The following is a 52,603-nucleotide window of genomic DNA, read 5'->3' as shown; positions in this document are numbered from 1 at the left end:
AAATCCGGTGGCAATAGCGAAGGGGATACACCTGTACCCATATCGAACACAGAAGTTAAGCCCTTCAGCGCCGATGGTACTTGGCGGGTAACTGCTTGGGAGAGTAGGTCGTTGCCGGTTTGATAAATAATTTTTAAAACCCTAATGGAAATTAGGGGTTTTGTGTTTTAACTAGAATTATCCATAAATTTTTTAGTATTATTATAAAGTTCAAAAAGTGGCTTTGGAGAAGTACTCAAGTAGGCTGAAGAGGACGGTTTGCTAAACCGTTAGGTCGGGTTTACCGGCGCGCGGGTTCGAATCCCGCCTTCTCCGCCAAAATGATTAAAGGCATTCTGTTAGGCAGAATGCTTTTTTTATGTCAATGAATAATAATATTTTGCAATTTTAGTAGCGGTAAATCTATAAATACCATTAAAATATTTTATTACAATTATACAAATAGAGTATATGTAAATTTTAAAACCTGATATACAAAATTCTTTAAATATTATCTATAGTTGATGAAAAGAATAAAGAAACATGTATAATATAAATAAAGAGTTTTCATATAAACTTCCAAGTGTAATTTCAGTATGAATGAATTATAATATTATATATATTTAAAAATCTAAATTGTCGTTATACAGGATTGTGGTGAGTAATATGAAAGTGCCGTCTAAAAAAAGTATAGCAATGTCTGTTTTTTTTATATTTATATTTATTTTGATAAGCATATCGGTTTTTGAAGTTAGAACTAATGTCACATATGATGAAGTATTACAAAAAATCACTACAGTGTTTGGTATTTTTTTTACGCTCTACGCTTTTTTTATTGGAATAATTATTTTTTTAGAGAGTCATAATTCATCGAAAACTATTGCGTGGTTATTGATATTGTTTTTGGTGCCTGTTGTTGGTTTTATATTTTATATCCTATTTGGTCAAAATATTAGAAAGAAAAAAAGATTTGAAAAAAAGAAAGCAATAGATTTTGAACAGCTTTCTCAAATAGCTTATACACAAGAAAAAATTTTAAATGAAATAGGATTATTTCAAAATGATGATAGTATGGTAAAAAGTAGACTGATTAAATTAATTCTAAAAAATTCAAACTCTCCCTTTACAGTTAATAATAATACAGAGATATTAACTAATGGTGTAAAAACATATTCTTCTATAATAAATGAGCTGAAAAAGGCAAAGCACCATATTCATATGGAGTATTTTATTATAAGAAATGATAAAATAGGAAATAAAATTAAGGACATATTAATTGAAAAATCAAAGGCTGGAGTTGAGATTAGAATTATATATGATAGCGTTGGTTGTTGGAAACTGGGGAAAAAATATATAAGAAGCCTAGAGGAAGCTGGAGTAGAAGTTTATCCATTCTATCCGGTAATATTTCCAGTTTTAAGCAGGCAATTGAATTATAGAAATCATAGAAAAATTATTGTAATAGACGGAAAAGTTGGGTTTCTTGGAGGTATAAATATTGGAGATGAGTATTTGGGTAAAAATCCTAATTTGGGATTTTGGAGAGATACACATATGAAAATTTCAGGTGAAGCTATATATAGCCTTCAAAATATTTTTTTGAAGGATTGGTATTTTGTGTCAAGTGAGTCAATTTCCCATAAAGAATATTACCCTAAGCTAAAACATTATGGGGAACAAATACTTCAAATAGCATCAAGTGGACCGGATTCTGATTGGGAAACTATTTTACAGGCTTATTTTACAATGATTTCTACCGCAGAAAAAAGAATATGGATAACAACACCTTATTTAGTTCCTGATGAAAGTATACTGATGGCATTAAAAACAGCTTCTTTAAGTGGAATAGATGTTAGAATAATCATACCTAGTAAACCGGATCATTATCTAGTCTATTGGGCGTCAAAGTCCCATATTGAAGAATTACTTGTGGCTGGAGTAAAGGTTTATACATATGAAAGGGGATTTATACATAGTAAGCTATTACTTGTAGACGGAATAGGAGCATCTATTGGTACAGCTAATCTTGATATAAGAAGTTTTAGAATTAATTTTGAAGTTAATGCTTTTGTTTATGATAATGATGTAGTTAAAAGATTAGAATATGACTTCATGATGGATATTGAAGATAGTAAAGAAGTTTTATTAGAAGAACATTTGCAAAGAGGAATATACACTAAATTTAGAGAATCCTTAGGAAGATTATTTTCACCATTGCTTTAGAGATTAATATAAATTTATTAAACCTCAAAATTAAAGTTGTTTATCTTTAATAAATTTATAAAACTATAAGAGGTATTCTTAAATATATATAGAATAGTATTTAATGTATTCAAATAAATTTGGAGGAAGATATATGATATATTTTGTAATAATAATTTTAATAATTCTATTAGATCAATGGACTAAATATTTAGCGATTATTCATTTAAAAGCAATAGATACATACCCTTTGATTCAAGATGTTTTTCATCTTACATATAGAAAAAATACGGGAGCTGCTTTTAGTATTTTAAGAGACAAGCAAATGCTTTTAAAAATAGTAACCTTGATAGTAGTAATTGCTTTGGTAGTCTATTTATTTAGAATAATAAATAGAAGAAATTTACTATTAGTTAAATTGCCTTTGGCTTTTATAATAGGAGGAGCAATTGGAAATCTAATAGATAGAATAAGGCTGGAATATGTTATAGATTTTTTTGATTTTACATTGATAAATTTTGCTGTTTTTAATGTGGCTGATATGTTTATAGTTATAGGTTCTATTTTATTTGGATATGCAGTAATTTTTAAACATGTGGAAATATAAAAGAGACTATGATAAATATGGATGCTTAAGTATTTAAATGAAAAAGAAGGCTGTTAAAAAAAATTAACCCCTTCTTTTTTTATGGAAAAATATATTCAAATAACTGTGGATAAAATACGGATTTTATTATAGATATCAACAGATTATTTAATCTTCTGAATTAGGACTTTGATTATTTGTTGAAACATAATTTATTAATCCACCAACAATGATTAATACGCCACCTGTTAGACTTAATAAATCTGGATATTCACTCCATAGTATTATTCCAAATATGGTTGAAAAAATAATATTAGTATATCCATAAATAGCTAATTTAGATGCTGGGGCAAATCTGTATCCTGTAGTCATAAAAATCTGTGCTGATGTTGCAAATAGACCAATCAAAAGAAGAAGAATAAGTTCTTTATAATTTGGTGAAGTAAAATGTCCCTTTAACATAAATGGGATTGTGGCAATTGTAGAAAAGGTGCAAAAGAAAAATACTATAGTGTAAGGTGACGAATAAAGCCTAAGCTGTCTTACAGAAGTATAACCAGCAGCAGCAAATATGGCAGAAGATAATCCTATTAAAGCTGGTATGATTGTGTAGTCAAACTGTGGTTTTATTACGAAAGCAGCACCTAATAAAGCTATAAACATGGCGTAAATTTGATAACTATTAATTTTTTCTTTTAAAAATAGTAAAGCTAATAATATAACAAAAAAAGGAGACATTCTATTTAATAAGGCTGCATCTGATAGAGGTAATTTTGAAATTGCATAAAAGTTAGCAGCTACACCTAATAATCCAAAGAAAGATCTTAAGGTTAAAAGCTTTATATTAGAACCTATAAGCTTATCTTTATTTTTTATGAGAATATAACCTGTAATTATTACGCCTACTAAATTTCTAAAAAAAATCTTTTGAGCAATAGGAATATCTGGTATAGATTTTACACAAGCTCCCATTGCAGCAAAGAAGAAAGAAGATGAAAGAAGACACAATATTCCTTTAGTTTCCTGTTTCATAATATAACACCTCTTTTTTATATACTAATAATTACTATATGAGAAGATACACAATATTGATTATATAACATATAAGCTAAATATAAACATTTATTAAGGAAATTTAAAAAGAACTGAAATTTCAGTTCTTTTTAAATTTCTTTAAAGAGTGTATTCTTGATCAGGTTTTAAAATAATCACCTCAGAATTTGTAACTTTATTCTTGAATTCTTCAGGTGAAGTTTCAATTATAGGGAATGTATTATAATGAATTGGAATGACTTTTTTAGGTTTAATAAAGTCTACAGCTTTTGCAGCATCTATGATATCCATAGTGAAATTCCCACCAATTGGTAAAATAGCTAAGTCAATGTTTTCCCACTCAAGCAACTTCATATCCATGGTGAGTCCAGTATCACCAGCATGATATATTTTTTTGCCATTAATATTAATAACAAAGCCACAAGGATTACCTCCATTTATTATTCCATCTGGAGTCTCTATTCCTGAGCCGTGAAGTGCAGGAGTCATTTTAACTGTTCCAAAGTCAAATTTAGTTCTTCCTCCTATATGCATTGGGTGAGTAGAAATTTCCTGATTACCAAGATATAATGAGATTTCATAGTTGGATATAACTGTAGAATTATTTCTTTTAGCTATGTAAACAGTATCGCCTAAATGATCTCCGTGGCCGTGTGTTACAAATATGTGAGAAATATCAGTGAAATCATCAGGACTAGATTTTCCCTTTGGATTTCCTGAAATAAATGGATCAATAAGAGCTTTAAAATCTTTACTTTCAATATAAAATGCAGCATGACCCAAATATCTAAGTTTCATTAATAATCACTCCTTTTTATATTGGTTTTGAGAAAATTGTACAATTATTTTCCTTTATAGTTTTGCCAAAATGAAATTATACAATTTCCTTTTAGTTTATGATATTTATTATATATAATATAACATAAATTAAATTATAATATAACATAAATTGACCAGTTGTGATAGCAAATTAAATATTTAATTTAAAATTAAATTTAAAATTGAAGGCAAAATATAAAATAAAAATGAGAAAAAACCAGAAACAAGCCTGGTTTTAACTTTTTTCAATCCATTTTCTAACTTGCTTTACATCTTCATTTCTTATACGTACTCTTTTTAATTTATTTCCCTTTAAGTATTTTACAGCTGTAAATCCATCCTCTAATTTTTCAAAAGATATATTGGTGGCTTCATCAAATTCACATTCTGTTTTTAAAGGTATTATAAATAATAATTTTGATTTGAATATTATACCCTTTGGCTCAATATATATATCTTCTTTAAAAGACCCTATTATAAATAGAATTATGGAAAAAAGAAGGGTATTAAGATTATCAATACCCTTCAATAAAATTATTAGAATAGAAAAACCTATGAACATATAATTCAGCCATTTTAAATCTTTTCTCAATTTAAAACCTTGTATCATTAATCAATATATCCTTCCTCTAGTTTTTTTAGATCCTCAATTGCTGTACTCTTTCCATAAAATCTAATTATAGCCCATAAAGCTATAATTCCTAATACAATAGAGAATAGTGGATTAATTCCAAAACCTGCTGGGATATAACCTAAAACTACCGATACAACTGCAGTAACTATAGCATAGGGGAGCTGAGTTTTGATATGGTCAATATGATCAACAGCTGCTGCCATAGACGACATTATTGTAGTATCTGAAATAGGTGAGCAGTGATCACCAAATATTGAACCTGTAAGTACAGCACCTAATGTGCTTAATAGGATTCTATCTATAGCTCCACCTGTAAATGCACTGGCTAATGGTATAGCAAGAGGCATTATAATAGCCATTGTACCCCAGGAAGTACCTGTTGAAAAAGCAACAATACAAGAGATTATGAATACTAAGAATGGAAGGAGAGCAATAGGTAAAGTTTCAGAAATGACTTGAACTAAATAATTAGCTGTTCCTACACTTTCGGTAACTGCACCTAGAGACCATGCTAAAGTTAATATAATAGCAGTAATCATCAGAGATTTAGCACCATCAATCCAAGCTTCAAAAGCTTCTCCCAAAGTTAAAATTTTTCGTGATATGGAAATGATAATTGCTACAGCACTTGAAATAACCGATGCCCAGATGAGTGCTACTGAAGCATCAGAATCACCAAATGCTATTCTTATTCCTTCAAAAGTAAAAGGTTGCTCAGTACCCCCACCTGAATACCACAATCCTAAAAATCCCATTATTACAAGGGTAAGTATAGGAAGTAAAGCGTTAGAAACCTTTAGTTCAATACCTTTGCTATTAAGTGAATTAGTATCCACTTCAGAAGAAGACATAGGAGTTGAACCATCGGCAATAAGCTTTCCTGTTAGTCTGGCCCGTTTCTCAGCTTTGTACATTGGGCCGAAATCCCTCATCATAAATGCAAATAGTAAAACTGCTATTAAAGCAAATAAGTCATAGAATCTGTAGGGGATTGATCTAATAAATATCCCATAAGCATTAACGTCCATACCTAAACTCTTAAAGGCATCATTTATTAGACCAAGCTCGTATCCTACCCAAGTTGAAATAAAAGCCATACCAGCAACAGGTGCAGCAGTTGAGTCTACAATGTACGATAGCTTTTCCCTTGAGATTTTCATTTTGTCAGTTAATGGTCTCATAGTAGGTCCAACTATAAGAGTATTGGCATAATCATCAAAGAAGACTAAAATACCCATAATCCAAGTAACTATTTGAGCACTTCTAGCAGTTTTGGCCTTTTTAGATAGAGCCTCAGCTATTGCTTGAGTTCCTCCTGTTTTGGAAATTACTCCTACCATTCCACCAATAGTTAGAGTGAATATTAAAATACCTGCATTCCAACTATCTGCCACTGAACCTACAATGAATTCATCAAGAGTTCTTAAAAAGCCATAGAAAATATTGCCATTAAGCATTGTGGCGCCTACAAAGATACCAACTAATAAAGACAAAATAACTTGTTTAGAAATAAAAGCAAGAACAATTGCAATAAGTGGTGGCAAAAGGGACCAAAATCCAAAGCTTATGGTTTCTTTTTCACCTTCAGCAAAAACTGGTGTAGCAAATACAAGTAAAATAAGTAAAATTAACATAGCTACAAGAGTTTTGCGATTCATAAAAAACCTCCTTTATAATTTTTTTCATGCAGGAAAATTTTACTACATGATATTTGATTATACCATAAAATATTTATATAATTCAAATTATTATAAAATTTTACATTTATTAGTTTTTTTATTAAATAGTGTGAATAAATATTAAAAAATTAAAAATGATTGACAGCTAATAACAATTGTGATAGAATGCAAGGAAATGAATAAATAATCCTTTGAGTGTAAATTAGAGGATGCAGTTATAATTAGTACTTTAACTTAAAGTAAGGGGACTAAAGGTTATAAGGAAAGGTATAACTGCCGAAATGTATTACTTCCCCTAAGTAATACATTGGGGCTATGCTAAATAAGCATAGTACTGTCTACGGTTGATTGCCCAATCTTCCGATGGAGGTGCTAATTTATACGGGGCGAGAGGTTTTAGTATGATATTATTAGTCATGGCTACCTTTTGCTCTTGACTTTTTTTTATTTTAAATAATTAAGGAAATTGCATAAGTACCTTTTGTAAAAACAATTTACTATATTTGGGTTTAAAATCTATAGAGAACTGCTAGATATATTATGCAATTATCTCAATTATTTGAATGTTGAAGGGTTGTTTTTTATTTGACAACTTAAATATAGTACAGGCAGGTGGAATGCATGGCGATAGTAGTTCAAAAATACGGTGGAACTTCGGTTGGAACTATAGATAAGATAAAGAATATAGCTAAAAGGATAGCTAAAAGGAAAAAGCAAGGAGACGATATTGTAGTTGTTGTTTCTGCAATGGGAAAAACTACAGATATTCTTTTAGAAATGGCTAATGAAATATCTTCCAATCCAGATAAAAGAGAGTTAGATATGCTTATATCAACAGGAGAGCAGGTGTCAATAGCATTATTAACAATTGCTCTAAAAGAATTAGGCTATGACGCTATTTCTCTTACAGGACCTCAAGCTGGTATAATTACTGTAGGATTTCATACGAAGGCTAGAATTGATGATATAGATATTAAAAATGTGAAAACAAATGTAGGCAGAGGAAAAATTGTAGTTGTAGCAGGATTTCAGGGAGTAGACGAGGAAGGTAATATAACTACATTAGGAAGAGGCGGATCCGATACCACAGCTGTGGCCTTAGCGGCTAAATTAGATGCAATTTGCGAGATTTATACTGACGTAGATGGAATATATACAGTAGACCCTAGGCTTTTTTCTACTGCTAAGAAGTTGGACAATATTTGTTATGAAGAGATGGTGGAAATGGCAAGTTTAGGTGCTGGAGTTATGGAAACTAGATCAATTGAAATTGCACAGAGATTTAATGTTCCAATATATGTGGCTTTGAGTAGTGAAGAATGGCCAGGAACCTATATAAAGGAGTTTGATGAGTCTATGGAAAGTAAAGTCATAACTGGATTATCTGTAAGTGATGATGATATAATGATAACTATTAATGATGTTCCCAACGAGATTGGAAATATAGCTATGGTTTTTGAAAAATTAGCTTCTAATGATATTAATATTGATATGATTAGCCAAACAGCCCCCTCAAGGGGATATATAAATATTTCCTTTACTGTTCCTAAAAGCGATAAATTTTTAGTTGATAAGGTATTAGAGAAGATAAAAAATAAACTTACAGGAATAGAAATTAATATTGAAGAAGATATAACAAAGTTATCTGTAGTTGGAATAGGGATGAAAAGTCAATCGGGAGTTGCTGCTAAGATGTTCAAGATATTTGCAGATAATAAAATAGAGTTTAAGCAAGTAACTACTTCAGAAATAAGAATATCTTATACAATAAATACTAATGATAAAGAGAAGGCAGTAGTTGCCGTAGCTAAGGAATTTAATTTATAATAAACTTGATATTCATACCCCCATATGAATATATATTGAAAGTAAACTGTCAAATTTGACAGTTTACTTTCTTTTTTGTGTAAATACAAGTACAATAATAGAATAGAGTATTAAACTAATCTGTTGTGCTAGTAAATCAAATAATTTCATTCCAAACTTTACATTATTTTGAAATAAACTGAAAGGTGAATTTATACATTTTAGAAAGGTGTGATAGTTTTGATTAAGAATATAATAAATTATTTAATTAAAGGAGTGATCTATTCTATTGTTTTTGCTGCAATTGGTTCGGTATTTTCACTCTTAAAAGGATGGCAGCTTCTAAAAGGAGCTTATATATTTGTACTTGGAGCAGGAATTATTACAATGATTATTTCAGTATTACTACTGATAGGGACACCGAAGATAAGGAAAAAATATTTTGTTAGGGAAAAGAAAGAAGATTTTGATGATCCAATTCGTGGTGGAGAAGGAATTGGACCAGCCTTAATGGGAGTAATGATGATGGTTATCGGATTTTTACTGGAGGCTCTTATGCATTAGTTTTCTATAAATATTTTTTTAAGTTTTTGTAATTGAAATTTAATTATCAAAATCAAGTAAATATATGATAAAATAATATTTGTTATACTATTTTGCTTGATTCTTTAAGGATATGAAATTTTGTCATCTGAAATTAGAACTGTAAGCTTTATATCTATATATCTATATACAAAACTATAACTGCAATACTCTAAATAATATGGCTATCGATAATTGTGGAAGGTGATTTTATGAAAAAATTTATAAAAATATTTGGAATTTCTTTTATTTGTTTTACACTTTTACTGGCTGGTGTGGTAATTGCAATATTGAAAATGCCAGAGCCTAAACCAGAGCCGGTGCCGGTACCACCAAGTTTTTCAGATGAGGAAGAGCCTAAAAAAGCGGAAAAAACGGAGCTTGAAGAATTAATAGAAAAAAGCAATAGAATAAATGTACTTTTAATGGGAATGGAAGGTCCTAGAACAGACGTATTGATACTAGCAAGCTTTGATCCGGAAAGTAAAAATGTTGACATGGTTTCTGTACCTAGGGATACATATTTCCATTCTAAGGGATATAATGCTGCTGATCAGAAGAAAATAAATGCTGTTTACGGTCGCAGTAATGCAGAAGGTGTTATGGGAGTTGTTTCAGCTATTTTAGATGTTCCTGTACATCATTATGTTAGAGTCTCCTATAAAGGAGTAGAAGATATAGTTGATTCCCTCGGTGGTGTTAAAGTGACAATTCCCTTTAATATGAATTATGATGACCCTTATAGTAATCCGCCCCTTCATATTCACTTTAAAAAGGGAACTAAAGTTTTAAATGGTAAGGAAGCTGTAAAGTTTTTAAGACATAGGAAAAACAATGATGGTACCCATTCAGGAGGAGATATAGGCAGAATACAAAGACAACAGCAATTTTTAAAATCTGCTGCTAGCAAAGCATTAAGTTTTAAAAAACTACCTGTAGTTGCAAGCACTATTTTCAAGTTTGTTAAAACTAGTATGGATTTAGATGAAATTGTATACTATGCTAAAAGTGCAATTGGAATTTCAACAGACAATATAAAAACCTATAAGCTTCCTGGTAAAGCAGAGTATAAGTCTAATGCATCTTATTATATACATGATCCTTCAGAAACGGAAAAACTAATGATTGAAATATATAAAAGAGGAATGGATGAATAATTAAAGTGGCTGATAAAGCCACTTTTTAACTTCTCTTCAAAACTAATAAGAATGACTTTAAAGTTTGTGGCTAGAAATTTAAATTCCTATAGCATAAAGGATTTTTATAATTTTTCTAGAATATTACTTATAAGTTATTAATTAGATGCTTAAGGTTAAAGGGGCAAGGCTACTATGGTTAAGAAAGAAAATGCTATACTATTTTTTATAGTGCTTTTAATTTTATCTATTTTCAGTGGAGCAATAACCTATAGAATTGTTGTTAACAAAGGAAGTAAAAGACCTGTTTTGCAATCCGATGGTGAAACAGAAAATAAAGAAAGTATAAATGAATCAAATATTAAAGATATTGAAGAGCATCAAGAATCTGATATATCCATTAATAGTTTTTTTGATGAAATAGAAAATATAAATATAAAAAATGAAGCTTATTCATTAGAGACAGTTAACATTGGAGGAAAAGAAAAGGCAATAGTTGTTGCTAATTTTAAGGCCCTTCAAAAAATAAGGGCTACTGAAAAGGAATTTAGAAGTCAGGTCTTTGATTCTAATTCATACAGTTATATAATAGAATTAAGCAATGAGAATATAAACTTTAAGTTTTATGAAGATAGCCAGTACATGATGGCTCAAAAAGTAGGAGATTTAGAAGATGAAATTTACATATATAAATTAAATAAAAAGGAAATTGAAAACTTCATCAAGGTCTTAGAAAATGCATATTTGAATGGTTTAGCAAACAAAATTCTACATCCTCTTCCCGATAAAATATATATAAATGCTAATGATGAAAATGCTTTATATGTTGTAAAAAATAGGGAGATAGAAAAACTCATCTCTAAATTTAAAATTCTATCGATTGAAGAAATAGAGGAGAATATAGGAATTCCTACAATGTATCCAAGTTATGATATAACAATTGAAAGAGATTATGAATATAAGCTATTTTTAAAGAATGATGAATTAATGGTTATTGATACACCAATATTATATTTATACTGTAGATACGACAAAGAGCTTTGGGATTATGTAGTAGATAAACTTCCACAAGAAAACAATTCAAAGGAAAATGAACTGAAATTTCTTTTGAATGCTGATAAGGTCTTTGTAAAGGATTTAGAAGGGACATATGATTTTGAGAATTCTACATATTATAATATTGAACTTCCAAGACAAATACTTAGATCAGAATTAGAAAGGCTCGATGACCAAAATAATATAATTATTAATGAAGATTTAAGATTTGTTCTAAAATTTTATATAGAAGAGAAAATAAAGCAAGTTTGGATATATGATAATTATATTCTTTATGAAGACCGCTTGTACTATTCAAAAGATATAAAAGGAATTATTAGAAGTGTATTAATGATACCTTAATATCAGTTTGGTAAATAAAAAAGAAGAAGACAAAAATACGTCTTTATTTATTATATCGATATAGCTGATATACAAGAAAAAGATTATAGTGCTAAGAATTAAGTCATGATTTTGAGAAAGGATTATAAATATGACTGATAGTAGAAACTATTAAAGTTTAAAAATAACAAATCCGATTTTATTCGGATTTGTTTACTAACATTTTTCCAACTTCGTTTATATTTCCAGCACCCATAGTGAGAATAATATCCTTTGGATTAGCATGTTTTTTCAGATATTCTACAGCACTTTCAAAGGATTCAATATAAACTGCGTCATCTCCTTCTTTTTGAATAAGTTCAACTAAAGATTTTGAGTGGATTTCTCCTGTATCCTTTTCTCTAGCAGCATATATATCAGTAATAAGAATTTTATCAGCCTCTTTAAAGGATTTTACAAAATCTAATAGTAATGCTTTTGTTCTTGTATAGGTATGGGGTTGAAATACGCACCAAATTTTATTATGGGGAAGTCTTTTAGTGGCATTCAAGGTTGCTTTTATTTCAGTGGGATGATGTGCATAATCATCAATTACTCTAATTCCATTCCACTCTCCTAATATATCAAAGCGCCTATGGGTTCCTTTAAACTGATTTAATTTCTCTTTAATTTTTTCTATAGGAACTTCTAATATATAAGCTGTGGCTATAGAAGCAAGGGCATTATAGATATTATGTTTTCCAGGAACACTTAATGTAAAGCGTTCTAGTAAAGTACCGTTATAATTAACGTTAAAGGAAGGATACCCTGCTTCATTAAAGGTTATATTAGTTGCTTGGAAATTACTTTCTAAATTTATTCCATACGTAATAACATTACAATTTGCATGGGTCATTAATCTTTTAACATTATAATCATCGTTATTTAATATAATATGTCCCTTTTTAGGAATAAGCTTCACGAATTTTGAGAAAGTTATGAGAATATGTTCCAGGTCTTTAAAGTAATCCAAATGGTCTTCATCAACATTAAGAACCACTCCTATATTAGGATTAAACTTCAAAAAGTTTTCTTTATATTCACAGGCTTCTGTAATCAAAAGATCATTATTACCAACTTTTACATTTCCACCTATTTCATCAAGTTCACCACCTACCAGTATAGTTGGATCAAATTTAGCATGTTCCAATATTAAGGATATCATTGATGTGGTAGTGGTTTTGCCGTGGGCACCAGCTATAGCTATACTAGTTTTATAGTCTTGCATGAGTCTACCTAACATTTCAGCTCTGTCAATAATTGGAATATTGAGCTTTTTAGCCTTTATTATTTCTGGATTATCAAATTTTACTGCAGAAGTATATACAATAATATCAGAGTCAACAATATTATCTTCATGATGACCAATATAGATTTTTACACCTTTGTTTTCTAGTTTTTTAGTTATATTAGAAGATTTTATATCTGAGCCTGAGACATTAAAGCCTTTATTTAAAATAATTTCTGCTAATGCACTCATGCCTATTCCACCGACTCCGATCAGGTGAATATTATTTACTTTTTTCTTATTCAAAAAATCTAACATAGTACACTCTCCTTGACATTATATAATGACTGTGGATGAAAAATACATTTATTAATATATTATTATATGTATTATAGCCATCAATTTATTTTACTATAATTTTTTATTTTTATAAAATTATTAAGTGAGGAAATTGTATGATTTCAATTTATCAAAATTACATTATATATATGATATAAAACTTATGTTTTATAATTGAGATTATATCATAATTTTAGTAATTGAGGAAATTTATAAATTGACTCTTTCGATTATAAATATAGTATAGCTTTGGAGATTCTAAAATTAAATGTAGTAGTGAATATTGTATTATGTAATTTGCTCAATTATGTAATTTTCTCTATTGAATAAATTTAAAAAAACGAATAAAATTATATATAATAAAAAAAACATTCGAGGAGGAGTATATTGAATAAGCTTAAAAGAAATGAAAGGATAGGTGCATTAATTAAAATTTTATGTGATAATCCTAATAAAATATATACACTTAATTATTTTACCAATTTATTTAATGCTGCTAAGTCTACCATAAGTGAGGATTTAGTTATTGTTAAAAAGCTTATGGAGGATTTAAGGCTTGGAAAAGTAGAAACAATTGCTGGTGCATCTGGTGGTGTAAAATATGTACCCTATATGAATTTAGAAGATACTAAAAGAATTTTAAATGAAATATGCAAAGTTTTAAAGGATAGTAGTAGAGTAATACCAGGAAGCTTCTTATATATGTCGGATATTATATATAATCCAATTTTTGTTAGAAAGATGGGAAAAATTTTTGCAACTAAATTTATGAATGAAAATATAGATTATGTTATAACTGTTGAGACCAAGGGGATACCTATAGCCCTAATGACAGCAAATTATTTAAACATTCCTTTGGTAATAGTAAGAAATAGTAATAAAGTCACTGAAGGCTCTAATGTTAGTATGAATTATGTATCGGGTTCTACAGGAAAGATTCAGACTATGTATGTATCAAAAAGAGCTATAAAAAATGAAGCCAATGTCCTTATTATAGACGATTTCATGAAAGGTGGAGGAACGGCAAAAGGACTATTAGATCTTATGAAGGAATTTGATGCAACAGTTAAAGGAATAGGAGTAATGATTTCCACCAAAGAACCTAAGGAGAAGATGGTTAATGAATACCTTCCGTTAATAATTCTTGACAAAGTAGTTAATGAAGACGAAATAAAGATTTATCCAAACGAAGACTTGTTTCGATAAAAAAGAAATAAGATGAAAAAAATTAAAATTTTCTCAAAATTTTGTCATGTATAAAGAGGACTTTAGCAATTTATGGAGAATTAATGTTATTAAAGATTGACGTGAAAGGTGGGATTGATTATGGATATTACGGATGTAAGAATTCGTAAGATGAATGATGATGGAAAGATGAAGGCTATAGTATCGGTAACCTTTGACGACTCTTTTGTTGTCCATGATATAAAGATAATCGAAGGACAAAATGGTTTGTTTATAGCGATGCCAAGTAGAAAAGTTGCAGAGGGAGATTATAGGGACATAGCCCACCCGATTAATTCAAACACTAGGGCTAAGCTCCAGAACATTATTCTTACAGAATATGAAAAAGCTTTAACTAATATCAGTTAATGAAAAAACAAAAGCTGTAACAAGCTTTTGTTTTTTTGTTTATAAAGTGATATAATATATCGCGGAAAGTTTAATAAAATGTAAATATAATATATATAAATAGAGAATAATTAAGGAGTGCTTTTGAAAATATGTTGATATCGATTGTTTTAGCTGCTGGTGCAGGTACACGAATGAAATCAAAGTTTCCTAAGGTATTACATAAGGTAGCAGGAATTCCTATGATTGAACATGTATTAGATGTGGTAGAAGGAGTAAATTCTAACAAAACTGTTGTCGTGGTAGGTCATGGAGCAGATCAGGTAAAAGAATCCATAGATCATAAAAATATTAAATTCGTACTTCAAAATCAAATACTTGGTACTGGTCATGCTGTCATGCAGGCAGAGAAAGAAATTCCAGAGGAAGGGAATGTAATTGTACTTTATGGAGATACGCCTTTAATAAAGGAAAATTCTATAGAGGAGTTTATAAGATTTCATATAGACAATGATTTTGAAGCTTCTGTATTAACTACAAAAATAGATGATCCAAAGGGTTATGGAAGAATTATAAGAAATGAAATAGATCAGGTTATAGCCATAGTTGAAGAAAAGGACGCCAATGAAGAACAAAGGAAACTAAAGGAAATAAACTCAGGGATTTACTGCTTTAAAGCAAGGGAACTTAAGAATTCATTATCTAAGCTCAATAATAATAATAATCAGGGAGAGTACTATATAACTGATGTTATTGAAATTTTAAATAATGAAAATAAGAAGGTTGGAGCTTTTGAAATAGAGGATTATACTGAAATAATGGGTGTTAATTCAAGAAAGCAGCTTTCTGAAGCAGAAATAATAATGAAAAGTAGAATTTTAAATAAACTAATGGATGAGGGGGTTACCATAGTAGACCCCAATAATACCTATGTTGGAAAAGAAGTTAGAATTGGAAGAGATACGACATTATATCCAGGAACCTTTATAATGGGTGAAACTGAAATAGGAGAAGATTGTATAATAGGACCTAATACAAGAATAGAAAGTTCTAAAATAAGAGATAATGTAGAAATAAAAAATTCCACTATTTTGCAAAGTAGTATAGATTCAAATACTAAGGTAGGTCCATATGCATACCTTAGGCCAAATAGTCATATAGGAAAAAATGTTAAAATTGGAGATTTTGTTGAGGTTAAAAACTCTACAATAGGAGATAATTCAAAAGCATCTCATTTATCCTATATTGGAGATGGTGAAGTTGGTAAAAATGTAAATATTGGATGTGGAGTTGTATTTGTAAACTATGATGGAAAGAACAAGCATAAAACAATAGTTAAAGACAATGCATTTATAGGGTGCAATGTAAATCTTGTTGCTCCAGTTATTGTTCATAAAAACGCTTATGTTGCAGCTGGTTCTACAATTACCAAGGAAATTTCAGAGGAATCTTTGGCAGTGGCAAGAGCTAGGCAAAGTAATATAGAAGGATGGGTCAGGAGAAAAGGGTTAGTAAAAGAATAAAATTATATATCAAGCTTAGGAGGAAATATTTATGAATATTGAAAAAAGAGATATTAAAGTTTTTGCTGGCAATTCTAATAAAGAGCTAGCACTTAAAATCTGTGATGAGTTAGAATTGCCTCTTGGGGCTGCTTCAGTGGATTCCTTTAGTGATGGGGAAATAGCAGTAAATATAGCTGAATCAGTAAGGGGTGCAGATGTATATGTTATTCAATCAACAAGCCCTCCTGTTGTAAATAGGTATCTAATGGAGCTTTTGATTTTAATGGATGCTTTAAAAAGAGCTTCTGCTGCAAGAATTAATGCCGTAGTGCCTTACTATGGATATGCTAGACAGGATAGGAAGGCTAAAGCAAGAGATCCAATTTCAGCTAAAATGGTTGCAAACCTAATGACTACTGCAGGAGCAGATAGAGTTTTGTCGATGGATCTTCATGCATCACAGATACAGGGATATTTTGATATACCTGTCGACCATTTACGAGGAGTACCAATTCTTGCAAAATATTTTAAAGGATTGAACTTAAAAAATGTGGCAGTTGTATCTCCTGATTTAGGTAGTGTAACTAGAGCAAGAAAATTTGCTAATCATCTGGGAGCGTCCTTGGCTATTATTGATAAAATGAGACCAAAGCCTAATGTTGCTGAGGTTATGAATATTATAGGGGCTGTAGATGGTAAAGATGTTATTCTTATAGATGATATGATAGATACAGCAGGTACAATAACTCAAGGCGTTAAGGCATTAAAAGAATTTGGAGCTAGAGATGTATATGCTTGCTGTACACATCCAATATTATCAGGTCCTGCAATAGAGAGATTAGAAAATTCTGAAATAAAGGAAATTGTTGTATTGGATACAATATTGCTTCCTGAAGAGAAAAGACTTCCTAATATGAAGATGCTATCAGTAGCACCTATATTTGCAGAAGCCATAAGAAGAATTTATGAAAATGAATCCGTAAGTAAACTATTTGATTAATGTAGAAACAATCGAATCTAAGTATTTAAATTATAAAGGTGGTCTATAGACCATCTTTTTTTATAGTATGCAGTATTTGAAAAATATAATTGGAATAATAAAATATATTTTGATTGCAGGGATTTGGAAATTTTTGAAATATATGTAGTAGTTAGTTTTCGCAAGAAGCAATTATGCAATTTCCTCAATTATGATATAATAATGATAGTTTTTATTATATGGGGTGAGAAATAATGTATTTGGTAGTAGGCTTAGGTAATCCTGGCAAAAAATATGCACAAACAAGACATAATGTAGGATTTGAAGTAATAGATTATTTAGCATATAGAAATAATATTGAGATAAAAAAAATTAAACATAAAGCATTAGTTGGTGAAGGTAGAATTCAAGGGGAAAAGGTAATGCTTGTCAAACCCCAGACATTTATGAATTTAAGTGGCCAAAGTGTTTTAGAAATATTGGAATATTATAAAGTAGATTTAAATAAATTAATAGTAATATATGACGATATAGATATTGATTTGGGGAAAATTAGAATTAGGAAAAAAGGTAGTGGGGGAACCCATAATGGAATGCGAAATATAATATATTTACTTCAAAAGGATGATTTCCCAAGAGTGAGAATTGGTATTGGAAGACCTGCTCATGGAGACCTTGTTTCTTATGTGATAGGAAAATTTCAGGAAGATGAAAAAGAAGATATTATACTTTCTATAAGATTAGCTGCTGAAGCCCTGGAGAGTATAGTAGGAGAAGGCATAGATAAAGCAATGAATAAATATAATAAATAATATAGGGTTTATATAGTAAAACTTAGTTTATATATGTGCAAATACTTAAGATTTCTGGGAGTTTTGGACATGTATAAATTAAAGTCTTTACTTAAATCCCTATAAGTAGGCTTGTAAGTTGAAGTTTGAAGGTTATTATGATAAGGTTTTAAGGTTAAAATAATATAGAGTTTATATAGTAAAACTCCCTAGAAATATCAGATATTTTGATATGCATAAATTAAGTTTTGCTATGGGAAATCTATATGAATAAACTAAATTATAATTGTAAAAATGCCCGGGATTTAAAAATCCGGGCTAATAGTGTTGTTGTTTTATGAAAATTCAAATTATTGCCAGTAGAATCTTAGATTGAATTTTTCCATATTGGACTCGTTAAGAAATTTACTAAACTTTGAACTTAGAACTACAAATACGTCGAAGATGCTTTGTCCTTTGAAAGGAATGGTATAAAAATGAATAATATTTTTTCAAACATACTTAAAAATTCTAATGAATATCAAAAACTAAATAGAAATATTGAAGAAGGAATATTTCCCATATCTTTAACAGGTCTTTCTGGTTCGGCCCTTAACAATATAATATTTTCAATATCTGCAAGCAAGGCAAAGCAAAGTTTAATTATTACTTACAATGAACTGGAAGCAAAAAAGATTTATGAAGACTTAAAATTTTTTTATGGAGAAAAAGTTTTATATTTACCATCAAAGGAAATATTCTTTTATGATGTTTATGCCCATAGTAATCAAATTGTTGAAGAAAGACTAGAAGCTATACGTAGTGTCCTTAGCGGTGAAAAATGTATAGTGGTTACAACTGGAGATAATATATTATTAAAGTTAATACCGGGGAAAGATTGGATTAGTCATGAAATTAATTTAAAGGTAGGAGATATAATAGATCCAGATGATTTTATAAGAAAGCTTGTATTCATGGGATATGAGAGATCTCCAATGGTTCAGTATAAGGGTCAGTTTAGTGTAAGAGGTGGTATAATAGATTTCTATTCTTTCATTGATAATCATCCCATAAGGATCGAATTATTTGATGATGAGATAGATTCAATAAGAACGTTTGATCTTGAGACTCAGCTTTCACTTGAAAAGGTTAATGAAATAGTTGTAAAATCTACTAGAGAGATACTTTTAGATGAAGAAACAATAGCACAGGGTACAAAAAAAATAAAAAATGAGCTTAAAAAACATGAGAAGAAAATAAAAAATGAGCTTAAAAACAATTTAAATGAGAAAATAGAAGAGATAATATCCAAACTGGATAGTAAAATTTATTTTGATGGAATAGGTAATTATATTCATTATTTCATTTCAAAACCAGAAACATTTTTAGATTATTTTGATAATGATGGATTAATATTTATACATGAACCCATGAGAATAAGGGAAAAAACTAAGGCCTATATAGATGATTTTAATGAAAGATTTAAACAATTACTTGAAAATGGTGAAGTATTACCTGGTCAGTATAATATTATTCAAACCTATGAAGATATATTAAAAAAACTTAATACTAAAAAAATCATATTAATAAATAATATTCCTAAAAAAATAAGAGATTTCAATGTCAATTCCAATGTGTCATTTATAGTTAAGGATATGCATTCATATCATGGGAAAATTGACTTGCTGGGTGAGGATATAAAAGATTGGAAATACAAAGGCTATAAAATTATACTAATATGTAGAACCCGAGAGAAGGGTAAAAGTATTGAAAATGAGTTTAAAGATAGGGGGATTGAATGTCAATATATTAATGGGCTAAAAGGAGATATACTATCAGGTCAAGCCTTTATAGTTAAAGGGCTTCTTGGAAATGGCTATATATTCACCAATTCTAAATTCATTGTAATAAGCGAAAAGGAAATATTTGGGTTAGCCAAAAAATTTAAGAGAAGGAAGCTTGGCAAAAAGGGAAGAAAGATAAAAACCTTCAGGGATTTAAGTATTGGAGATTATGTAGTACATGAAAACCATGGCATAGGAAAATATATTGGTATAGAACAATTAAAGGTTGAAGGGATAAAGAAAGATTATCTAAAAATAAAATACTCAGGAACCGATCTTCTCTATGTTCCCATTGATCAGATGGATTTAGTTCAAAAGTATATTGGAGGAGAAGATAAAGCACCTAAATTAAATAAATTAGGTGGAGCTGAATGGAGGAAAACAAAGGATAAGGTTAAAAAGTCTATAGAAGATATGGCAAAGGACCTTCTTAAACTCTATGCAATAAGAAGAGAAACAAAAGGATACGCATTTTCTAAGGATACTCAGTGGCAAAAACAATTTGAAGACATGTTTCCATATGAAGAAACCCCTGATCAGTTAAGATGTATTGAAGAAATAAAAAAGGACATGGAAAAAGATCTACCTATGGACAGGCTTTTATGTGGCGACGTTGGATTTGGTAAGACGGAGGTGGCCATAAGAGCAGCGTTTAAGGCAATCATGGATGGAAAACAGGTGGCATTTTTAGTACCTACAACAATATTGGCTCAGCAGCATTATAATACTCTTATCGATAGATTTAAAGATTTTCCAGTTGAAATAGAAATGCTTAGTAGATTTAGAAGTACAGCTGAGCAAAAAAAGATTATAGAAGATTTAAGGACGGGAGTTATTGATATTATTGTGGGAACCCACAGACTTTTATCAAAGGATACGGAGCTCAAAAATTTAGGACTCTTAATAGTTGATGAAGAACAAAGATTTGGAGTAAAGCATAAGGAGGCATTAAAGAAACTTAAAGGTAATGTAGATGTTTTAACTCTGTCAGCTACTCCTATACCTAGGACTTTGCATATGTCCCTTGTTGGAATTAGAGATATGAGTATAATTGAAGATCCACCAGAAGATAGGTATTCGGTAGAAACCTTTGTTACCCCCTATAATGAAGGTATGGTAAGAGAGGCTATTGTCAAGGAGCTAGAAAGAGGTGGGCAGGTTTATTTCGTATACAATAGAGTAAAAGATATAGAAAAAATAACTTCAAAAATAAAAATGATGGTTCCGGAAGCTAGAGTATCTTATGTCCATGGACAAATGAGTGAGAGAAAGCTTGAAAAAATTATGATAAATTTCTTAAATAGAGAATTTGATGTAATAGTTTGTACTACTATAATCGAAACGGGATTGGATATTGGTAATGTTAATACAATGATAATATACGATGCCGATAAATTTGGCCTTTCGCAGCTTTATCAATTGAGGGGTCGAGTAGGACGAAGTAATAGAATAGCCCATTGTTACCTGACTTATCAGAAGGACAAAGTTCTTTCTGAGGTTGCTGAAAAAAGGCTTAAAGCTATAAAGGAGTTTACTGAGCTTGGATCTGGCTTTAAAATAGCAATGAAGGATTTAGAAATAAGAGGAGCGGGAAACTTGCTGGGAGCTAGTCAACATGGACATATGGGTGCTATTGGATATGATTTATATTGTAAGCTATTAGAAGATACTGTTAAAACCCTTAAAGGAGAAGAAGTAGAAGATATAGTGGAAACATCATTGGATATAAATGTAAATGCTTTTATATCTAGTAAGTATATAAGTAATGAAAAATATAAGTTAGAAATATATAAAAAGATTGCTTCCATTCGGGAAAAGGAAGATGCATATAATATTGAAGAAGAAATTGAAGATAGATTTGGAACCCTACCTGAATCAGTATACAATCTTATTTCCATATCCTATATTAAGGTTTTAGCACAAAAGCTTAAAATAAGTTCTATTTCAGAGATGAAGAAGGGTTTTAAATTTGAGTTTTCAAATAAATATAAATTAGATCCATATTTATTAGCGAAGATTTCACAAGAGTTTGGGAAAAGGATAATGGTTAATTGCAGTAATACACCTTACTTTATTTACAATATATATAATTATAAAATAAGCCAAAGCAAAAAGTTGAAAGAGATAATTAATATGTTAGAAAAAATTAGAGGTTTTCAGAGCTGATAATATAATATATAATAGGTAGTATGGAAATCATATGGGCTAAGGACATATGTTAACTATAAATAAGGGAGAGGATTTTGTTGATTCAAATAAACAGGAAGATAGTTTCAATTGTTTTGGCTTTAATTCTATTAACGGTAAGTGTTGCAGCTTGTAGTAAAGCATCAGACAAGCCTAAAGTCGATGAAAATACAGTTGCAATTGTTAATAATGAGGAAATTGATAGTGAGATTTTTAAAAAGAATTTTAGTATAGTAGAAAAAATATATAATGAAAACTATACAGAAAATATCTGGAGTCAAGAAATTAATGGAAAGACAGTCTTGGAGATAGTTAAAGGTCAAGTACTAGACAAATTAATAACTGAAGAATTAATAAGACAGGAATCAGAAAATAAAAAAATTAGTGTTGAAGATACGAAGGTGAATGAAACCTATGATGCCTTCAAAGAACATTTAGAGCAAGACGAAGAATTAAAGAAATTTTATGAAGAAAAAAATTTAAATGAAGAATTTGTGAAAAAACAAATAAAAATGGAGCTATTGGTTCAAGAGTATGAAAAAGCATTATATGAAGAGTTGGGATTAAATGACCAAGAGAAACTAAATGAGATAACAAAGGATTATGTTGTGCAAGTTCATGCTAAGCATATATTGGTAGATGATGAAAAACTAGCGAAGGATATAATTGAAAAGCTTGAAGCTGGAGAAGATTTTGAAAAGCTTGCTAAAGAGAATTCAACTGACCCAAGTGCCGAGCAAAATAATGGGGATTTAGGATATTTCCAAAGGGGACAAATGCTTCCAGAATTTGAACAAGCAGCATTTAAAATGAATGTTGGAGATATAAGTGATCCGGTTAAAACACAACATGGATACCATGTAATAAAGCTTGAAGATAAAAAAACCTTAGAAGATTTAAAGGAAGAAACTCCTGAAGAACAATTAGCCTTTCAAAGAAAAAATGTAGAAGAAATAGTAAAGCAAGAGAAATTTATTGAGAAAATTGAAGAGTTAAAGGCAAAAGCCAATATTGAAAAGTTTGAAGAAAATTTAAAATGGTAAATTATGTATTGTTGATTTTGTGGAATTTATCATGTCTATAAAATGATTTGAAAAAGAGTCTGTGGAAGCCCTCCATAGGCTCTTTTATTTTGAAGTTTTAAGTTAAAAAGAAATTTACCATATATGTATAAAAAATATATATGAACAAATACTAACCATATGTTAGCAACTCATTTAAAAGATATTAGGAGGGAAAACAATTGAAAGCGACTGGGATAGTTCGAAGAATAGACGACTTAGGTAGGGTTGTTATTCCTAAGGAAATTAGAAGGACGCTAAGAATAAGAGAAGGAGATCCACTAGAAATTTTTACAGATAGAGAAGGGGAAGTGATACTAAAGAAATATTCACCTATAGGAGAGTTAAATGAATTTGCCACAGAATATGCAGAGTCTTTAAATGAATCAATTAACGCCATAACTTTAATTACGGATAGAGACAATGTAATTGCTTTGGCTGGTGGTTCAAAAAAGGAATATTTAGAAAAAAGAGTAAGTAAAGATTTAGAAGATATGATTGAACAAAGAAATTCTATGGTATTCAATGAAGCAGATAAACTTGTTCCAGTTACCATTGAAGAAAGTGATATGGGAAAATATTCTTCCCAGATCATAGCACCTATTTCTGCCCATGGTGACCCTATAGGTTCAGTAATACTTCTATCAAAGGACACTGATAGATTGATGGGTGATTTGGAACTGAAAATTGCTGAAACTGCTGCTGGATTTCTAGGAAAACAAATGGAGCACTAATAATATCAAAAGTTATATGTTTTTCAAAAGATATAAATTAACTTGTTGTGCTAATTTTTATATCGGGGGTTTTTTAATATTTTATTTGAGTGATTTTTATAAACGTGTTTTTCCTTCAAAACTATATAAAAAACAAGTTTATTATATGAACGAAAAGGAAATATTAACACCCCTTAAATTCCACTTTAAATTAAATATTTAATTTATTAGCATAGCTGGTAAAATTTATTTATCTTGTTATTTAAGTAGTGACTATAATGTTACTACTTTTTTTTAATGAAATAATATTTAACATTAAAAATTAGGACTTATATAATATATTTTGGTATAATTAATATGCTTCGTTTTTTACTTTCTCAGTTACATATCTATGGATAAGCAACAATAGAATTTAATATAAATTTTACAGAAAATAATAAATGCTTTTACATTTTTTCTAGAAAAATTATAATACTTTAGAGTTGGTTATCTATAGTAAACAATCTTAAAACTTAATTTATACATATGAAATTCTCAGTGGTTCTGAGAGCTTTTGATGTGAAGAAATTAAAGTTTTTACTTAAATCCCTATATGGGATTATAGATTTACTTATATTTGTAATTTCTTTGTATATAATAAATAGAGGATATTTTAGGGAGGATATAGTATGGAAAAAAGCAATTCGAATTCATTTATTAAGGGAGCCTTTATATTAGGGGCAGCAGGGATGATAATAAAAATATTAGGAGCTTTTTTTAGAATACCTTTAGGTAATTTAATAGGAGATGAAGGTATGGGATATTTCCAAAGCTCATACCCTATTTATGTTTTATTAGGAGTAATATCTACAGCAGGCTTTCCAACAGCTATAGCTAAGCTAGTATCAGAAAAAATTGCTATTGGGGATGAATATGGAGCTGAAAGAATATTTAAAGTTTCTTTTATGGCCCTTTTGGTTGTAGGAATATCTACATCATCTTTACTGTTCTTTGGAGCTAGATTTTATACAAATTATTTTTTAAAAAATCCAAAGGCATATTATTCAACCTTGGCAATAGCACCTGCCCTTTTCTTTGTCCCTATAATGTCATCCTTTAGAGGATATTTTCAAGGACTTCAAAATATGAAACCAACTGCTGTGTCTCAAATAGCAGAACAAATAGGACGGGTTGTATTAGGACTTGCTTTGGCCTATATACTGCTAGATAAAAAGCTGGAAATAGCAGCTGCAGGAGCAGCCTTTGGAGCTTCAGCAGGAGGATTATTTGGAGCAATAATAATAACGTATATATTTTTTAGGTATAAAAGGAAAAAAGGGGAGTTTAGACCTAAAGGTGAAATTGAGGATACTTCTACTATTCTCAATAAATTGTTGAAGATAGCTATTCCCATAGCTATTGGAGCGGCAGTTGTGCCAATAATGCAGACAATTGATGCAGGAATAATAATGAGAAGACTTCAAGATATTGGTTATGATGAAGATACGGCCAATAGTTTATTTGGACAATTGACGGGAATGGCCAATCCATTGATAAATTTTCCCCAGGTTTTAATTGCAGCTATACAAGTAAGTTTAGTTCCAGCTGTTTCTCATTTTGTAACTAGAAGGGATATTCGTTCATTAAATACCACAGTTGAAGCAGGGCTCAGAGTAGCATTACTTATAGGGCTGCCGGCAGCAATAGGACTTGTTATACTTGCAAAGCCAATAATGATTCTTCTTTATCCTTTACAAATTGAAAGTGCTGTAAATGCAAGTAAAATATTGTCTGTTTTAGGATTTGGAGTTATATTTTTATCTATATACCAGACTTTAACAGGGGTGCTTCAGGGAATTGGAAAGCCCTTTATACCAGTACGAAATTTATTTGTTGGAGCTTTGGTGAAACTTGTATTAAGTTATATTTTAATAGGAATACCTACTTTAACTATTAGAGGAGCAGCCATAGCAACAGTAATAGGATATGGAATTGCAGCTATATTAAATTTGATTTATATTAAAAGTCATATTAATATGAGATTTAACTTTGTTAATGTGTTTTTGAAGCCAGCTGTATCGGTAACTATTATGGCAATAGCCGTAAGATTTACTTATTCAATAATAAATGCTAATTTAGGTAATAATAAGTCTACATTGATTTCAATAACCTTAGGAGCGGTAGTATATGGTATAATGCTCTTGTTAACCAAAACTTTAAATGAAGAAGATTTTGGATTGATGCCGGGAGGTAAAAAGATTTATAAGATAGCTAGGATTTTTTATAGGAAATAATTGAGGATACAAACTATGTATAGATATTCCAGAAAAACAGTTTATTTATACATGTCTAAAACTCCCAAAAATGTTTAGTATTTGTACATGCACAAATTAAGTTTCACAAGAGGAAATTATGCAATTTTCTTATAAGTAGTTAATTTGAGGTGATAAGACAATGAAAAAAATTACAGTTGTTGGAATTGGTCCAGGAGGGAAACAATATCTGACTCTTGAAGCCATGGAGAAAATAAAAAAGGCAAATCCTCTATATCTTAGAACGGAAAAACATCCTATAGTAGATTTTTTTAAAGCTTCAGGTATAAAAATAGAGAGTTTTGACAATATTTATGATACAAATAAAAATTTTGAACAAGTTTATGATAAAATTGTGGACAAGCTTTTAAGTTTATGTCAAAATAGAGAAGTAGTCTATGGAGTTCCGGGCAGTCCCTTTGTGGCAGAAAATACAGTTCAAAAGCTTATAGATGAATCCCATAATAGAAAAGATGTGAAGCTGGAGTTTGTGACAGGAGTAAGCTTTATAGAAGCAATAATAAATACTTTGGGTAAGGATCCTGTAAATGGATTAAAAATAATCGATGGGTTGCAGATTGAAAGTCAGAAACCTGATGTTGAAGTAGATACAATAATAACCCAAGTATACAATAGGTATGTTGCTTCAGAAGTGAAACTGAAGCTTATGGAATATTATAATGATGAGTATGAAATAACAGTAATTAAAGGAGCAGGTATTACTGGAGAAGAAATAATTGTGAATATACCATTGTATGAATTGGATAGATTAGATTGGCTTGATCATCTTACAAGTATATTTGTTCCTAGAATTGGTAATGCTATAATAAGAAAATATCAAATGAATAATTTGGTAAGTATTATGAAAAAACTAAGAAGTAAAGAAGGCTGCCCTTGGGATAAAGAGCAAGATCATCAGAGTCTTAAACCATACCTTATTGAAGAAAGTTATGAGGTTCTAGAAGCATTAGAAGAAGGTGATATGAATTTATTAGAAGAAGAACTAGGAGATTTACTTTTGCAAATTGTATTTCATAGTCAAATAGCTAGTGAAAGTGGATATTTTAATATGATTGATGTAATTACAGGTATTTGCAGTAAACTTATTAGTAGACATCCCCATGTATTTGGGAATTTAAATGTAGATTCTACTGAAAAGGTGCTGGTAAACTGGGAAGAAATAAAACGTAAAGAAAAAGAAGAAAAGAGCTATACTGAATCTCTTATGAGGATACCCAAACAGTTTCCTTCACTTATGAAAAGCTATAAAGTACAGCAAAAGGCAGCGAAGGTTGGATTTGACTGGGATGATGTAAGTGGAGCAGTAGAAAAAGTAGATGAAGAGATTCAGGAGTTAAAAGAAGCATTAAGTAATAATATAAAGAATGAAATAGATGAAGAAATTGGAGACCTTTTATTTGCAGTAGTAAATGTGGCAAGATTTTTTAAAGTTAGACCCGAATTGGCATTAAATAATACAATAGATAAATTTATAATGAGATTTAAATACATAGAAGAAACAGCAAGAGCTAATAATAGAAAAATGGAAGAAATGACTCTAGAAGAAATGGATTCTTTATGGAATGAGGCAAAAAAAATAGAAAAATAGACCCAAATTAAAAAAAAATCCCTCAAAAAGAAGGATTTTTCAATAAAAGATAGAAATAGCATATACGTAATAAAATTGAATTATATAAAATTTATATTAATCTAAGGAGGTAACATTTATGAACAAAGCACAATTAGTTGCAAGCATGGCTGAAAAGTCAGGATTAACAAAAAAAGATGCAGAGGCTGCTTTAAACTCATTTATGAAAAGTGTTGAGGAGTCATTAGTAAACGGAGAAAAGGTATCTCTTGTTGGATTTGGTACTTTTGATGTAAGAGAAAGAAAAGCAAGACAAGGAAGAAATCCAAGAAATCCTGAGCAAGTAATTCAGATACCAGCATCAAAAGCTCCTGTATTTAAAGCAGGTAAAGCTTTAAAAGACATGGTAAATGCTTAATCATTCAATAAAAGAAAAAAAGCAGCTTACTCAGCTGCTTTTTTCTTTTTGCTAAAAGGAGTTGGTCTTATGAGAATAGATAAGTTTTTAAAAAACTCAAGACTTATTAAGAGAAGAACTGTGGCTAAGGAAGCTTGTGAGCAGGGTAGAGTAAAAGTTAATGATAAAGAAGCCAAACCTGGAACGGAAGTATCCAAAGGAGATATAATTATTATTGAATTTGGAACAAGAAGGGTCAAAGTCGAAGTAATGGAGTTAAAAGACCATGTTACTAAAGACGGGGCAAAGGAAATGTATAGAACTATAGAATAAGAAAATAGAACCTTTAAGGATTAACAATTCCTCAAAGGTTCTATTTTCTTATTTGCTATATTCTACTGTAAAGCACTGTTAGATGCCTTTGGCAAATAGTAATATATTTAAAATTTACATCATATCTTTATAAGAGGAGGAGGTGTCTTATTGTGGAAAATCAAAAAAATATAATTAATAGATCACATAATATGATATTAGAGAACAGGGAGAAAATGACAGTTTCTGGTGTAGAGCATGTAACTAGTTTTAATACAACATTAATTATCTTGGTTACTGTGCAAGGTAATATGACTATAAAGGGTGAAAATCTGGATATAAAGAAATTAAACTTAGATGATGGAAATTTGGCTATAGAAGGTTATATAAATTCTATTGTTTATAGTGATAAAGAGGATATAGCTTCAAAGGGAGCAGGTTTTTTAGGGAAAATATTTAAATGACATATATGACCATATATAATTATTTATAGTCTATGATTTACATCAAATTGAGGTGAAGGAAATATGCATACATTTGTATATTATCAACTATATGCTTTTTTGGCTACATTTTATGGAGGAATTGTAATTGGGTTTTTATATGATATTTACAGAATATATAGAAGCATGTTGAATTTCAAGAAAGTTATCACTGCAATCCAGGACCTTTTATTTTGGATTGCTATTTCTATAGTTGCAATATTTGTACTTATATATAGCAATGATGGTAATGTTAGAGGTTATTCAATAATGGGGTTTATATTGGGGGCATTAGTATATAATTTGCTATTGAGCAGTATTGTAGTTAAAACAATAAAGATATTTTTAAATGTTATAAAAAGAATTTTCAATGATATATACATGGGACTGAGAAAAATATTTAATTTTTTCTATAAAATAGTTATTTATCTATGGAAAAAGTTTTATAAGATTATAGTTTGGCCTATTTTATTAATAAAAAAAATTGTGAAAAAACCTATCAGTAAAATACGAAAAATTAAAATGAAATTTAAAAAGACCTCAGATGAGTAAGAAAAGTGAGGAAATTCTTCAAATTATATTTTTTTGAAGGAAAATTAATAAGTTTATAGAATAGATAAATCAAGAAGTAATTTTACTTCATATTTAGAATAAAAAACTCTAATGTAATATAACTTTAAATATACTTAAGGACGTGAAATAATGAAAAAAGGTAATAAAAGGAAAAAAGGAATATTTTTCAGGAGAAATAAAATTAGCATACTTTTTTTCACTATATTATTTCTTTATCTGTCAGTTACTATTGTAGGTCAAGAAAGAAGCATGAGAGATTTACAACATGAACAAAGAGAATTGCAAGAAATAGTTGACAACTTAAAAAAGGAAAAAAGTGAAAAGGAAAAAATGGTTGAAGAAAGCTCTAAACCTGAATTTATAGAGAAAACAGCGCGAGAAAAATTAAAAATGGTAAAGCCGAATGAAATTATTTATATTATTCAAGATAGAGAATAGTGAAGCGCCTTACAAAAGGGATATTGACATAGTAGCTATGATAAAATATAATTGATATGAGGCAATAACGTAAAAAATATTAAGGAGGAAGGTTTTTAATGCCCTTGGAAATTGGTAAGGTGGTTGAAGGAACTGTTACAGGTATTACAAATTTTGGAGCCTTTATACAACTACCAGACGGAAGCACTGGATTATGTCATATATCAGAAATAGCTGATGAGTATGTAAAAAATGTAAAAGATTATTTAAAAGAAAAGCAAGTGGTTAAAGTTAAAATTATTGAAATGAGTGGAAATGGCAAAGTCAGCCTTTCAATTCGTAAAGCTTGCGATAAAAAGCCAAGCAAACCAGAAAAAAGAACAGAGTCACCAAAAGTTGATAGAAAACCAAGTTATAGTAAGCCAAATTATAGTAAACCAAGTTATAGTAAGCCAAACAAAGCTCAAGGATCTTTTGAAGATATGCTTTCGAAATACTTAAAGGATAGTGATGAAAAATTAAAGGCTATGAAGAAAAATGCCAACAATAGAAGAGGTAATGGCTTTAATAGAAATGGTTAATGATTAATGAATAATACCCGGGAATAATTTCCCGGTTTTGTATTTTTAGGAGGTGGCTGAATTATGGATAAATACTGTGTTATTGATATTGGTACGAATTCTATTAGAATGCTTATTGCAAAGATTGAAAGGGGCAATATTGTTCATATTGAAAAGTCCCTTGAGACGACTCGTATAGGAGAAGGTGTAAATAAAACAAAAGTATTATCTGAGGCCGCTATAGCTAGAAGTATTAATGTGTTAAGAGAGTTTAAGAATGAAGCAGTAAAACAAGGTATAGATAAAATAAATATAATTGCCACAAGTGCAGTTAGAGATGCTGTAAATAGAAATGAATTTATTAGGAATGTAAAGAATGAATTGAAGTTAGATGTTGAAATCATAAGTGGTGAAAGGGAAGCTCAGCTAGGGTTTTGTGGAGTTATTAATGGTATAGAGATAAATAATCGAGAGAACAATTTGCTTGTTATAGATATAGGTGGAGGGAGTACGGAGTTTGTTCTTGGGAATGGTCAAGGAATTAAGTATTCAAGAAGTTTAAATGTCGGTGCGGTTAGAATGACAGATAAGCATATAACTAATGATCCACCTACAGATACTGAGATATATAGCTTGACAGAGGATATAAGGAATATAATAAATAAAGTAATTAATATAATTAAAAAAAATAAGCCGGTACAGGTTATAGGTATTGGAGGTACAGTTACAACCCTTACAGCTATAGCCTTAGAATTGGAAAACTATGATAGAAAAAAGGTGCATAACTATCAATTGCAAATTAGAGAAATAGAAGAGATGATATATAGATTTGAAAATCTCAATAATGATGAACGAAAAAAAATTATAGGATTACAACCAAAACGTGCAGATATTATTTTGGCTGGAAGTAAGATATTATATGAAATACTTAATAGCTTAGATGTGAAAATAATTACTATAAGTGAGTTTGATAATCTTGAAGGATATATTTTTGATCATCTAGAACCTAGGGGATAAATAGAATTTTAGATTTTGGATATATCTAGATAAAAATAATTCTCTTTATTTATTGACAAAGCATTGAATTTATAGTAATATATATTTTGTCTCTAATATTAAATAATGTTCTGCCGGGGTGGCGGAACTGGCAGACGCACAGGACTTAAAATCCTGCGGTCCTTATAAGACCGTACCGGTTCGATTCCGGTCCCCGGCACCAACACGGCGGCGTAGCTTAGATGGCTAGAGCGTTCGGTTCATACCCGAAAGGTCGGTGGTTCGAGTCCACTCGCCGCTACCACTTTTAAAAATACAGGATTACAAAACTTTGTAGCTAATCTTTGAAAATTATATTTAACATGGCCCAGTAGTTCAGTTGGTTAGAACGCTAGCCTGTCACGCTAGAGGTCGAGAGTTCGAGTCTCTTCTGGGTCGCCAAATTTATTTAATAGAAAACACAGGAATATTCTCTTGTGTTTTTTTCATTTTTGAATGTATAAATTAAAGTTTGACATTGTTTCACTATATATGATGTCGAAATAAATATTAATTTATAATAATAATTATTATTGTCTACTAATGATATAAAATGTCTTAAATTTTTTTGAATATTCAGATGCGTATTGACAAAAATTTCAAATACTTCCTGTTATAATCATTTCTAACGGGAGGTGTTTTCTTATTATGCAGAAATTCAATATAGGAGCTATTAGAAAAATAGGTGGAAAATATGGACAAGCTATTAACATATTAGATAAAAGCTTTATTTTTTTAGGACTCTTGGCATTTTTATTGGGACGAGCTTCAATACTTGAAGGTTTAATGCCCTTTGGAGTGGCTTTTTTTTCAACAGTAATAGTAAAAGATAAAAAAAATTTTATATTGGGGGCTATTGTCTTATTAGGCTTAATAACTGTTGAAACCGAAAAATATAGGTATATAGCTACTATGATTACAATACTAATTTCTTCAAGATATATGATAGGAAATATAAATTTTAATGTTTTTAAGCTAGCCCTTTTATCAGGAATTATCACGTTTATATCTGGTATAATATATACTGTATTTACCAACTTTTATCTCTATGATCTATTTATGATAGGGTTTGAATCAGTTGTAGTATTTGTTTTTACCTATATTCTTTCATATGCAATTCCAGCTTTAAAATACAATTCAAATAGAAAGGTTTTGTCAAATGAAGAAGTTATTTGTATAGCTATAGTAGCTGCAGTGGCCATATTAGGCTTATCTCAAGTAAATATATGGGGCTTTTCTTTAAAAAATATTTTAGGAATATTGTTAACTTTATTCTTTGCATATAATGGAGGAGCAGCCATTGGAGCAGCTGTAGGAGTTACTATTGGTGTTATAACCAGTATGACAACAACGACAACCCCCACTATTATTGGTATATATGCCTTTTCAGGATTATTAGGAGGTATATTTAAAGATATAGGAAAAATTGCTTCTGCTTTAGGAATAATTTTAGGTAATTCAATATTAACTTTTTATATCAATGGTTCTACAGAAACATTAATACAATTTGAAGAAATATTAATAGCCTTTGTAATTTTTATAATAACTCCAAAGGCATTATCGAATTATATGGCTAAGATTATTAATTCAAAAGTAAATAGTATTGAAATGGACAGAATGTATAGCGAAAGGATAAAAAAATTAACTATTAAGCGATTGAAAGAATACTCAACGGCTTTTTCAGAATTGGCTGAAACATATTCTTTAATAGCCGAGAAGGAAGAAATTATAGAGAATAGAGAAATCACAAATATTATTAATGATATTGCCAATTCCATATGTTTAGATTGTAGTATGAAAAGAAGTTGTTGGGAAAACTATTTTTATAGTACATATAATGGAATGATGGATGCTATTACTTTACTAGAAGCTGATGGGAAATTAGATAAAAGCAATTTACCTATTTACTTAAAAAAGAAATGCTTAAAGGAAGATAAACTTATAGATAAGATCAATGGAATTTATGAGATACATAAAGTAGGATATAAATGGAGTAAAAAACTTTTTGAGATGAGACAATTGGTTTCAGACCAATTTAATGGAATATCCAGTATTATAGATGATTTATCTACTGAAATAGAAACAAAGGTTGAATTTAAAAAGGATGTAGAAGATGCTCTTTATGTAGCTTTTGACAAAGAACGAATATTTATAGACAATATTACTGTACTTGAAAACGAAAGGGGTAAATTTCAAATAGATATAGAAAAGAAGAACTGTTATAAAAGAAATATATGTGAAAAGCAGATAATATCATTAGTTGTCAAAGTGATTGGAAGAGATGTAATAAAGAAAAATCCAGGATGTACTTTTAATGAAGAAAGAAGCTGTATTCTTCAGCTTGTTGAAGCTCAGAGATACAAAGTTAATACGGCGATAGCAAAAATTTCAAAGAATAGTGATAATATTAGTGGAGACAGTTATTCATTTTTAAACCTTAATGATAATAAATATATGATTGCCCTAAGTGATGGAATGGGATTTGGTGAAAAGGCAGCAAAAGAGAGCAGTGCCACGATAACATTATTAGAACAACTAATGGAAGCGGGATTTAGTAAAGATATAGTCATAAAGACTATTAATTCAGTTCTTATGTCAAAGTCTTTAGACGAAGCCTTTTCGACCATAGATTTAGCTATAATAGATCTTTATACAGCTAAGGTTGAATTTATAAAGAGTGGAGCAGTGGCTTCCTTTATAAAAAGATCCAATGGTGATGTAGAAGCAGTAGAGACATCTTCTTTGCCGGCTGGAATAATAAATGAAATATATTTAGATAATAAAATAGTGAAGCTAAATGATGGAGATTTTGTAATAACAATGTCTGATGGAGTTTCAGATGCAGATAAGAATTTTATTAATAAAACAGACTGGTTAGTAGATTTACTGAGCAAAATTGATTGTAGAAACCCTCAAAGTATTGCTGATGCAATATTAGATGCAGCCTTAGAAAAAAGTGGTAATAAAATAGAGGATGATATGACAGTTTTAGTTACTAAGATATGGCAAAAATAATTAAGTAATATAATTGCATAATTCAAATGGATGACAATTGAATATGCAAATATTATAATTAATTTTACTATTTAAAGTACAATCTATTTAAGACTGGGTTCATGACTTAGTCTTTTTTCTATAGTCGAAATGAGATATAATAGAAATTATTGAAAAATATTAATAATATGAATTAAAAAAATAATATAATTTAGGAGTGAAAAAATTTAGTGATACATTTATTGTATATTGAATTTCATTGTTTTGTTAATTCTATTATTAAGTATGAGGTTTAAGGAGGTAAGGATATGTTAAATAAAAATCTAGTGGAAGACGTACTAGATGCAACACTTTCTACAGGGGGAATATTTGCTGAAGTTTTTGTTGAAGATAAGCTTAATACATCCATTGATATGGTAGGAGGGAAGGTTGAAAGTACAATATCAGGAAGAGATTATGGTATAGGAATAAGAATTTATGATGGGGTAAAGAGTGTTTATGGCTATACTAATGACTCCTCCAAGGACAATTTAATAAAAGTGGCCAAAGAAACAGCAGCTGCTATACAGGATTCCAAAAAAGATCTAAAAATTAATTTAGAGAGAAACCATATTCGTAATATCCATAATATAGTAGTTGACCCAAAGGATGTTTCAAATCTAGATAAGGTAAATTTAATGAAGAGAGCGTATTATGCAGCTAAAAATTATGATGAGGTTATTTCTCAGGTAAAGGTTAGATATATTGATTATAAGCAAAATGTTCTTATTGCAAACTCTGAGGGCTTATTTGTAGAGGATGAAAGAGTTAGAACTAGAACTATAATTAATGCCATAGCTTCGGCAAATGGGGAAATGCATTCAGGGTATTTTGGACCAGGTGGACATATAGGCTTTGAATTTTACGAAAAAATAAATATAGAGGAATATGCAAAGGAAGCCGCAAGAACTGCAAAAACAATGATTCGTGCAGGGATTTGTCCAAGTGGTAAAATGCCAGTTGTTATAGATAATGGCTTTGGAGGCGTTATATTCCATGAAGCCTGTGGACATGGCTTAGAGGCAACATCTGTTGCAAAAGGAACATCGGTATTTACAGATAAAATCGGTGAGCAAATTGCTTCCGATGTTGTAACAGCAATTGATGATGGTACGATTCCCAATGCTTGGGGGTCCCAAAATATAGATGATGAAGGGACTCCTATGAAAAAAAATATACTAATAGAAAATGGAATACTAAAGGGGTATTTAGTTGATAAAATAAATGGTAAGAAGATGAATATGCAGTCAACTGGTTCAGGAAGAAGACAGTCTTATAAATATTCTCCAACTTCCAGAATGACAAATACTTATATAGCGTCAGGTAAGCACAGCTTAGAAGAAATAATAGAGAGCACAGAATATGGATTATATGCAAAATATATGGGTGGAGGCTCAGTTAATACAGCCACTGGAGAGTTCAATTTTGCGGTTTCTGAAGGATATATTATAAAAGATGGTAAAATAGACAAACCTGTAAGGGGGGCCACTTTAATAGGTACTGGACCAGAAATTCTAAAGAAGATAGATATGGTAGGAAATAATTTAGCCCATGGACAAGGGATGTGTGGATCAATAAGCGGTTCAATACCAACTAATGTTGGGCAACCTGCAATTAGAGTGCAGTCCATGACAGTTGGTGGAAGAAAGGGGGATGAATAATGGATAAAGATAAATTTATAAAAACTATATTTGATAAAGGAAAGAAGCAGGGAATAGATGATATGGAAATCTATATTCAGAGAAGAAAAAATCTGAATATAAAGGTTTTTAAAAGTGAAATAGATAAATACAGTATTTCCGATGAAAATGGTCTATCCTTTAGAGGAGTTTACAAGGGGAAAATGGGATATTCCTATACAGAAAAATTGGATGAGAGTTCAATTGACATAATTATAAAAGAAGCAATAGATAATGCCAAAATCATAGATAGTGATGATGAAGAATTTATTTTTGAAGGCTCAAAGGAGTATAAGAAAATAAATAGTTTTAATGATGAGCTGGAGAGTATTCCTAATGAAGAAAAGGTTAAATTTACGAAATCAATGGAAGCTGCAGCTTTAAGAGAAGATGAAAGAGTTACAGCGGTTAATTATTGTATGTTTGGTGAAGAAATGATTGAAAGCACTTTAATTAATACTAAAGGTCTAAACTTAGAAAATAAATCAAACATTGCCTATGCTTATATATCAGTAATGGTTAAAGAAGACGATGATGTGAAAACTGGAACTAAATATATAATTTCAAATGATTATAATAAATTTGATTCTAAAGCTCTAGCATTGGAGGCAGTACAAAAAGGAATATCGATGCTTGGTGCAAAGAGCATTAAATCAGATAATTATTCTGTAATAATTAAAAACGATACAGCGGCTAGTTTGATAGAAGCCTATACTCCTGTTTTTTCAGCTGAAAATGTTCAGAAAGGACTTTCCATGTTAAAGGGAAAAGTAGATAAAAGTATAGCCAGCAGTATTATTACACTAATTGATAATCCCTTTATGAATGGTGGAATATCAACAAAAGCTTTTGATGGAGAAGGAGTGGCAACTAAAAAGAAGAATATTATAGAAAATGGGATCCTTAAAACTTATCTGCACAATCTTAAAACTGCAAGAAAAGATGGAGCTAAGTCAACGGGAAATGGATACAAAGCCTCATATAAATCAGTAGTTTCAATAGCTCCTACAAATATGTATATTGAAAACTGTAATATTACTTATGAGAAAATGATAGAAGGTATAGAAAAGGGTATTATTATTAATAGTCTTCAAGGGCTTCATGCCGGGGTAAATACAGTGTCTGGAGAATTTTCATTATCGGCTAATGGATATCTTATAGAAAATGGGAAAATTATCAGACCAGTAAATCAAATAACAGTTGCAGGAAACTTTTATGAAATGCTAAAAAATGTTGAAGCGGTAGGAAATGATTTAGAATTCACCTTGCCAAGTGGAGGGGGGTATATTGGTTCACCTTCATTAAAAATAAAAGAGCTCTCTATTTCAGGAGAATAAGAGAAAAAGTAATGTAAAAACTAAACCAGTTTATCCTTTTCCTTTAATTTAACTCACTTAAAAATTAGAAATTTAAATAGTGAAAGCATATTAATACACTTTAAACCATTACAGGTATAAATTTCCTTTGGTTTGTATATACTAAATTAATGGACAAGCATTAAAAATATTACTTAAGATAATTGCATAATATATATTGTTTTAGAGATCTCAAAGCTATATAATAGTTAGTTTTCTCATAAGGTAATTATGCTTTCCTCACTTTATTATAGTGAAAGTATGTCCAATTTTAATTTATTTTACTATACATATGAAAACCAGGGGGTTAGGTTATGAAGGAAATGAAAATAAATCAGGTCATAGTTGTTACCGATGGAAGATCTAATATTGGAGGTGACCCTATTGTTGCTGCAAGGGAAGCTGCAAGAAATAATATTGTAGTAAGCGCTATAGGGATTGTGGACAGGTCTGATGTCGATGAAAGTCCTATTCAGGAAATACAAGACATAGCCGCCAATGGTGGAGGAGAATGGGAATTAACCTATATTGAAAATTTAAGTAATACACTTCATATGCTTACACAGAGAACGATAAATAAAACAATAAATACAGTAGTAAATAAACAATTAAAAGAAATTATAGGTTCAGAGCTTGATGAAATTGAACCCAAAAATAGAAATAAATTTGTTGATTATATAGAAAATTTAAGTGATGAAATACATATAAAATGCTGTATTCTTATGGATTGCAGTGGGAGTATGAAGCCTAAAATTAATAAGGCAAGGGAAAGTATAATAGATCTAATGAATTCTTTGAAAGCTAGAAAAGGTAAAAGTGAAATTTCTGTAATAGCTTTTCCTGGTAAAAGCAGAGAAATGACAAATCTTATTAATGGTTTTAGCGATGATGTGGATTTTATAAAAAATGAAATATACAAGATGGATACTGGAGGGACGACTCCGACTGCACCTGCAATATATAGTGCTATAGAGTTGTTCACAAATAAAGCAAAACAGTTTGAAGAAACAATAGAAGAGGAACCTTTTTTTGCAGAAAGTACTGTATAAAAAAAACGGCTAGTATTAGCCGCTTTTTTTATATAATAAGGGAGTTTGAAAATGGGATTAGAAGGCAAAATAATTACTGGAAAGTGGAATAAAAATTCATACAAAATTATTAGTCTTTTAGGAAAAGGTGGAATTGGTAAGGTATATAAAGCCTTAAATATGAAAGATAAAACCTATTATGCATTAAAAATATCTGAGGATTTACACAGTATTACCAAGGAGTCAAATATGCTTGATAAATTCCACCAAATAAGAACAATTCCTAGTGCTATAGAATTAGATGACTATGAAGAAGCAGGAAAAACATATTACTTTATAGTATTAGAATATATATATGGAGAAAATTTAAAAAGATATATTTTAAAAAATAAGTTAAATTTAAAAGAAATAGTGGGTATAGTAATAATAATTGGTGAGGTGATTGAACAGTTCCATAAAAAAGGTTATATATTTGGCGATCTTAAACTTGAAAATATTATGATGGATAAAAGAAATGGAGAAATAAGAATTATTGACTTAGGCTCAGTAGTTCCAATAGGAGCTAGTATAAAAGAATTTACACCTTTATATGATAGAGCAAAATGGGATATGGGTTTTAGAAGAGCAGATGTTAAATATGATCTATTTGCCATATGTATGATTTTTGTGAATCTAATTTTAAGAAATGAGAATAAACTCTTAGATATGGAGATAAGTCATATAATAAAAGAGCTTAAAAAAAGAAAGATCAACAAAAAAATTATTAGGCTTATAATAATGGGATTGTATCAAAAAAATATATTATTTGAGGAGTTTCTAAATGAATTAAAAAAAACATATAAAACCCTTCGCAATGAAATGAAAATACGATATAATGATAGAGTTAACTTAATAATTAATGTGTTTTTTATTACATCATTCTTAAGCTTTGTTATCATTTTAGCTTTTTCTATAAAAAGTATTTAAAAGTTTATTTGCATATTACCTTTGACTCTTAATATTTTCTTTTTTATATATAGGGTTTAAATAGTAAAACTTAGTTTATACATGTACAAATACTTAAGATTTCTGGGAGTTTTGTACATGTATAAACTAAAGTCTTTACTTAAATCCCTATACAGGTATAATAAAAAGTGTCTGGAGAGAAAAATCATGGATATAATGGAGAAATTTTTAGAAACTATTGAAAAAAATAATCTTATAGAAAAAAATGAAAAAATAGTCATAGGAGTTTCAGGAGGACCAGATTCTATCTGTCTACTTCACCTTATATGGAGATTAAGAAAAGACTTGAATATAGAACCTTTTGTCGTTCACCTCAATCATCAATTTAGAGGAAAAGAAGCTAAAAAGGATGAAAAATACGTAGAAGAATTTTGCCAAAGCCTTGGAGTTAAATTATTTATTTTTTCATATGATGTTAGTAAATACAGTAGTGAAAAAGGTATAAGCTTTGAAGTCGGTGGTAGGGAACTTAGGTATGGATTGTTTCATAAAGTGGCAAAGCAAACCGGTGCAACAAAGATCGCAATTGCTCAAAATCGCAATGATCAGGCAGAGACTGTTTTAATGAGACTTATTAGAGGAGCTGGATTAGATGGACTTACGGCTATAGATTATAAACGTGATGGAAATATAATAAGGCCTTTGCTTGATATAAGCAGAAAAGAAATTGATGATTATTGTGAAAAAAATGCATTAATGCCTAGGATAGATAAAACAAATTTAGAGGCTATATATACAAGAAATAAAATCAGATTAGAACTTATACCCTATATAGAAAAAAATTTTAATCCTGCAATCATAGAGGCACTGTGGAGAAGTTCTAATTTGCTTAAAGAGGATAATAGTTGCCTTAATTTGCTAACTGAAGAGGAATTACAAAAAGTAGTTGCTCAAAAAAATAATAATCAATGTTTATTAAGCAAAAAAAAGTTTGATAGATTACATATTGCAATAAAAAAAAGAATTTTGAGACGATCTATAAAGCAGGTCAAAGGAGATTTAAAGGATATTGGATTCACTCATATAGAAAATATATTAGATCTTATTCATAAAAAAAATGTAGGTTCTAGATTAGATTTGCCTGGGCATATCACAGTTCAGCTTGGGTATAATAGTATAGATATAAAAAATAACAAAGCTTTAGAAAAGAAAAATTTTGATTTTAATTATAAGCTTAATATAGCTAAAACCACTTATATAAAAGAATTAAGTGCTTCAATAAAACTAGAAATAATACATGGTTCCGATATTAATGACAATACAAAAAATTTAAAAACAGCATTTATAGATTATAATAAAGTAAGTGGAGACTTAACTATAAGAAATAGGAAGCGAGGAGATAGATTTAAACCTCTAGGAATGAGAGGAAGCAAAAAAATAAAGGATTATTTTATTGATAAAAAGGTTCCTAAGGAGATTAGAAACAAAATTCCAATACTATGTGATGAAAAAGGAATAATATGGGTTATAGGCTATAGAATGAGCGAAGAGTATAAAGTAGACAATCAAACTAAGAAAATGATTAAAATAACATATATGGAAGGTTGTCTAGAAAATTAAAATATGTTAGAATTAAGAGACTCGGTTTTGGCCGTTTGAAAGGAGGAGGGTTCTTGAGAAAATTTTTTAGAGGCGCTAGCTTTTATATCCTGATATTCATCATAATATTAATGATAGTACAGTTTTATACAAAGCAGCCGGAACAAGTAGATGAAATTAGCTTTTCAGAGCTTACAATTAATTTAGAGAATAATAATGTAAAAGAGATACATTTAATTAATAATAGAGTACAGGGTGTACTAAAGGGAGAAGGAGGAAAGTTTACTTCTTATATTCCTCAGGCTATTAATACTGAAGCTTTTACTGAAAGTTATATCTTTCCCGCTATAAAGGAAGGACTTAAGCTTACAGGAGAACCTCCAGCAGGAACTCCTTGGTTTATAGATATATTACCTTCAGTATTTATGATTTTAATATTCGTTGTTTTTTGGTTTGTATTTATGCAGCAGTCCCAAGGCGGAGGAAGTAGAGTGATGTCCTTTGGAAAAAGTAAAGCTAAGCTGCATAAAGAAGACAATAAAAAGAAAGTAACCTTTAATGAGGTTGCGGGTCTTGATGAAGAAAAGGAAGAATTGAAGGAAATAGTTGACTTTCTAAAAAGTCCAAGAAAATATATAGAATTAGGAGCTAGAATACCGAAAGGAATCCTTATGGTTGGTCCTCCAGGTACTGGTAAAACTTACCTTTCTCGTGCTGTTGCTGGGGAAGCTGGAGTTCCTTTCTTTAGTATTAGTGGATCAGATTTTGTTGAAATGTTTGTTGGTGTAGGTGCTTCTAGAGTACGTGACTTATTTGAACAGGCAAAAAAGAATTCGCCATGTATTGTCTTTATAGATGAGATAGATGCTGTAGGTAGAAAAAGAGGAGCAGGACTTGGTGGTGGCCACGATGAAAGAGAGCAGACTCTTAATCAGCTATTGGTTGAAATGGATGGCTTTGGCATTAACGAAGGGATCATTATAATAGCTGCGACCAACAGACCGGATATATTGGACCCCGCATTGCTTAGACCAGGAAGATTTGATAGACAAGTAGTAGTAGGTATACCTGATGTGAAAGGAAGAGAAGCAATACTTAAAGTGCATTCTGCAAATAAACCTTTAGCAGATGATGTTAATTTAAAAGTATTGGCTAGAAGAACACCAGGATTTACCCCTGCTGATTTGGAAAACTTATTGAATGAAGCTGCATTGCTTTCAGCAAGAAAAAATAATAAGAAAATTTATATGGATACTTTAGAAGAAGCTATTACTAAAGTTATAGCTGGTCCCGAAAAGCGAAGTCGAGTTATAAGTGAAAAAGATAAAAGGCTAACTGCTTATCATGAGGCAGGTCATGCAGTCGTTGCTAGACTTTTACCTAATACGGACCCAGTTCATCAGGTAACCATTATTCCCCGTGGTAGAGCCGGCGGTTTTACTATGATGCTTCCTAAAGAAGATAAGTATTATATGACTAAAACAGAAATGGAAGAAAGAGTAGTACATCTTTTAGGAGGTAGGGTGGCAGAGCAGCTTATATTACATGATATTAGTACTGGAGCCCAGAATGACCTTCAAAGAGCTACTGAAATAGCTAGAGGTATGGTTACCAAATATGGTATGAGCAAAAACTTAGGACCTATGACCTATGGTTCAGGAGAGGAAGTATTTTTAGGTAGAGATTTTTCATCTAAGAAAGACTATTCAGAAGAAGTTGCTGCTCAAATAGATAAAGAGACTAGAGATATAATAGATAATGGATATGAAAATGCTGAAGCCTTATTAACTGAGCATATAAACAAACTTCATCAAGTGGCTAAGGCTTTACTTGTTCATGAAACATTAAATGCCGATGAATTTGAAATAGTCTTCACACAAGGTTTAGAAGCATTGCCAAAGGTTGAGGAAAATAATACCAAGGACGATAACGCCAGTGAAGATAATAAGAAAGAAGATATTAATCATGACGATGATGATAGAGTAGATTTTTAAAAAATAATTAGTCATAAAAAACGAAATCCTCAAATTTAGGGTTTCGTTTTTTATAGAAATATAAATTAAGGAGGGAAAAATATGAAGTTTGATCTTAAAGTTGGAATGATGGCTGAGGTTGAAAAAGTTGTTGGTGAGAAGGATACAGCTGAAAGCTTTGGAAGCGGTTCAATTAAAGTTTTTGCAACGCCTATGATGGTTGGACTAATGGAAAATGCCTCACTTAAATCCGTCGATCCTCATTTACCTAAAGATTATGCAACAGTGGGAACACATTTGGATGTAAAGCATTTAGCTGCCACTCCTGTAGGTATGAAGGTTAAAGCTAAAGCAGAGCTTATAGAGATAGATGGTAAGAAATTAAAATTTAAAATTGAAGCCTATGATGAGAAGGATAAAATAGGAGAAGGATATCATAGTAGATATATAATAAACTCACCTAAATTTATTGAGGCAAGCAAGGAAAAGTTATAAAAATAACGAGATTTTGCTAAAATACTTATAATATCTTACAAGTTTTTATAAGCAATTTGCAAAAAAAAGATTTGAAAGTGAATAATAATTATTGTATAATTATATAGAAGCTAAGAGTTTATGAATGTTGCTCAAAAAACACATCAGCGACAGGATGCTTTTTGAGATAGCTCATAAATTATTTGCGAAATAGTTAAAAATATAACTATTAAATGCCAGATTTTTATTCAAGTGATTTCCCAATCACTTATCTTTAGAAGTCAAACGGCATAGGAATTTTACTTTTTATAAGTGAAGCCTCCTATGCCGTTCTCTAGTTTTTTGAAAAAAATAGTCATTAGACACACTATAAAGGAAGCAGCAATGAATGCAGACAAGGAAAACGATTTTATAGCATTGGCATATTTGACCAAATAAAGCAAATTTGTATTTTGAAAATTATACGAAAATATTGAAAAGATATAGGTATATTAATATAGTTAATTTGAAAAACTAAGGTATAAAGTTATAATAAAAAATTTTAAATTCATCTTGTTATACCAATAATAGGTTTATACATAAAGAATTTGAAAGGGGTGATAAAAGAAAAAGTTGTATAATAATTTATTCAAATCCAAGAAGAGGGGGAAATGATAATGAAATTTGATGTAATAGCCTGGATTTTAAATCCATTTATACTTATGTTTTTAGCAGTATTTACAGGAATGCTATTTGGGAAAATAAGATTTGGAAAATTTAACTTTGGTGTTTCAGGAACACTTTTTACTGGCCTCATTATTGGGTGGTGGGCATTTGGATATGCCCAAAACTTAGCAGTAAACCCATCAGTAGCAAAATCCACAGCAAAAACAGCAGCAAAGATAATTGATGCACCGGTTATACCAAAGGACTTTTTTGACTTATTCCTCATACTATTTGTTGCAGCAGTTGGTTTATTAGCGGCTAAAGATATGGGGGTAGTTCTTAAAAAATATGGTACAAAATTTGTACTCTTGGGTTTTGTTATTACATTACTTGGTGCTGGAGCTACTTATGGTATGACACTTCTGAGTGGAGCACTTGATATTAAATCCACACCATATGAGGTATCTGGAGTTTATACTGGTGCATTAACTAGCTCTCCGGGACTTGCAGCAGCAATAGAAACTGCAAAGGGGCATTCTAGTCATAGAGTAGAAGAATTTGAAAATGCAAGCATAGAAGAAAAAAAGAGGATATTAGAAGATATTGGAGTAGACCCTAATACGGTAGATTTAGCTACTTATAAATTAACTGAAAAACAGGGAAGTCAATTCATAAAAAATGCTGAAGCCGGAATTGGTGTAGGTCATGCAATAGGATATCCTTTTGGAGTATTGGTAGTAATAATAGCAGTTAACTTCTTCCCTAAAATTTTTGGTATTAATGTTGAAAAGGAAATGAAAAACCATAGAGCGGAAATGGAAGCTGCAAAGAGTTCATCAGGTATGAAGGAAATTAAAGAAGTAGGATTTGATTTGACAGCATTTGTAATAGCATGTTTTTTCGGTTATTCATTAGGAAAAATCAAAATATATCTTGGATCTGCACTTGGAGATTTTAGTCTAGGTTCTACAGGTGGTGTTCTTATTGGCTCGCTTATTTTGGGTTATATAGGTAAAATTGGAAAACTTAACTTTAGAATGAATAATAAAATATTAGGAGTGGTAAGACAAATATCATTGGCCTTCTTTTTAGCTATAGTTGGATTGCGATATGGATTTAAAGTATTTGATGCTTTGGCTGGATCAGGGGCATATCTAGCTTTAGTAGGTTTAGTAGTAGGGATTGTAGCTATGATGACTGGATTCCTAATCGGAAAATATGTATTTAAAATCAATTGGATTATGTTATCAGGAGCTATATGTGGAGGCATGACTTCGACACCAGGATTAGGCGCTGCTATAGATGCAGTGGGTAGTGACGAACCGGCAGCGGGCTATGGTGCCACGTATCCATTTGCATTGTTGGGAATGGTTATATTTACAATTATATTACACAGACTACCAATGTAATGAAAAGTAGATTGTCATAGAAGTTTTTAGAAAAATGTTTTATATGCTTCACAATTTGTTAAAAAAATGATAAAATTAATGATGAGAATAAATGAATAAAAAAGAATTCATTTGTTGCAGATTTAATCTGAAGCATTTAAGGCAAGGTGATATTGTGGAACCAGATGAAATTTTTATAACAGGGTATGCAAAATTACCTAAAGGAATAACTGCTACAGAGCTTTACAAAGTAATAGCTGTAGGTTTAATAGTAAATAGAAAAACAGGTATTATTGTAGATGCAGATTGTTCTCTAGTGACCAGAGTAGCTAAAGAATTTTTTAGAGAAATTGTATTGGGAAAAGATCTAAATGATTATCAAGAAATCCAGGCTACTTTGAAAGAGATGTACTTTGGTTCTGCAAAAAAAGCGCTGATATCAGCCCTCAAAACATGTAATGAAAAATTTAAGCAAATTACAGAAAATAGTTTCGAAGTAAATGATAACTAAAAATTTCTATGATACGATATAAATATTCAACTTTCAAGTTTTAGTATATTTATAAATAATCGGTAGGCACATATTATGGATGTTAAAATTCAATTATGGATTTTATTACATCTATAATTACAATGCTTTAAATTTTGAAATGCAAGCTGATTATTGTAAATAGTATTTAAATTGAAATGATGTTTATTTCTACTCATAATCTACATTTAGCTTTATTATTTATGGAAGCAAAATACCCTTTTGTTTCATCAGTAAATAAAACAAAGTTAGATGACTGGTGGTTAAAGTAATGCATTTTTCCAGTCTATCTAACTTTTTTTTTATTAAATAATATATATATTTTTAGGTAAAAATACTTTTATATGTTATATATAATTCATATTTTCTAATGAAAAGTATAAAAACTAGAAATCTTATTTTACTATTGATATTTTGTAAATATGAGGGAGGAAAAAATATGATAATGGATAGAATAAGAAGAGAGGACCTTAAAAGTAAGATAAAAACAGCAGATGAGGCTTCCATGTTTATAAAAGATGGAATGACAATTGCAACCAGTGGATTTACTCCATCGGGATATCCTAAAGCAGTGCCATTGGCTTTAGCCAAAAGAGCTGAAGGTGGTGAAAAGCTGAATATCACTGTTATTACAGGAGCATCTGTTGGAGATGAATTAGATGGCGCACTATCAAGAGCAGGTGTAATGACAAGAAGATATCCATATCAAACAAATAAAGCATCTAGAAACGCTATAAATGAAGGAAAGATTATGTATCAGGATATGCACCTTAGTCATGCAGTTCAATTTATGAATTATGGTTTTCTTGGGAAAATAGATGTTGCTCTTGTAGAAGCCTTGGCAATTACTGAGGAAGGTGGAATTATACCGACTACATCTGTAGGGATTTCTCCTCAAGCTATAGAAAATGCAGATGTAGTTATTGTTGAAATAAATACAAGTCAACCTATGGGATTAGAAGGGATGCATGATATTTATATAACTGAAAATCCTCCTAATAGGAAGCCTATTCCTATTTTAAATACTGGAGATAGAATAGGAACTCCATATATGCCTTGTGATCCAGAAAAAATAGTTGCAATAGTTGAATGTGATATTAAAGATAAAGTTAGGCCACTAGGCCCAATAGATGAAGACTCTAAAAAGATTTCTGGACATATAATTGAATTTTTAGAGCATGAAGTAAAAATGGGGAGATTGCCTAAAAATCTATTGCCGCTGCAATCTGGAGTTGGATCAGTGGCTAATGCTGTATTAGGAGGTCTTTTAGATTCTAAATTTGAAAACTTGACTTGCTATACAGAAGTTATTCAAGATTCTATGTTTGATTTAATAGATGCAGGAAAAGTAATCGTGGCTTCAGGAACATCCTTAACACCTTCTGAAGAAGGTTTAAAGAGGCTGTATGCTAATATAGATCATTATGCTAAGCATTGTATATTAAGACCTATGGAGATAAGTAATAATCCAGAGGTTGCTAGGAGACTTGGGGTTATAGCTATGAATACTGCTATAGAATTTGATATTTATGGGCATGTTAATTCTACAAATATTATGGGATCAAGAATAATGAATGGTATTGGAGGTTCAGGAGACTTTACTAGAAATGCTTACCTTTCAATGTTTACAACTGTATCAACAGCTAAAGGCGGAGATATATCTTCAATAGTTCCCTTTGTTTCCCATGTGGATCACACTGAGCATGATGTGGAAGTTGTAGTTACTGAACAAGGATTAGCAGATCTTAGAAATACCTCTCCAACTGAGAGAGCTAAAAAGATTATAGATAACTGTGCTCATCCTGATTATAGACCTATATTAAAAGATTATTTCCAAAGAGCAATGAAGGGTAAATTTAAGCATGAACCTCATATAATGGATGAAGCTTTATCTATGCATGCAAGGTTCATGGAAAAGGGAACAATGAAAATAAAATAGTTGATGTTGCCTATACTTGGCTACACTACAAATTGTATACAAACTGAAAGCTTTATACATGTATAAATACTCTGAAATTAATTACTAATTGCTCTTTTTATGTTATTCTATATAGAGTGATATGTAGTGTAGCTAAATAGCAATATAAAGACATCAAAAAAGGAGGAAAAGTGATGTTTGATAAGGAAAAATTAGCTAAAATTAAAGAAGACAGCCACGCTTTTGAAACAAAAACTCAAAAATCATTAGAAAAAAGACCTGAAAGACAAGAAAAATTTTATACTGGATCTGGTGATGAAGTAAATAGATTATATACACCAGCAGATATTGAAGATTTTGATTATAGTGAGGAATTAGGTTTCCCAGGAAAATATCCATATACTCGTGGTGCTCAGCCTACGATGTACAGAGGAAGACTTTGGACCATGAGAATGTATGCTGGATTTGCCACTGCTGAGGAATCAAACAAGAGATATAAATACCTTATAGAACAAGGATCAGCTGGATTATCTGTTGCATTTGACTTGCCTACTCAAATTGGCTATGACTCAGATCATGCCCTTTCAGAAGGAGAAGTTGGTAAAGTTGGTGTTGCTATTGATTCATTAGCAGATATGGAAATATTATTTGATGGAATACCACTTGACAAAGTAAGTACTTCAATGACTATAAATGCACCTGCTTCAGTATTGTTAGCTATGTACATAGCAGTTGGAGAAAAGCAAGGTGTACCTGCAGAGAAATTAAGAGGGACTATACAAAATGATATATTGAAAGAGTATATAGCCCGTGGAACATATATATTCCCAACAGAACCATCTATGAGACTCATAACTAATATTTTTGAATATTGTTCAAAAAATGTTCCAAAATGGAATACAATAAGTATTTCAGGATACCACATTAGAGAAGCTGGATCTACAGCAGCACAAGAGGTAGGATTTACCCTTGCAGATGGTATTGCATATGTTGATGCTGCCATAAAGGCAGGCTTAGATGTAGATTCATTTGCACCTAGACTTTCATTTTTCTTCAATTCACACAATGATTTACTAGAAGAGATTGCTAAATTTAGAGCTGCAAGAAGGTTGTGGGCTAAGATTATGAAGGAAAGATTTGGGGCTAAAGATGCAAAATCTATGAGACTTAAGTTCCATACCCAAACAGGAGGCTCCACATTGACTGCTCAGCAGCCAGAAAACAATATAGTTCGTGTTGCTATTCAGACATTAGCTGCAGTACTCGGTGGAACTCAATCATTACACACTAACTCTAAAGATGAAGCATTAGCTTTACCTACTGAGGATTCTGTAAGAACAGCTCTTAGGACTCAACAGATAGTTGCATATGAAAGTGGTGTTACAAATACTGTAGACCCACTTGCTGGTTCATATTATATCGAAGCAAAAACTAAGGAAATCGAAGAAAGAGCTATGGAATATATTAGGAAGATTGATGATCTTGGTGGCGCTCCAAAGGCTATTGATATTGGGTATATCCAGCAAGAAATCATGGATGCAGCTTATCAATATCAAAAAGAAGTTGAATCAAATGATAGAATTGTTGTTGGTATGAATAAATTCCAAATCAAAGAGCAGCCGCCTAAAGGGTTACTTAGAGTTGATCCTTCAGTTGGAGAGAGTCAAAAAGAGAAGCTTGCTAAGCTAAGAGCAGAAAGAGATAATGAAGCAGTTAAAGAGAAATTGCAAGCATTGAAAGAGGCATGTAAAGGTAATGACAATTTAATGCCATTCATATTAGATGCTGTTAGAGCTTATGCTACTTTAGGAGAAGTTTGTGGAGTAATGAGAGAAGTATTTGGAGAATATCAACAATCTGTAAATTTATAGATAGTAGAGAAAAACGAAGAATGGAAAAAGGAGGAAAATTAAATGAATAGGCCTATTAGAGTTTTAGTTGCCAAGCCAGGCTTGGACGGTCATGATAGAGGAGCTAAAGTTATAGCTAGAGCGTTAAGGGATGCGGGAATGGAAGTAATTTATACTGGACTTAGACAAACTCCAGAGCAAATAGTGAGTGCTGCTATTCAGGAGGATGTTGATGTGGTTGCTATGAGTATATTATCCGGAGCACATAGCACTTTGCTTCCTAAAGTTGCGGATTTATTGAAAAATGAGGACGTAGATGATGTACTAGTTATCGGAGGAGGAGTTATTCCTGTTGATGACATTCCTGAGTTAAAAGAAAGAGGAATAGCAGAAATATTTACTCCTGGTACTCCAACACAGGTTACAATAGATTATATTAAGGAAAATATTAAGAGAAAATAAATTATTTTATCTGCCAAGTGCTCAGTGTTGTATGGATTTTAAATAGATAAAAAATCTTTAAGCACTTAGCACTTGCTACAGATAGTAATAAATGAATGTAAAAAAGATATTGTGTTTTTGTATTTAGTAAATTTTTGAATCATAAGGCATTGATATTATTACTAGCTCTATTAAAGTTCCAAGTTACAAGTTCCAAGTTCCAAGATAAACAAAAAAATAGTTTTAAAACTTGGAACTTAGAATTTGGAACTTAGAACTAACAAAGTGCTCCAGGCATCTTTGTTTTGAATAGGTGGTGTTGTATAAATGGAACTTGCTGAAAGATTGCTAAGAGGAGATAAAAGGGCTGCAGCCAGGCTTATAACTTTAGTTGAAAATAAAGATGAAGAAGCCTTTGAAATTTTAAAGAAAATTTATAATAAATCTGGAAAAGCCTATATTATAGGAATAACGGGTCCACCAGGTGCAGGGAAAAGTACATTAACAGATAAACTTGTTAAGTTTCTTAGAAAAGAAGATAAAAAGATAGGAATTATAGCTGTTGATCCTACAAGTCCTTTTACAGGAGGATCGATACTAGGCGATAGAGTAAGGATGACTGACCTTAGCTTGGATCGCGGAGTTTTTATTAGAAGTATGGGGACTAGAGGCCATCTTGGTGGTCTATCAGAATCTACTCAGGCAGCTATTAAAATACTAGATATTTATGGATGTGATTATATATTCATTGAAACTGTTGGAGTAGGTCAGTCAGAAGTGGATATAGTTAAGACATGTGATACTACTATTATGGTAATGGTTCCAGGACTTGGTGATGATATACAAGCTATTAAAGCTGGAATTATGGAAATAGGAGATGTTTTTGCAGTAAATAAAGCCGATAGAGATGGAGCAAAAAGAACTGCCAGAGAAATAGAAATGATGTTAGATTTTAATAAATCAGATTGGCGGCCGCCTGTTGAATTAGTTGTGGCCACAGAGAATAAAGGAATTAGTGAGCTTGTTGAACAAATAAAAAAACATAAGAACTATTTAGAAGAGACAGGAGAGAAAGAAGCAAGAAGAACTGAAAACTGTAAGAATGAAATAATTGATTTAGTTCAGCAAAAACTTATGAATGTATTATTAGACAAATCCAATAGAGAAGAAAAAATTGATGAATTGGCAAAAAAAGTTGCAACTAGAAAAATAGATCCTTATACAGCATGTGAACAAATTTTTGAAAGACTTAAATAGAACTTGAAGGCTAATATTTATACAAAGATATTACCCTTTTAAAGTTTTTCCTGAGGCAGTTGACAGAAGCAGTTGACCGATGAAGGATAATATATAAATATCAATATTATAATTATAAGGAGGATTTCAAAATGAAGGTTTTAAAGGTAGATCATATAGGTATAGCTGTTAAAAATTTAGATGAAACATTAAAGTTTTACACTGATGCCCTAGGATTAGAAGTTGAGGGAACTGAAACAGTAGAAGAGCAAAAAGTTAAAGTGGCGTTTTTACCAGTAGGAGATACAGAAGTGGAGCTTCTTGAGTCTACTTCACCTGATGGACCTATTGCTAAATTTATTGAAAAAAAAGGAGAAGGAATACAGCATATAGCATTCAAAGTTGAAAATATTGAAGAAGCTATTAAACATATGAAAGAAAAAGGATTTAGAATGATTGATGAAAAACCAAGATATGGTGCTGGCGGAGCTCAGATAGCTTTTATGCATCCTAAAAGCTCTCATGGTGTACTGGTTGAGCTTAGTGAAAGAAAATAATTATATAATACTATATTAAAATAATTTATGATTATAAACAAACTTATTAATTATATATAAAATATTATATAAATTTTTGAAAAAGTACTTTATGTAAAGAAACATACTATAGCAATAGGAGGTAAGAAAAGAAATGGCTGTAAACAAATTAGAAGATTTGAAAAAACGCCGCCAAAAGATAATGGAAGGCGGAGGAGCAAAGAGAGTA

At 30.5% G+C, this 52,603-nt stretch carries 43 protein-coding genes, 4 tRNA genes, 1 rRNA gene and 1 riboswitch; of the genes, 43 read left to right on the top strand and 5 right to left on the bottom strand.

The genetic code is table 11. From position 1 onward, the window contains the following. The first annotated feature begins 3 nt into the window (after positions 1 to 3). The 4 genes from rrf (at position 4) to lspA (ending at position 2,788) form a co-directional block, all read left to right on the top strand. Positions 4 to 120 (top strand): 5S ribosomal RNA (gene rrf / locus B5X81_RS25645). 105 nt (positions 121 to 225) lie between these two features. Beyond that, positions 226 to 318 (top strand) — tRNA-Ser (locus tag B5X81_RS25640). 387 nt (positions 319 to 705) lie between these two features. Further along, a complete protein-coding gene (gene cls, locus B5X81_RS25635) occupies positions 706 to 2,202 on the top strand; it encodes a cardiolipin synthase (protein ID WP_244282247.1) in 1,497 nt (498 codons plus the stop codon). A gap of 133 nt (positions 2,203 to 2,335) precedes the next feature. Further along, complete coding sequence (lspA, locus tag B5X81_RS25630; protein ID WP_079495877.1) at positions 2,336 to 2,788, top strand: signal peptidase II; 453 nt, start codon at positions 2,336 to 2,338, stop codon at positions 2,786 to 2,788. 147 nt (positions 2,789 to 2,935) lie between these two features. On the opposite strand, the gene B5X81_RS25625 is transcribed toward lspA, so the two are convergent. From B5X81_RS25625 to B5X81_RS25610, 4 genes are all read right to left on the bottom strand, one after another. Beyond that, entirely contained in the window at positions 2,936 to 3,799 is an 864-nt protein-coding gene (locus B5X81_RS25625) for a DMT family transporter (RefSeq protein WP_079495876.1), read from the bottom strand. A gap of 141 nt (positions 3,800 to 3,940) precedes the next feature. Further along, on the bottom strand, positions 3,941 to 4,618 hold the full coding sequence (locus B5X81_RS25620) for a metal-dependent hydrolase (RefSeq protein ID WP_079495875.1): 678 nt from the start codon (positions 4,616 to 4,618) through the stop codon (positions 3,941 to 3,943). A 256-nt stretch (positions 4,619 to 4,874) separates the two neighbouring features. Beyond that, a complete protein-coding gene (locus B5X81_RS25615; RefSeq protein ID WP_208985139.1) occupies positions 4,875 to 5,231 on the bottom strand; it encodes a hypothetical protein in 357 nt (118 codons plus the stop codon). 17 nt (positions 5,232 to 5,248) lie between these two features. Then, positions 5,249 to 6,931 (bottom strand): Na+/H+ antiporter NhaC family protein, encoded by a 1,683-nt coding sequence (locus B5X81_RS25610; RefSeq protein WP_079495873.1) that lies wholly within the window; start codon positions 6,929 to 6,931, stop codon positions 5,249 to 5,251. 216 nt (positions 6,932 to 7,147) lie between these two features. Beyond that, a riboswitch (Lysine riboswitch) is annotated at positions 7,148 to 7,335 on the top strand. A gap of 238 nt (positions 7,336 to 7,573) precedes the next feature. Between B5X81_RS25610 and B5X81_RS25605 the strand changes: the two genes are divergently transcribed. The 4 genes from B5X81_RS25605 (at position 7,574) to B5X81_RS25590 (ending at position 11,874) form a co-directional block, all read left to right on the top strand. Further along, positions 7,574 to 8,779 carry an aspartate kinase gene (locus B5X81_RS25605; protein ID WP_079495872.1) on the top strand — a complete coding sequence of 402 codons (1,206 nt, stop codon included), beginning with the start codon at positions 7,574 to 7,576 and terminating at the stop codon, positions 8,777 to 8,779. Positions 8,780 to 8,998: 219 nt separating this feature from the next. After that, the gene (locus B5X81_RS25600; protein WP_079495871.1) at positions 8,999 to 9,322 is read left to right on the top strand and encodes a hypothetical protein; all 324 of its coding nucleotides are present in this window, start codon (positions 8,999 to 9,001) and stop codon (positions 9,320 to 9,322) included. Between the two features lie 230 nt (positions 9,323 to 9,552). After that, positions 9,553 to 10,497 (top strand): LCP family protein, encoded by a 945-nt coding sequence (locus B5X81_RS25595; protein ID WP_079495870.1) that lies wholly within the window; start codon positions 9,553 to 9,555, stop codon positions 10,495 to 10,497. 174 nt (positions 10,498 to 10,671) lie between these two features. Then, positions 10,672 to 11,874 (top strand): hypothetical protein, encoded by a 1,203-nt coding sequence (locus B5X81_RS25590; protein WP_079495869.1) that lies wholly within the window; start codon positions 10,672 to 10,674, stop codon positions 11,872 to 11,874. Between the two features lie 178 nt (positions 11,875 to 12,052). Here the strand turns inward: B5X81_RS25590 and murC are convergent, their stop codons facing one another. After that, the gene (gene murC, locus B5X81_RS25585; protein ID WP_079495868.1) at positions 12,053 to 13,438 is read right to left on the bottom strand and encodes a UDP-N-acetylmuramate--L-alanine ligase; all 1,386 of its coding nucleotides are present in this window, start codon (positions 13,436 to 13,438) and stop codon (positions 12,053 to 12,055) included. A gap of 408 nt (positions 13,439 to 13,846) precedes the next feature. Here murC and purR point away from each other — a divergent pair, with 408 nt between their 5' ends. From purR to mce, 35 genes are all read left to right on the top strand, one after another. Beyond that, on the top strand, positions 13,847 to 14,665 hold the full coding sequence (purR, locus tag B5X81_RS25580; protein WP_079495867.1) for a pur operon repressor: 819 nt from the start codon (positions 13,847 to 13,849) through the stop codon (positions 14,663 to 14,665). Positions 14,666 to 14,785: 120 nt separating this feature from the next. Next, a complete protein-coding gene (gene spoVG / locus B5X81_RS25575) occupies positions 14,786 to 15,052 on the top strand; it encodes a septation regulator SpoVG (protein ID WP_079495866.1) in 267 nt (88 codons plus the stop codon). Between the two features lie 131 nt (positions 15,053 to 15,183). Then, a complete protein-coding gene (gene glmU, locus B5X81_RS25570; protein ID WP_079495865.1) occupies positions 15,184 to 16,554 on the top strand; it encodes a bifunctional UDP-N-acetylglucosamine diphosphorylase/glucosamine-1-phosphate N-acetyltransferase GlmU in 1,371 nt (456 codons plus the stop codon). A gap of 31 nt (positions 16,555 to 16,585) precedes the next feature. Then, a complete protein-coding gene (locus tag B5X81_RS25565) occupies positions 16,586 to 17,536 on the top strand; it encodes a ribose-phosphate diphosphokinase (protein ID WP_079495864.1) in 951 nt (316 codons plus the stop codon). A 233-nt stretch (positions 17,537 to 17,769) separates the two neighbouring features. After that, positions 17,770 to 18,327, top strand: coding sequence for an aminoacyl-tRNA hydrolase (pth, locus tag B5X81_RS25560; RefSeq protein WP_079495863.1), 558 nt, complete (start codon positions 17,770 to 17,772; stop codon positions 18,325 to 18,327). A 455-nt stretch (positions 18,328 to 18,782) separates the two neighbouring features. Beyond that, positions 18,783 to 22,295, top strand: coding sequence for a transcription-repair coupling factor (mfd, locus tag B5X81_RS25555; protein ID WP_139380475.1), 3,513 nt, complete (start codon positions 18,783 to 18,785; stop codon positions 22,293 to 22,295). 80 nt (positions 22,296 to 22,375) lie between these two features. Then, positions 22,376 to 23,359, top strand: a complete 984-nt coding sequence (locus B5X81_RS25550) for a peptidylprolyl isomerase (RefSeq protein WP_139380474.1) — start codon at positions 22,376 to 22,378, stop codon at positions 23,357 to 23,359. 200 nt (positions 23,360 to 23,559) lie between these two features. Continuing rightward, positions 23,560 to 24,111, top strand: coding sequence for a stage V sporulation protein T (gene spoVT / locus B5X81_RS25545; RefSeq protein ID WP_079495861.1), 552 nt, complete (start codon positions 23,560 to 23,562; stop codon positions 24,109 to 24,111). Positions 24,112 to 24,758: 647 nt separating this feature from the next. Beyond that, positions 24,759 to 26,363: a putative polysaccharide biosynthesis protein gene (locus B5X81_RS25540; protein WP_079495860.1), complete on the top strand. Its 1,605-nt coding sequence runs from the start codon at positions 24,759 to 24,761 to the stop codon at positions 26,361 to 26,363. A gap of 160 nt (positions 26,364 to 26,523) precedes the next feature. Further along, on the top strand, positions 26,524 to 27,990 hold the full coding sequence (yabN, locus tag B5X81_RS25535) for a bifunctional methyltransferase/pyrophosphohydrolase YabN (RefSeq protein WP_079495859.1): 1,467 nt from the start codon (positions 26,524 to 26,526) through the stop codon (positions 27,988 to 27,990). Positions 27,991 to 28,108: 118 nt separating this feature from the next. After that, a complete protein-coding gene (locus B5X81_RS25530) occupies positions 28,109 to 28,387 on the top strand; it encodes an HU family DNA-binding protein (RefSeq protein ID WP_079495858.1) in 279 nt (92 codons plus the stop codon). Between the two features lie 69 nt (positions 28,388 to 28,456). Continuing rightward, a complete protein-coding gene (locus B5X81_RS25525) occupies positions 28,457 to 28,699 on the top strand; it encodes an RNA-binding S4 domain-containing protein (RefSeq protein ID WP_079495857.1) in 243 nt (80 codons plus the stop codon). A gap of 152 nt (positions 28,700 to 28,851) precedes the next feature. Continuing rightward, positions 28,852 to 29,142 (top strand): sporulation protein YabP, encoded by a 291-nt coding sequence (yabP, locus tag B5X81_RS25520; RefSeq protein ID WP_208985138.1) that lies wholly within the window; start codon positions 28,852 to 28,854, stop codon positions 29,140 to 29,142. A gap of 63 nt (positions 29,143 to 29,205) precedes the next feature. Continuing rightward, positions 29,206 to 29,712 carry a spore cortex biosynthesis protein YabQ gene (yabQ, locus tag B5X81_RS25515; protein ID WP_079495856.1) on the top strand — a complete coding sequence of 169 codons (507 nt, stop codon included), beginning with the start codon at positions 29,206 to 29,208 and terminating at the stop codon, positions 29,710 to 29,712. Positions 29,713 to 29,862: 150 nt separating this feature from the next. Further along, the gene (locus B5X81_RS25510) at positions 29,863 to 30,171 is read left to right on the top strand and encodes an FtsB family cell division protein (RefSeq protein ID WP_079495855.1); all 309 of its coding nucleotides are present in this window, start codon (positions 29,863 to 29,865) and stop codon (positions 30,169 to 30,171) included. A 98-nt stretch (positions 30,172 to 30,269) separates the two neighbouring features. Beyond that, positions 30,270 to 30,731 carry a S1 RNA-binding domain-containing protein gene (locus tag B5X81_RS25505; RefSeq protein ID WP_079495854.1) on the top strand — a complete coding sequence of 154 codons (462 nt, stop codon included), beginning with the start codon at positions 30,270 to 30,272 and terminating at the stop codon, positions 30,729 to 30,731. 63 nt (positions 30,732 to 30,794) lie between these two features. Next, complete coding sequence (locus B5X81_RS25500) at positions 30,795 to 31,727, top strand: Ppx/GppA phosphatase family protein (RefSeq protein WP_079495853.1); 933 nt, start codon at positions 30,795 to 30,797, stop codon at positions 31,725 to 31,727. A 112-nt stretch (positions 31,728 to 31,839) separates the two neighbouring features. Next, positions 31,840 to 31,929, top strand: a tRNA-Leu gene (locus B5X81_RS25495). A 4-nt stretch (positions 31,930 to 31,933) separates the two neighbouring features. After that, positions 31,934 to 32,010, top strand: a tRNA-Met gene (locus B5X81_RS25490). A 60-nt stretch (positions 32,011 to 32,070) separates the two neighbouring features. Beyond that, positions 32,071 to 32,147 (top strand) — tRNA-Asp (locus tag B5X81_RS25485). 246 nt (positions 32,148 to 32,393) lie between these two features. After that, the gene (gene spoIIE / locus B5X81_RS25480; RefSeq protein WP_079495852.1) at positions 32,394 to 34,760 is read left to right on the top strand and encodes a stage II sporulation protein E; all 2,367 of its coding nucleotides are present in this window, start codon (positions 32,394 to 32,396) and stop codon (positions 34,758 to 34,760) included. Positions 34,761 to 35,047: 287 nt separating this feature from the next. Further along, positions 35,048 to 36,439: a TldD/PmbA family protein gene (locus tag B5X81_RS25475; protein ID WP_079495851.1), complete on the top strand. Its 1,392-nt coding sequence runs from the start codon at positions 35,048 to 35,050 to the stop codon at positions 36,437 to 36,439. Further along, positions 36,439 to 37,794 carry a TldD/PmbA family protein gene (locus tag B5X81_RS25470; protein WP_079495850.1) on the top strand — a complete coding sequence of 452 codons (1,356 nt, stop codon included), beginning with the start codon at positions 36,439 to 36,441 and terminating at the stop codon, positions 37,792 to 37,794. The genes B5X81_RS25475 and B5X81_RS25470 overlap by 1 nt, the downstream gene beginning before the upstream one ends. A gap of 332 nt (positions 37,795 to 38,126) precedes the next feature. Continuing rightward, a complete protein-coding gene (locus B5X81_RS25465) occupies positions 38,127 to 38,861 on the top strand; it encodes a vWA domain-containing protein (RefSeq protein ID WP_079495849.1) in 735 nt (244 codons plus the stop codon). Positions 38,862 to 38,912: 51 nt separating this feature from the next. Then, positions 38,913 to 39,806: a protein kinase domain-containing protein gene (locus tag B5X81_RS25460; protein ID WP_079495848.1), complete on the top strand. Its 894-nt coding sequence runs from the start codon at positions 38,913 to 38,915 to the stop codon at positions 39,804 to 39,806. Positions 39,807 to 39,992: 186 nt separating this feature from the next. Then, entirely contained in the window at positions 39,993 to 41,405 is a 1,413-nt protein-coding gene (tilS, locus tag B5X81_RS25455; RefSeq protein ID WP_208985137.1) for a tRNA lysidine(34) synthetase TilS, read from the top strand. Positions 41,406 to 41,458: 53 nt separating this feature from the next. Beyond that, complete coding sequence (gene ftsH / locus B5X81_RS25450; RefSeq protein ID WP_079495846.1) at positions 41,459 to 43,378, top strand: ATP-dependent zinc metalloprotease FtsH; 1,920 nt, start codon at positions 41,459 to 41,461, stop codon at positions 43,376 to 43,378. An 81-nt stretch (positions 43,379 to 43,459) separates the two neighbouring features. Further along, positions 43,460 to 43,852: a thioesterase family protein gene (locus B5X81_RS25445; RefSeq protein ID WP_079495845.1), complete on the top strand. Its 393-nt coding sequence runs from the start codon at positions 43,460 to 43,462 to the stop codon at positions 43,850 to 43,852. A 635-nt stretch (positions 43,853 to 44,487) separates the two neighbouring features. After that, positions 44,488 to 45,885, top strand: a complete 1,398-nt coding sequence (locus tag B5X81_RS25440; RefSeq protein ID WP_079495844.1) for an aspartate-alanine antiporter-like transporter — start codon at positions 44,488 to 44,490, stop codon at positions 45,883 to 45,885. A gap of 91 nt (positions 45,886 to 45,976) precedes the next feature. Next, positions 45,977 to 46,375: a DUF3870 domain-containing protein gene (locus B5X81_RS25435; RefSeq protein WP_079495843.1), complete on the top strand. Its 399-nt coding sequence runs from the start codon at positions 45,977 to 45,979 to the stop codon at positions 46,373 to 46,375. 457 nt (positions 46,376 to 46,832) lie between these two features. Next, positions 46,833 to 48,332 (top strand): acetyl-CoA hydrolase/transferase family protein, encoded by a 1,500-nt coding sequence (locus B5X81_RS25430; RefSeq protein ID WP_079495842.1) that lies wholly within the window; start codon positions 46,833 to 46,835, stop codon positions 48,330 to 48,332. Between the two features lie 173 nt (positions 48,333 to 48,505). Then, on the top strand, positions 48,506 to 50,182 hold the full coding sequence (locus tag B5X81_RS25425; RefSeq protein ID WP_079495841.1) for an acyl-CoA mutase large subunit family protein: 1,677 nt from the start codon (positions 48,506 to 48,508) through the stop codon (positions 50,180 to 50,182). Positions 50,183 to 50,224: 42 nt separating this feature from the next. After that, on the top strand, positions 50,225 to 50,623 hold the full coding sequence (locus tag B5X81_RS25420; RefSeq protein ID WP_079495840.1) for a cobalamin B12-binding domain-containing protein: 399 nt from the start codon (positions 50,225 to 50,227) through the stop codon (positions 50,621 to 50,623). A gap of 306 nt (positions 50,624 to 50,929) precedes the next feature. Then, on the top strand, positions 50,930 to 51,859 hold the full coding sequence (meaB, locus tag B5X81_RS25415) for a methylmalonyl Co-A mutase-associated GTPase MeaB (RefSeq protein WP_079495839.1): 930 nt from the start codon (positions 50,930 to 50,932) through the stop codon (positions 51,857 to 51,859). A 131-nt stretch (positions 51,860 to 51,990) separates the two neighbouring features. Then, a complete protein-coding gene (gene mce / locus B5X81_RS25410) occupies positions 51,991 to 52,395 on the top strand; it encodes a methylmalonyl-CoA epimerase (protein WP_079495838.1) in 405 nt (134 codons plus the stop codon). Positions 52,396 to 52,603: the final 208 nt, after the last annotated feature.

This window comes from Maledivibacter halophilus (assembly GCF_900167445.1).
Classification (GTDB): Bacteria; Bacillota; Clostridia; order Peptostreptococcales; family Caminicellaceae; genus Maledivibacter; species Maledivibacter halophilus.
This window is presented reverse-complemented; position numbering and strand designations above follow the sequence as displayed.

Coding starts and splice junctions, on each gene's coding strand:
- lspA (WP_079495877.1), top strand. CDS start 2,336: ATGATATATTTTGTAATAATAATTTTAATAATTCTATTAGATCAATGG.
- B5X81_RS25625 (WP_079495876.1), bottom strand. CDS start 3,799: ATGAAACAGGAAACTAAAGGAATATTGTGTCTTCTTTCATCTTCTTTC.
- B5X81_RS25620 (WP_079495875.1), bottom strand. CDS start 4,618: ATGAAACTTAGATATTTGGGTCATGCTGCATTTTATATTGAAAGTAAA.
- B5X81_RS25610 (WP_079495873.1), bottom strand. CDS start 6,931: ATGAATCGCAAAACTCTTGTAGCTATGTTAATTTTACTTATTTTACTT.
- B5X81_RS25605 (WP_079495872.1), top strand. CDS start 7,574: ATGGCGATAGTAGTTCAAAAATACGGTGGAACTTCGGTTGGAACTATA.
- B5X81_RS25595 (WP_079495870.1), top strand. CDS start 9,553: ATGAAAAAATTTATAAAAATATTTGGAATTTCTTTTATTTGTTTTACA.
- B5X81_RS25590 (WP_079495869.1), top strand. CDS start 10,672: ATGGTTAAGAAAGAAAATGCTATACTATTTTTTATAGTGCTTTTAATT.
- murC (WP_079495868.1), bottom strand. CDS start 13,438: ATGTTAGATTTTTTGAATAAGAAAAAAGTAAATAATATTCACCTGATC.
- spoVG (WP_079495866.1), top strand. CDS start 14,786: ATGGATATTACGGATGTAAGAATTCGTAAGATGAATGATGATGGAAAG.
- glmU (WP_079495865.1), top strand. CDS start 15,184: ATGTTGATATCGATTGTTTTAGCTGCTGGTGCAGGTACACGAATGAAA.
- B5X81_RS25565 (WP_079495864.1), top strand. CDS start 16,586: ATGAATATTGAAAAAAGAGATATTAAAGTTTTTGCTGGCAATTCTAAT.
- pth (WP_079495863.1), top strand. CDS start 17,770: ATGTATTTGGTAGTAGGCTTAGGTAATCCTGGCAAAAAATATGCACAA.
- mfd (WP_139380475.1), top strand. CDS start 18,783: ATGAATAATATTTTTTCAAACATACTTAAAAATTCTAATGAATATCAA.
- B5X81_RS25540 (WP_079495860.1), top strand. CDS start 24,759: ATGGAAAAAAGCAATTCGAATTCATTTATTAAGGGAGCCTTTATATTA.
- yabN (WP_079495859.1), top strand. CDS start 26,524: ATGAAAAAAATTACAGTTGTTGGAATTGGTCCAGGAGGGAAACAATAT.
- B5X81_RS25530 (WP_079495858.1), top strand. CDS start 28,109: ATGAACAAAGCACAATTAGTTGCAAGCATGGCTGAAAAGTCAGGATTA.
- B5X81_RS25525 (WP_079495857.1), top strand. CDS start 28,457: ATGAGAATAGATAAGTTTTTAAAAAACTCAAGACTTATTAAGAGAAGA.
- yabQ (WP_079495856.1), top strand. CDS start 29,206: ATGCATACATTTGTATATTATCAACTATATGCTTTTTTGGCTACATTT.
- B5X81_RS25510 (WP_079495855.1), top strand. CDS start 29,863: ATGAAAAAAGGTAATAAAAGGAAAAAAGGAATATTTTTCAGGAGAAAT.
- B5X81_RS25505 (WP_079495854.1), top strand. CDS start 30,270: ATGCCCTTGGAAATTGGTAAGGTGGTTGAAGGAACTGTTACAGGTATT.
- B5X81_RS25500 (WP_079495853.1), top strand. CDS start 30,795: ATGGATAAATACTGTGTTATTGATATTGGTACGAATTCTATTAGAATG.
- spoIIE (WP_079495852.1), top strand. CDS start 32,394: ATGCAGAAATTCAATATAGGAGCTATTAGAAAAATAGGTGGAAAATAT.
- B5X81_RS25475 (WP_079495851.1), top strand. CDS start 35,048: ATGTTAAATAAAAATCTAGTGGAAGACGTACTAGATGCAACACTTTCT.
- B5X81_RS25470 (WP_079495850.1), top strand. CDS start 36,439: ATGGATAAAGATAAATTTATAAAAACTATATTTGATAAAGGAAAGAAG.
- B5X81_RS25465 (WP_079495849.1), top strand. CDS start 38,127: ATGAAGGAAATGAAAATAAATCAGGTCATAGTTGTTACCGATGGAAGA.
- B5X81_RS25460 (WP_079495848.1), top strand. CDS start 38,913: ATGGGATTAGAAGGCAAAATAATTACTGGAAAGTGGAATAAAAATTCA.
- tilS (WP_208985137.1), top strand. CDS start 39,993: ATGGATATAATGGAGAAATTTTTAGAAACTATTGAAAAAAATAATCTT.
- B5X81_RS25445 (WP_079495845.1), top strand. CDS start 43,460: ATGAAGTTTGATCTTAAAGTTGGAATGATGGCTGAGGTTGAAAAAGTT.
- B5X81_RS25440 (WP_079495844.1), top strand. CDS start 44,488: ATGAAATTTGATGTAATAGCCTGGATTTTAAATCCATTTATACTTATG.
- B5X81_RS25435 (WP_079495843.1), top strand. CDS start 45,977: ATGAATAAAAAAGAATTCATTTGTTGCAGATTTAATCTGAAGCATTTA.
- B5X81_RS25430 (WP_079495842.1), top strand. CDS start 46,833: ATGATAATGGATAGAATAAGAAGAGAGGACCTTAAAAGTAAGATAAAA.
- B5X81_RS25425 (WP_079495841.1), top strand. CDS start 48,506: ATGTTTGATAAGGAAAAATTAGCTAAAATTAAAGAAGACAGCCACGCT.
- B5X81_RS25420 (WP_079495840.1), top strand. CDS start 50,225: ATGAATAGGCCTATTAGAGTTTTAGTTGCCAAGCCAGGCTTGGACGGT.
- meaB (WP_079495839.1), top strand. CDS start 50,930: ATGGAACTTGCTGAAAGATTGCTAAGAGGAGATAAAAGGGCTGCAGCC.
- mce (WP_079495838.1), top strand. CDS start 51,991: ATGAAGGTTTTAAAGGTAGATCATATAGGTATAGCTGTTAAAAATTTA.